Source organism: Alcaligenes sp. WGS1538 (assembly GCF_043187505.1).
Lineage (GTDB): Bacteria > Pseudomonadota > Gammaproteobacteria > Burkholderiales > Burkholderiaceae_B > Alcaligenes.
In genome coordinates this window covers 2196900-2253473 of record NZ_CP171109.1, presented here as the reverse complement: position 1 = coordinate 2253473, position 56574 = coordinate 2196900, and the positions used below count along the sequence as shown (strand labels likewise).

At 65.8% G+C, this 56574-nt stretch carries 49 protein-coding genes (2 of these 49 running past the window's edge); 27 read left to right on the top strand and 22 right to left on the bottom strand.

What is annotated here, in order from left to right; all coding sequences use genetic code 11:
• The 5 genes from ACF3ND_RS10470 to ACF3ND_RS10450 all read left to right on the top strand — a co-directional run.
• Window positions 1-492: the 3' portion of a MotA/TolQ/ExbB proton channel family protein gene (locus ACF3ND_RS10470; RefSeq protein ID WP_394060175.1), read on the top strand. Its footprint begins 369 nt before the window's first position; the window shows 492 of its 861 coding nt (coding positions 370-861); its start codon lies off the left edge, out of view; it ends in the stop codon at window positions 490-492.
• A 2-nt stretch (window positions 493-494) separates the two neighbouring features.
• Window positions 495-1007, top strand: a complete 513-nt coding sequence (locus ACF3ND_RS10465) for an ExbD/TolR family protein (protein ID WP_394060173.1) — start codon at window positions 495-497, stop codon at window positions 1005-1007.
• Between the two features lie 85 nt (window positions 1008-1092).
• Window positions 1093-1767, top strand: a complete 675-nt coding sequence (locus tag ACF3ND_RS10460) for a response regulator (protein ID WP_394060171.1) — start codon at window positions 1093-1095, stop codon at window positions 1765-1767.
• A 45-nt stretch (window positions 1768-1812) separates the two neighbouring features.
• The gene (locus ACF3ND_RS10455; protein ID WP_394060170.1) at window positions 1813-2952 is read left to right on the top strand and encodes a sensor histidine kinase; all 1140 of its coding nucleotides are present in this window, start codon (window positions 1813-1815) and stop codon (window positions 2950-2952) included.
• A gap of 2 nt (window positions 2953-2954) precedes the next feature.
• Window positions 2955-4841 (top strand): potassium transporter Kup, encoded by a 1887-nt coding sequence (locus ACF3ND_RS10450; RefSeq protein ID WP_394060168.1) that lies wholly within the window; start codon window positions 2955-2957, stop codon window positions 4839-4841.
• Between the two features lie 8 nt (window positions 4842-4849).
• Here ACF3ND_RS10450 and ACF3ND_RS10445 read toward each other — a convergent pair whose 3' ends face one another.
• The 4 genes from ACF3ND_RS10445 to ACF3ND_RS10430 all read right to left on the bottom strand — a co-directional run bounded on the left by ACF3ND_RS10445 (window position 4850) and on the right by ACF3ND_RS10430 (window position 7229).
• Window positions 4850-5539 carry a DJ-1/PfpI family protein gene (locus ACF3ND_RS10445; protein WP_394060166.1) on the bottom strand — a complete coding sequence of 230 codons (690 nt, stop codon included), beginning with the start codon at window positions 5537-5539 and terminating at the stop codon, window positions 4850-4852.
• 78 nt (window positions 5540-5617) lie between these two features.
• Entirely contained in the window at window positions 5618-6268 is a 651-nt protein-coding gene (locus ACF3ND_RS10440; protein WP_394060164.1) for a helix-turn-helix domain-containing protein, read from the bottom strand.
• Window positions 6269-6418: 150 nt separating this feature from the next.
• Window positions 6419-6742: a ferredoxin family protein gene (locus ACF3ND_RS10435; RefSeq protein WP_394060162.1), complete on the bottom strand. Its 324-nt coding sequence runs from the start codon at window positions 6740-6742 to the stop codon at window positions 6419-6421.
• A gap of 55 nt (window positions 6743-6797) precedes the next feature.
• Entirely contained in the window at window positions 6798-7229 is a 432-nt protein-coding gene (locus ACF3ND_RS10430) for a cupin domain-containing protein (RefSeq protein WP_394060160.1), read from the bottom strand.
• 212 nt (window positions 7230-7441) lie between these two features.
• Between ACF3ND_RS10430 and ACF3ND_RS10425 the strand changes: the two genes are divergently transcribed.
• The gene (locus tag ACF3ND_RS10425) at window positions 7442-8809 is read left to right on the top strand and encodes an MFS transporter (RefSeq protein ID WP_394060158.1); all 1368 of its coding nucleotides are present in this window, start codon (window positions 7442-7444) and stop codon (window positions 8807-8809) included.
• Window positions 8810-8935: 126 nt separating this feature from the next.
• On the opposite strand, the gene ACF3ND_RS10420 is transcribed toward ACF3ND_RS10425, so the two are convergent.
• The 7 genes from ACF3ND_RS10420 to ACF3ND_RS10390 all read right to left on the bottom strand — a co-directional run bounded on the left by ACF3ND_RS10420 (window position 8936) and on the right by ACF3ND_RS10390 (window position 15631).
• The gene (locus ACF3ND_RS10420) at window positions 8936-9322 is read right to left on the bottom strand and encodes a hypothetical protein (protein ID WP_394060156.1); all 387 of its coding nucleotides are present in this window, start codon (window positions 9320-9322) and stop codon (window positions 8936-8938) included.
• Window positions 9323-9555: 233 nt separating this feature from the next.
• Entirely contained in the window at window positions 9556-9972 is a 417-nt protein-coding gene (gene mnhG, locus ACF3ND_RS10415) for a monovalent cation/H(+) antiporter subunit G (RefSeq protein WP_394060154.1), read from the bottom strand.
• A complete protein-coding gene (locus ACF3ND_RS10410; RefSeq protein ID WP_394060152.1) occupies window positions 9969-10250 on the bottom strand; it encodes a K+/H+ antiporter subunit F in 282 nt (93 codons plus the stop codon). Before ACF3ND_RS10410 ends, mnhG begins: the two co-directional genes overlap by 4 nt.
• Window positions 10247-10732: a Na+/H+ antiporter subunit E gene (locus tag ACF3ND_RS10405; RefSeq protein WP_394060150.1), complete on the bottom strand. Its 486-nt coding sequence runs from the start codon at window positions 10730-10732 to the stop codon at window positions 10247-10249. Before ACF3ND_RS10405 ends, ACF3ND_RS10410 begins: the two co-directional genes overlap by 4 nt.
• A complete protein-coding gene (locus ACF3ND_RS10400; protein WP_394060148.1) occupies window positions 10732-12366 on the bottom strand; it encodes a monovalent cation/H+ antiporter subunit D in 1635 nt (544 codons plus the stop codon). The genes ACF3ND_RS10405 and ACF3ND_RS10400 overlap by 1 nt, the downstream gene beginning before the upstream one ends.
• Complete coding sequence (locus ACF3ND_RS10395) at window positions 12363-12704, bottom strand: Na+/H+ antiporter subunit C (protein ID WP_394060146.1); 342 nt, start codon at window positions 12702-12704, stop codon at window positions 12363-12365. Before ACF3ND_RS10395 ends, ACF3ND_RS10400 begins: the two co-directional genes overlap by 4 nt.
• Complete coding sequence (locus tag ACF3ND_RS10390) at window positions 12704-15631, bottom strand: monovalent cation/H+ antiporter subunit A (RefSeq protein WP_394060144.1); 2928 nt, start codon at window positions 15629-15631, stop codon at window positions 12704-12706. The genes ACF3ND_RS10395 and ACF3ND_RS10390 overlap by 1 nt, the downstream gene beginning before the upstream one ends.
• A 196-nt stretch (window positions 15632-15827) precedes the next feature.
• On the opposite strand from ACF3ND_RS10390, the gene hemN reads away from it, so the two are divergent.
• Both hemN and ACF3ND_RS10380 read left to right on the top strand, forming a co-directional pair.
• On the top strand, window positions 15828-17249 hold the full coding sequence (gene hemN, locus ACF3ND_RS10385; RefSeq protein ID WP_394060142.1) for an oxygen-independent coproporphyrinogen III oxidase: 1422 nt from the start codon (window positions 15828-15830) through the stop codon (window positions 17247-17249).
• 112 nt (window positions 17250-17361) lie between these two features.
• Window positions 17362-18510: an NAD(P)H-dependent flavin oxidoreductase gene (locus tag ACF3ND_RS10380; protein ID WP_394060140.1), complete on the top strand. Its 1149-nt coding sequence runs from the start codon at window positions 17362-17364 to the stop codon at window positions 18508-18510.
• Between the two features lie 19 nt (window positions 18511-18529).
• On the opposite strand, the gene ACF3ND_RS10375 is transcribed toward ACF3ND_RS10380, so the two are convergent.
• Window positions 18530-19078 (bottom strand): hypothetical protein, encoded by a 549-nt coding sequence (locus tag ACF3ND_RS10375; protein WP_394060138.1) that lies wholly within the window; start codon window positions 19076-19078, stop codon window positions 18530-18532.
• 359 nt (window positions 19079-19437) lie between these two features.
• Between ACF3ND_RS10375 and ACF3ND_RS10370 the strand changes: the two genes are divergently transcribed.
• The 5 genes from ACF3ND_RS10370 to ACF3ND_RS10350 all read left to right on the top strand — a co-directional run bounded on the left by ACF3ND_RS10370 (window position 19438) and on the right by ACF3ND_RS10350 (window position 30082).
• On the top strand, window positions 19438-25353 hold the full coding sequence (locus ACF3ND_RS10370; RefSeq protein ID WP_394060136.1) for an alpha-2-macroglobulin: 5916 nt from the start codon (window positions 19438-19440) through the stop codon (window positions 25351-25353).
• Complete coding sequence (pbpC, locus tag ACF3ND_RS10365; RefSeq protein WP_394060134.1) at window positions 25313-27505, top strand: penicillin-binding protein 1C; 2193 nt, start codon at window positions 25313-25315, stop codon at window positions 27503-27505. The genes ACF3ND_RS10370 and pbpC overlap by 41 nt, the downstream gene beginning before the upstream one ends.
• 72 nt (window positions 27506-27577) lie before the next feature.
• Window positions 27578-28174: a hypothetical protein gene (locus ACF3ND_RS10360; RefSeq protein WP_394060132.1), complete on the top strand. Its 597-nt coding sequence runs from the start codon at window positions 27578-27580 to the stop codon at window positions 28172-28174.
• A gap of 9 nt (window positions 28175-28183) precedes the next feature.
• Complete coding sequence (locus ACF3ND_RS10355) at window positions 28184-28636, top strand: hypothetical protein (RefSeq protein WP_394060130.1); 453 nt, start codon at window positions 28184-28186, stop codon at window positions 28634-28636.
• Between the two features lie 150 nt (window positions 28637-28786).
• The gene (locus ACF3ND_RS10350; RefSeq protein ID WP_394060129.1) at window positions 28787-30082 is read left to right on the top strand and encodes an aspartate carbamoyltransferase; all 1296 of its coding nucleotides are present in this window, start codon (window positions 28787-28789) and stop codon (window positions 30080-30082) included.
• Window positions 30083-30138: 56 nt separating this feature from the next.
• On the opposite strand, the gene ACF3ND_RS10345 is transcribed toward ACF3ND_RS10350, so the two are convergent.
• From ACF3ND_RS10345 to ACF3ND_RS10325, 5 genes are all read right to left on the bottom strand, one after another.
• Complete coding sequence (locus ACF3ND_RS10345; RefSeq protein WP_394060127.1) at window positions 30139-31659, bottom strand: CoA-acylating methylmalonate-semialdehyde dehydrogenase; 1521 nt, start codon at window positions 31657-31659, stop codon at window positions 30139-30141.
• 64 nt (window positions 31660-31723) lie between these two features.
• Entirely contained in the window at window positions 31724-33292 is a 1569-nt protein-coding gene (locus tag ACF3ND_RS10340; RefSeq protein WP_394060125.1) for a sodium/solute symporter, read from the bottom strand.
• Window positions 33289-33606, bottom strand: coding sequence for a DUF485 domain-containing protein (locus ACF3ND_RS10335; protein ID WP_394060123.1), 318 nt, complete (start codon window positions 33604-33606; stop codon window positions 33289-33291). The genes ACF3ND_RS10340 and ACF3ND_RS10335 overlap by 4 nt, the downstream gene beginning before the upstream one ends.
• Before the next feature lie 52 nt (window positions 33607-33658).
• Window positions 33659-34453 (bottom strand): crotonase/enoyl-CoA hydratase family protein, encoded by a 795-nt coding sequence (locus ACF3ND_RS10330; RefSeq protein ID WP_394060121.1) that lies wholly within the window; start codon window positions 34451-34453, stop codon window positions 33659-33661.
• Window positions 34454-34496: 43 nt separating this feature from the next.
• A complete protein-coding gene (locus tag ACF3ND_RS10325; RefSeq protein WP_394060119.1) occupies window positions 34497-36104 on the bottom strand; it encodes a long-chain-fatty-acid--CoA ligase in 1608 nt (535 codons plus the stop codon).
• 112 nt (window positions 36105-36216) lie between these two features.
• Here ACF3ND_RS10325 and ACF3ND_RS10320 point away from each other — a divergent pair, with 112 nt between their 5' ends.
• Complete coding sequence (locus ACF3ND_RS10320; RefSeq protein WP_394060118.1) at window positions 36217-37266, top strand: AraC family transcriptional regulator ligand-binding domain-containing protein; 1050 nt, start codon at window positions 36217-36219, stop codon at window positions 37264-37266.
• Between the two features lie 16 nt (window positions 37267-37282).
• Here the strand turns inward: ACF3ND_RS10320 and ACF3ND_RS10315 are convergent, their stop codons facing one another.
• The 4 genes from ACF3ND_RS10315 to ACF3ND_RS10300 form a co-directional block, all read right to left on the bottom strand.
• Window positions 37283-38182, bottom strand: a complete 900-nt coding sequence (locus tag ACF3ND_RS10315) for a recombination-associated protein RdgC (protein ID WP_394060116.1) — start codon at window positions 38180-38182, stop codon at window positions 37283-37285.
• 155 nt (window positions 38183-38337) lie between these two features.
• A complete protein-coding gene (locus ACF3ND_RS10310; RefSeq protein WP_394065820.1) occupies window positions 38338-39915 on the bottom strand; it encodes an MFS transporter in 1578 nt (525 codons plus the stop codon).
• A gap of 111 nt (window positions 39916-40026) precedes the next feature.
• The gene (locus tag ACF3ND_RS10305; protein WP_394060114.1) at window positions 40027-41502 is read right to left on the bottom strand and encodes a sensor histidine kinase N-terminal domain-containing protein; all 1476 of its coding nucleotides are present in this window, start codon (window positions 41500-41502) and stop codon (window positions 40027-40029) included.
• A 9-nt stretch (window positions 41503-41511) separates the two neighbouring features.
• Window positions 41512-42201 carry a response regulator gene (locus ACF3ND_RS10300; RefSeq protein ID WP_394060112.1) on the bottom strand — a complete coding sequence of 230 codons (690 nt, stop codon included), beginning with the start codon at window positions 42199-42201 and terminating at the stop codon, window positions 41512-41514.
• A 213-nt stretch (window positions 42202-42414) separates the two neighbouring features.
• Here ACF3ND_RS10300 and recA point away from each other — a divergent pair, with 213 nt between their 5' ends.
• Window positions 42415-43497, top strand: coding sequence for a recombinase RecA (recA, locus tag ACF3ND_RS10295; protein ID WP_394060110.1), 1083 nt, complete (start codon window positions 42415-42417; stop codon window positions 43495-43497).
• Window positions 43494-44129, top strand: coding sequence for a recombination regulator RecX (gene recX, locus ACF3ND_RS10290; protein WP_394060108.1), 636 nt, complete (start codon window positions 43494-43496; stop codon window positions 44127-44129). Before recA ends, recX begins: the two co-directional genes overlap by 4 nt.
• A gap of 35 nt (window positions 44130-44164) precedes the next feature.
• On the opposite strand, the gene ACF3ND_RS10285 is transcribed toward recX, so the two are convergent.
• The gene (locus tag ACF3ND_RS10285; RefSeq protein WP_394060106.1) at window positions 44165-45085 is read right to left on the bottom strand and encodes a LysR substrate-binding domain-containing protein; all 921 of its coding nucleotides are present in this window, start codon (window positions 45083-45085) and stop codon (window positions 44165-44167) included.
• A gap of 117 nt (window positions 45086-45202) precedes the next feature.
• On the opposite strand from ACF3ND_RS10285, the gene metE reads away from it, so the two are divergent.
• The 11 genes from metE to ppa all read left to right on the top strand — a co-directional run.
• Complete coding sequence (gene metE / locus ACF3ND_RS10280) at window positions 45203-47497, top strand: 5-methyltetrahydropteroyltriglutamate--homocysteine S-methyltransferase (protein WP_394060104.1); 2295 nt, start codon at window positions 45203-45205, stop codon at window positions 47495-47497.
• A 252-nt stretch (window positions 47498-47749) separates the two neighbouring features.
• A complete protein-coding gene (locus ACF3ND_RS10275; protein WP_394060102.1) occupies window positions 47750-48328 on the top strand; it encodes a DUF2889 domain-containing protein in 579 nt (192 codons plus the stop codon).
• An 80-nt stretch (window positions 48329-48408) separates the two neighbouring features.
• Window positions 48409-49569: an ADP-forming succinate--CoA ligase subunit beta gene (sucC, locus tag ACF3ND_RS10270; RefSeq protein ID WP_394060100.1), complete on the top strand. Its 1161-nt coding sequence runs from the start codon at window positions 48409-48411 to the stop codon at window positions 49567-49569.
• 21 nt (window positions 49570-49590) lie between these two features.
• Window positions 49591-50472 carry a succinate--CoA ligase subunit alpha gene (gene sucD, locus ACF3ND_RS10265; protein WP_394060098.1) on the top strand — a complete coding sequence of 294 codons (882 nt, stop codon included), beginning with the start codon at window positions 49591-49593 and terminating at the stop codon, window positions 50470-50472.
• A 365-nt stretch (window positions 50473-50837) separates the two neighbouring features.
• Complete coding sequence (locus ACF3ND_RS10260; protein WP_394060096.1) at window positions 50838-51542, top strand: TerC family protein; 705 nt, start codon at window positions 50838-50840, stop codon at window positions 51540-51542.
• 4 nt (window positions 51543-51546) lie between these two features.
• A complete protein-coding gene (locus ACF3ND_RS10255) occupies window positions 51547-51672 on the top strand; it encodes a hypothetical protein (RefSeq protein WP_394060094.1) in 126 nt (41 codons plus the stop codon).
• Window positions 51673-51677: 5 nt separating this feature from the next.
• On the top strand, window positions 51678-52625 hold the full coding sequence (gene hemC / locus ACF3ND_RS10250) for a hydroxymethylbilane synthase (protein WP_394065819.1): 948 nt from the start codon (window positions 51678-51680) through the stop codon (window positions 52623-52625).
• 12 nt (window positions 52626-52637) lie between these two features.
• Complete coding sequence (locus ACF3ND_RS10245) at window positions 52638-53432, top strand: uroporphyrinogen-III synthase (RefSeq protein ID WP_394060092.1); 795 nt, start codon at window positions 52638-52640, stop codon at window positions 53430-53432.
• 24 nt (window positions 53433-53456) lie between these two features.
• Window positions 53457-54809 (top strand): uroporphyrinogen-III C-methyltransferase, encoded by a 1353-nt coding sequence (locus ACF3ND_RS10240; protein ID WP_394060090.1) that lies wholly within the window; start codon window positions 53457-53459, stop codon window positions 54807-54809.
• A gap of 3 nt (window positions 54810-54812) precedes the next feature.
• Complete coding sequence (locus ACF3ND_RS10235) at window positions 54813-56309, top strand: heme biosynthesis HemY N-terminal domain-containing protein (protein WP_394060088.1); 1497 nt, start codon at window positions 54813-54815, stop codon at window positions 56307-56309.
• A gap of 30 nt (window positions 56310-56339) precedes the next feature.
• Window positions 56340-56574, top strand: the beginning of a protein-coding gene (gene ppa / locus ACF3ND_RS10230) for an inorganic diphosphatase (protein WP_394060086.1). The gene runs 302 nt beyond the window's last position; the window shows 235 of its 537 coding nt (coding positions 1-235); its start codon is at window positions 56340-56342; its stop codon lies off the right edge, out of view.

Genomic DNA, 56574 nt, shown 5'->3' with positions numbered 1-56574 from the left:
CACGCCAAGTACGGCGCCATGCGTCTGGAGGAAAAGGGCTCCACCGATGCCTTCGTGTCGCGCATCATGCGCAAGGTCATCGACGAGGAAACCGCGCGGCTGGAGAACGGCCTGACCCTGCTGGCCTCGGTGGGCTCCACCGCGCCTTTCGTGGGTCTGTTCGGCACGGTGTGGGGCGTCTATCATGCCCTGGTCAATATCGGCCTGTCCGACGGCGTCACGCTGAACAAGATCGCCGGCCCCGTGGGCGAGGCCCTGGTCATGACCGGGCTGGGCCTGGCCGTCGCCATTCCGGCCGTGCTGGCCTACAACGCCTTCGTGCGCACCAACCGGGTCTATCTGGCCCAGCTGGACGCCTTCGCCCATGACCTGTTCACCTTCCTGACCACCGGCCAGCAGGTGCAGGAGAGCCAGCCCGTGCTGCGTCGCGTGCCCACCTCGGGCGGCGGCGCGGCCTCGTCCTCGGCGGCCGCCGCCAAGCGGGAGCACTGATCATGGCTTTCGGCAGCTTCGACAATCGCAATTCGGGCTCCGCCCTGTCCGAAATCAATATGGTGCCGCTGATCGACGTGATGCTGGTGCTGCTGGTGATCTTCCTGATCACGGCGCCGCTGCTGTCGCACTCCATCAAGATCCAGCTGCCCCAGGCCAGCTCCGAGCCGGTGCAGCAGGATCCCAAATCGGTGGACTTGGCCATCGATGCCATGGGCCAGGTCTTCATCAACGAGCAGCCCGTGGCCCTGGAGGATCTGGCTTCGGCCCTGGCGCCCTTCGCCAAGGAACAGCCCCAGCCCGAGCTGCGCATCCGCGCCGACACCGACACGCGTTATGAAGTGCTGGCCCAGGTCATGAGCCGATCCAAGGCATCCGGCCTGACCCGCCTGGGCTTCGTCACCCGTCCGGCGCCGAGCCAGCCGGCTGCGGCCGCGCAGCAACAGAACGGCGCCGCCGGCCAGCCTTCGGCCGCCGCGACGCAGCAGGCGCAGCCGGCCCAGGCCCGTCCCTAGCCGCGGTATACGCCTGTACTTTTTTCTTGGCCCGTCGCGTTGTCGCTGCAGCGCGACGGGCCGATTTCGTAATAAAATCCCCCGCATGCGAGTACTAGTCATCGAAGACGACGCCACATTGGGCGCCGCATTGCAAGAGTTCCTCAGCGATCAGGGCTACGCCGTCGATTGGCTCCAGGAAGGGGAAAGCGCCCTCAAGGAGCTGAGCGCGCAGGTCTACGACCTGCTCCTGCTGGACCTCAATCTTCCGGGCATCAGCGGCCTGGACGTGCTGCGCCATCTGCGCCAGCAGGGCAATCCCATCCCGGTCCTCATCCTGACCGCGCGCGACGGCATCGAGGATCGCGTCTCCGGCCTGGACGCCGGCGCCGACGACTATCTGATCAAGCCCTTCGATCTGTCCGAACTGGCGGCGCGGGTGCGCGCCTTCGGCCGGCGCCGCAGCGGCCAGGCCCAGCCCGTCATCGAGGTCGGCCCTCTCAGCTTCGACACGGTGGGACGCGAACTGCGTTGCGCCGGTCAGCGCATCAGCCTGTCGGTGCGCGAGCTGTCCGTGCTGGAAATGCTCATGATGCGCGCCGGGCGCGTGGTCACCAAGCAGCAGATCGTCAATTCGCTGTCGGCCTGGGACGCCGATTTCAGCGATAATGCGGTCGAAGTCTACGTGTACCGGCTGCGCAAGCGGCTTGAGGGAACCGGCGCCGTCATCCAGACCGTGCGCGGCTTCGGCTATCTGCTGGACGTCGAGAGCGCGGCCTGATCGTGGCCGGGGCCGCTTCCCGTCGTCAGTCCCCATAGGTCATCCATGCCCGATCAATCCGCCACAGACACCGCGCGCCTGCCTTTCTGGCGACGCCTGCTCCTGCGTTTCCCGGCCCCCGGCTCGCTGGCCCGCAAGCTCATGGGGCGCCTCTTTCCCCCGATTTCCATCCTGGTCGTGCTGGACCTGAGCGTCACCTGGGTCCTGACCCGGCGCATGAGCCTGGAGGACTGGCTGCTGCGCGACATCTTCTGGACCATGGTGCTCAGCCAGCTGCTGCTGGTGGGGCTGATCGCATGGGTGCTGTTGTCGGGCATACGTTCGGGCCTGGCGTCCATCCACGATCTTTCGCGCCAGATCCGCCATCGTTCCGACGAGGACTTCGAGCGCCTGGATCCGCGCGGCTTGCCGGCCGAGGTCGTGCCCCTGGTCGAGCACTTCAATGAATTGCTCGAGCGCCTGGGCGACACCCTGCAGGCGCAGAAGCGCTTCATAGGCCATGCCGCCCACCAGTTGCGCACGCCCCTGAGCGGACTGCGCCTGGAGTCCGAGCTGATGCTGGCGCGGCCCCTGCCCGAAGACATACGCCAGCGCGCCGAGCGCATCAAGAGCGTGTCGGACCGCATGATACGCATGGGCCAGCAATTGATGGTGCTGGCGCGCGCCGATTCCACCGTCAACATCAAGGACAGCTTCGTGCGCCTGGACCTGTGCGAGTGGGCGCGGGAGGAGGGCGGCGACTGGTTCCTGCAGGCCCGCCAGCATGGCGTGGAAATCCACTTGACCGCGCCCGAGCTGCCGGTCTGGATCGATGCCGAGCCGGTGCTGTTGCGCGAGCTGCTGTCCAACCTGATGGACAATGCCCTGCGCTATGGACGCGGTACAGACGCCATCATGCTGCGCGTGGCCAGCAATCCGCCCTCGCTGTCGGTCGAGGACCACGGGCCGGGCATCGCGGGCGAGGACAGGCTGCGCGTCTTCGACGCATTCTATCGTTCGCCGGGCAGCCAGGCGGAGGGTTCCGGCCTGGGCCTGGCCATCGTGCAGGAGATCGCCCGCGCGCATGGCGCCTGGTGGAGCCTGCTCAGCCGGCCCGACTTTCCCGGCACACGCGTTACCATTGTATTTCCCGGTCCGCGCATCGGCGCCAGGCTGACGCGGACTGAAACTCTGAGCGGAAACTGAGCATGCCTCACCTTACGGCCAATCCCAAGAACGGGGCGCGCACGGCGCTGGTGATGGGCGCCCTGGGCGTCGTATACGGCGACATCGGCACCAGCCCCCTGTACACCATGAAAGTGGCCTTGGGGGCCTATGCCCATCCGGGGGCGGAGCAGGTCTATGGCGTCCTGTCCCTGCTGTTCTGGCTGCTGACGCTGGTGGTGACCGTCAAGTACGTCACGGTCGTGCTGCGGCTGGACAACAAGGGCGAAGGCGGCACCCTGGCCCTGATGGAGCTGGCTGCGCGCGGCCTGCAGGGGCGGCGCCGCTGGGTCATCATGGTGCTGGGACTGATCGGCGCATCGCTGTTCTATGGCGACAGCATTATCACCCCGGCCATCTCGGTGCTCTCGGCCATCGAGGGGATAGGCATGGTGTCTCACGTGCTTGATCCCTGGGTCGTGCCCCTGGCGGTCGCCGTGCTGGTGGCCCTGTTCCTGATCCAGTCCCACGGCACAGGCACCATGGGCAAGCTGTTCGGCCCCATCATGCTGGCCTGGTTTCTGGTGCTGGGCGGCTTGGGGCTGTGGCGCATCATCGAGCACCCCCAGGTGCTCGCGGCCCTGGACCCGCGCTGGGCCTGGGCTTTCATCGCCCAGGCGCCCTGGGAGACGTTCTTGCTGCTGGGCGCGCTGGTCCTGGCCCTGACCGGGGCCGAGGCCCTGTACGCCGATATGGGGCATTATGGAAGGTCGGCCATACGCCGGGCCTGGTTCGTGGTGGTCATGCCTTGCCTGGTGCTGTGCTATTTCGGCCAGGGCGCGCTGCTGATCTCCGACCCATCCGCGATACGCAATCCCTTCTTTCACCTGGCGCCGTCCTGGGCGCTGGTGCCGCTGGTGATCCTGGCCACGGTGGCCACCGTCATCGCCTCGCAATCCGTGATCTCGGGCGCCTTCTCCGTCACCCGGCAGGCTGTGCAGCTGGGTTTCTGGCCGCGCATGGTCATCCAGCACACTTCGGCCCGCGAAGAGGGTCAGATCTACTTGCCGCGCGTCAACCTGCTGCTGTTCCTGGCCGTGATGGTGCTGGTGGTGAGCTTCGGCTCGTCCGATCGCCTGGCGCACGCCTACGGCTTCGCGGTGACCGGCACCATGCTCATGACCAGCCTGCTGGCCGTGTCCATGCTGCCGCGCGGTTCCACCGGCCTGAAGCGCTGGGGTTGGTTCCTGCTGCTGGGCTTTTTCCTGCTGCTGGACACGCTGCTGTTCTCGGCCAATGCGCTCAAGCTGCTGGACGGCGGCTGGCTGCCTTTGCTGGTCGCCATCTGCCTGCTGACCTTGATGATGACCTGGAAACAGGGACGCCAGGCCATTCACGACACCCTGATCGAAAACCAGCAACCCTTGAAGGAATTCATGGCGGGACTGGAGCAATACCCGCCAACCCGCGTGCCGGGCACGGCCGTCTTCATGAGCATGCTGGTCAATACGGTGCCTCCGGCCCTGCTGCACAACCTGAAGCACAACAAGGTGCTGCACGAGCAGGTGCTGTTCCTGACGGTGGACAGCGCCGGCGTGCCCTATGTGCCCTTTGCCGAGCGCTACAAGCTGGAGCGCCTGAGCCGCGACAGCTGGCAGGCCGTGGCCACCTGGGGCTTCAAGCAGGAGCCCAATGTGCCGCAGTTGCTGCAGCAGATCGCCCAGGAGCATCCGGAGCTGAACCTGGAGCCGATGGCCACTTCTTTTTTCCTGTCGCGCCAGACTGTGATGATCCAGTCCCGCAAGCCCTGGTACATGGGCTGGCGCCGGCGGCTATTCGCCTTCATGGCGCGCAACGCCAGCCGCAGCACCCGCTTTTTCAAGATTCCGCCCAATCGCGTGGTGGAGATGGGCATGCAGATGGAACTTTGAGGCTTGGTCTAGGCCGGCCAGACCTTTCCGGCGGCGTCCTGCAAGGAGGGCGGTTCATCCGTGCCCGCTGCGATGCGGCGGATGATTTGCGGCAGGCGGGCCCGGTTGGCGGCGCGCGCCGCGTCGTACTCCATGATGTGCGCGGTGCGAGCGGCCAGTTCGGCGCCCACAAAGCGCTCCAGCAGATAAAGCGTCAGGTCCACGCACAGGCTGACGCCTCCGCCGGTGATGATGTCGCCCTCGTCCACCAGCAAGGCGTGCTGCACGGCGCAGCGGGGCTCCAGGTCCGCCAGCGTCGCCAGGGGAGGGGCCTCGGGGGCGGCGTGGACCGCCTTGGTGGTCGCCCGCCTGCCCTGCAGCAGGCCGGCGCGGGCCAGCAGCATCGCGCCGGTGCATACGCTGGCCAGCACTTCGCCTCGTTCGCGCCGGTTGCGCAGAAAGTCCAGCAGAGCCGTGTTGCGGGCCTGGGCCTGCCATCCGGGTCCGCCGGTGATCATCGTGACCTGCGCCGGCGGGGCCTGCTCGAAGCTGTACTCGGTCTCCAGGACCAGGCCATTGCGCAGGCGCACGAGGCCGCCAGACTGGGAAACGGTGTGATAGCTCAGTTCCGGAGCCAGACGCCGGGCCATGGACAAGGTGCCCATGATGCCGACCTCGATGGGTTCCACGTCGTCGTACAAGACAATGCCGATATGCATGAGGAAACTCCTGTGGGAATGTTTCCTCATGCTATTTCAATGTTTCCTGATTGGCAACATAAAAACGCCTGTGCCTGATCATGCGTCGGCAGGCGGTTCGATGATCACGACCAGCGCCTGGGCCTCGCCGTCCAGCGCCCGACCGCGGTGCGGCGTGTTGGATTCGAAGTACATGCTGTCCCCGGCTTCCAGCACCACTTTGGCCAGCTGGCCGCGTATCTTGAATTCGAACTCCACCTTGCCGGTCAGCAAATAGACGAATTCCTCTCCGGCATGTTCGAAGAAGACCTGGGGGTTGGTGTGCTGGGGAAACGTGAACATGAACGGGTCCATGTTCCGGTTGGCTTTCTTGTGGGCCAGGCTGACGTAGTCGTAGCCATAGTCGCTGCCTCCCCGGCTGACCGGCTTGCGCTCCCAGCTGTGCACCACGGATACGGGGGAGTCCGGCGTCAGGGCCAGCGCAAGGCTTTCCTGGCCGGGGTCCACGAAGAAGCTGCTCAGGTCCACGCCCATGGCCCGGGCAATGCGCGCCAAGGTGCCGATAGGCGGGGCCTTGTTGCCGTTTTCGATCTTGGACAGATAGCCCTTGGTAAAGCCCGAACGCTCGGCCAGCGCATCCAGGGTCAGGCGGTGTTCGCGCCGCAACTCGCGCAAACGCTGGCAGACGGCGGCTTCTTCTTCATCGGGGGCATCATTGGTAGGGATGGGGTTGCTAAGGTCCTCGGTCACGCCTGATTCCACGTCTGATCGGTAAGATGGGCAGGTCCGGCGCTGCAGCGCGCGGCGCCGGACCTGCAGGTAACGAAGGCGGCCCCGCGCCGTCCGGGCGACGGGGCCAGTCCAGATCATACCGTATGCGCCCGACGGCGCGCAGAGCTTTCAGCGCACCAGCAGCGCGTGCTTGTCGCGCCGTTGCGCCCAGTGATCCGCATCGGGCAGGGCGGGCGCACCGCTTGCCGCCACCGGCCATATTTGCGACAGCTCGTCGTTCAGCGCGATGTAGTGGCGACGGTCGGGGGACAGCTCATAGTCGCTGGCGATGGCCTGCACCGGGCAGGCCAGGACGCACAGGGTGCAGTTGATGCAGACGTGCGGATTGATGACCATGAAATTGGGTCCGCGATGGAAGGCATCGGCGGGGCAGACGTCCAGGCATTCTCCATACTGGCAGTTGATGCAGGGATCGGTGACGACGCAGGTCATGGCAGCTCCTGGCGGGGAGCAGGGCGCGCGGCGCCCTGCGGGAGGGCGCGCCGATTCAGGCGGCCCGGAATCCGGCTGTGCCGAAGAACACATTGGGCTTGCGGTAGACCGCCAGCAGGATGCAGCCTTCGTCGGAATGCGTCTCGTGCAGCGAGCCCGGTTTGCGCCAGACGTACTGGCCGGCCCGGCAGATGCCGTCGTGATCATAGAAAGAGCCTTGCAGCACGAAGCTCTGCTCGATTTCGGGATGGCGATGGAAGGGCAGCACGGCGCCGGGTTCCCATTTCAGCAGTACGGTCATTTCGCCTTCCTCGTCGTTGCGGTACAGCACTTTCATCGAGATCTTCTCGAACTGGGATGGCTGCCAGTCCATGGATTCGGGGTCGATGTAGATGGAACCGCCCTGGGTGGGTTCCAGCTTGCCTTTCAGACGCTGGGCGTAGTGCGTGTTCTCGTCGGCCTGTGCGGTTGCGGCTTGCGTGTTCATGATGTCTCCTAGGTTGGACCGCCCCCCTTGGGTCGGTTAGGGATAATCTAGCCTCGTGTTTTCTATTAGTCAACTTTTTCAGGGAAATTTATAAAAAGTTTACTTATAAACCCTAATTTAAGCCTAAATAGTTTCCTGTCAGTATTTGCTCACCGTATGTTTTTCCTGCGGTTACGCAAACAAGGGCCGGCCGGCCCGGCAACCAGGAGACAATGATGAGCATCACAGTCAAGGCGGATAAGCTGGATGAGTCCGCTGCACAGGAGCGGCTCGCGCAGGAGGACGAAAAATCCATGCGCCGGGTCGTGATGGCCAGCGTGATAGGCACGACGGTGGAGTGGTATGACTTCCTGCTGTATGGAACCGCGGCGGCGCTGGTGTTCAACAAGATATTCTTTCCCGGACTGGATCCCTTGATGGGCACGCTGGCGGCCCTGGGGTCTTTCGCGGTGGGTTTCATCGCGCGCCCGCTGGGCGGCATCGTGTTCGGACACTTCGGGGACCGCGTGGGCCGCAAGTCCATGCTGATGCTGACCATGTTCCTGATGGGCGGAGGAACCTTTGCCATCGGCCTGCTGCCCACCTATGAGCAAATCGGCGTCTGGGCGCCCGTCGCCCTGATCCTGCTGCGTGTCATCCAGGGCTTTGGCATAGGCGGGGAATGGGGCGGCGCCGCGCTGATGGTGATCGAGCATGCGCCGCGCCATCGGCGCGGTTTCTACGGCAGCCTGGTGCAGGTCGGCTTTCCGCTGGGCATGCTGGCCTCCACCGGCATCCTGGCCTGGCTGACCCGCCTGCCCGAGGACGAGTTCCTGAGCTGGGGGTGGCGCGTGCCTTTCCTGCTGAGCGTGGTCCTGGTGGCCCTGGGTTTCTACATACGCCTGCAGGTGGTGGAGTCGCCCGTCTTCCAGGCCAGCCAGGACGAAGGCCCGAACGAGGGCGCGCAGCCTGACTCCGACAAGGCGCCCTTGTGGCGGATTCTCTCCGAGCATCGGCTCAACCTGTTCCTGAGCATAGGGTTGAAAGTGTGCGAGGTGGCCTGGGTCTATATCCTGACCGTGTTCGTGATCGTCTATGGGACCAGCGCGCTGGACTTGCCCAAGGGGCTGATCCTGGATGGCGTGCTGCTGGGCGCCGCACTGGAGGTGGGCTTCATTCCCCTGTTCGGCTGGCTTTCCGACAAAGTAGGGCGCAGGGCCCTGTATTATTTTGGCGCGACCTTCGTGCTCCTGTCGGCCTATCCCCTGTTCCTGTGCCTGGAGACCCGAGATCCGCTGATCATCATGGGCGCGATCGCCGCCTGCATGACGCTGGGGCACGGCGCCATGTACGGACCGCAGGCCGCCTATCTGCCCGAACTGTTCGGCACGCGGGTGCGCTACAGCGGCGCGTCCCTGGGGTGCCAGGTGGCGGCGGGCGTGGGGGGCGGACTGGCGCCCATGCTGGCGACCTGGCTGCTGGCCCGCCAGGGGCATTACTGGGGCGTGGCGGTCATGGTCGTGCTGCTGGCCCTGGTCACCTTGTGGGCTACGCGCCGCAGCCCCGAGACCTATCGCGACGACCTGACCCAGACCCAGTAGGGCATGAGCAGGCTGGGCCGCCCGAAAGCGCGCCTTCAGGGACGGGCCAGGGGGGAGTCGAGCGCCTGAAGGCAAAAAAACAGCGCCTCGTGCAGAGGCGCTGTTTTTGTCGGACGCTGCGGCCGTTTATTGCGGCGCCGGCACCACGGTGGTGGTCTCGCGCAGGATGCCGCCGCCCTCCACGCTGCCGCGGATGGTGGTGTCCTGGCCGGACATGGTCTTGAGGCAGTCCTGCTGCTGGCTGGCCGGCAGGCGCTGGCAGCGGGCGTCGCGGTTGGCTTCCATGCTGGCGCCGGGATTGGTCAGTTTGTTCTGGCGCTCTGCCTGCAGGGCGGCTCCGGCCTCGCGGCGGCAGGTGGTGCGTTGCTCGCCGGTGAACTGTTCGCAGCGCTGGATGCTTTGCTTGTACTCGGCGGCGGCGCTTTGCGCCCAGGCGGCGGAAGACATCATGCCCAGGCCGAGCAGGCAGGCGCCGAGCAGTTTGGGTGCGGATGGCAGTTTTCGTGGATTCATCAATCTAACTCCTTTTCAAGGTTAGGGAATCACACGGCAAGGGTCTCTGGCGGCGGAACCGCCTTTGGCCGTGCGGGGCGTGGTGCGCCCCTGATCCGGAAGATTTCCGCCCGCGAGGGTTTGCGGGCAGGCTCACGACCTAGTATAAGCGCCCTTCCTGTAACAGGGTGCAAGGGAAGTTGTCCAATGCCTGAGGTCGGACGCGGGAACCGGTTCGAGGTTTTCGCGCAGTCCTAAGGCCGCGGCGCGGAGCCTGCATCGTCGACAGGCGGGGACGGCGCCTTGTTGGGCACGCTCATGTAGCCGGGCTCGTCGGGCGCATAATCGGCCAGGCGCTGGCGCAGCTCGCGCTTGATGGCCGCGCGCATCAACAGGATGGCCGTCACCGGCGAGGTGATGACCAGCAGCAAGGTGATGATGATGGGATGCAGGATGGGACGGCTCAGCAGGTAGCTGGAGCTGATGGCCACCGCCAGGATCATGAAGAACACGCCCAGTGTGTTGCCCAGGGTGGGCGCATGGATGCGTGAATAGAAATGTTTCAGGCGCAGCAGGCCCGCCGAGCCGATCAGGGAGACGAGGCCGCTGAGCACCAGCAGCAGGGCGACCGGGACGGCCAGCCACCAGGGCAGCAGAGCAGTGGTGTTCATGGTTCGATGACCTCCGCGCGCAGCAGGAACTTGGCCATGGCCGCCGAGCCCACGAAGCCGAACAGGGCGATCAGCAAGGCGATGTCGAAATACAGGTTCGAATCGAAGCGGATGCCCAAGGCCAGCAGAGCGAGCATGCCGTTGACGTACATGGTGTCCAGCGCCAGCACCCGGTCGGCGGCCGAAGGACCCTTGAGCAGGCGCACGACGGCGCAGCACATGCCCAGCACGAAACAGCCCAGGGCGAACTGGCAGGCCCAGTAGACGATATCGATCATTGGAAAATCTCCAGCAGCGGTGCTTCGTAGCGCTTCTGAATGGTGTCGAGCCAGACCTGCTCGTCCTGCAGGTCCAGGATGTGCAGGGTCAGGGTGTTGCTGTCCTCGTCAAAGCCCGACCATACCGTGCCGGGAGTGTAGGTGATGATGCAGGCCAGGGCGGCCAGGCCGTGCGGGTCGGTCATGCGCAGGGGGATGCGCAAGAAGCCCGGCCGGGACGCCTGGGGGCCCTTCACGACGATGCGGCCCACGGCGATATTGGACAGGACGATGTCCCAGGCGACCTGGCCGGTCAGCTTGAGCGCCACCAGGGGACGGCGCATGCTGGCCTTGACAGGGCGGAACGGAATGGCCGCCAGGCTCAGCCAGATGGCCAGAAGAATGCCCAGCACCACGTAGCCGGCGGACAGCGAGTCGTTCAGCAGCAGCCAGATGGCCAGCAGCAGCAGGGGCAGGAACAGGTGCTTGATGGAGCGCTTCATCACAGGCCTCCCGCTTCAACAGGACGCAAGGGGTTCTGGCGCAGCACCGAGCCGATGTAGGTGCGCGGCTCGTCCAGTTGACGGGCCGTCTGCTCCAGATAGGTGGTGATGGGGCCCGCGTGCCAGCTCAGCACGGCGCAGGCCAGGATGATGGCGCCGATGGGGGCGGCTTCGATCAGTTTCAGGCGCGGGATGGCCATGTCGCTGTTGCTCCAGAACAGGCGTATGCCGGTGCGCACCATGGCAATCAGGCCGGCCACGCCAGACAGCAGCACGGCGCCGGTCAGGATCCAGGCGTTGAGCGGTTCGGGCGACTGGCCCGAGGCCTTGAGGGCGGCCGTCAGCAGGGACAGCTTGGCCACGAAGCCCGAGAGCGGCGGCAGGCCCACGATGAGCAGGGCGCAGGCGATGAAGGACATGCCCAGAAAGACCATGACGCCGGGGATGGCCAGGCCCACCACGTCGTCGCTGTGGTCCTCGGATTCCGGATCGTCCACGTCGAACACCTCCTGGCTGACCGCCAGCAGGTCGGCCCCGAAGGGCTTGGTGCGGCTGACCAGTTCCAGCAGCAGGAAGAAGGCGCCCAGCGCCATCACGCTGCTGAGCATGTAGTACAGCGCCGGTCCGGTCAGGATGACACCGGGCATGCCCAGCGCCGCCAGCAGCGTCCCCGAGGACACGATGATGCTGTAGCTGGCCAGGCGTTCGGGCTGCCGGGCCGCCAGCAGGCCCACCGCGCCCACGGCCAGCGTGGCGATGCCGGCGGGGAACATCCAGGCGCCGCCGAAGGCGGCCGGCGCACCCGTGGGCAGCAGCAGCGAGCCGATGCGCAGCAAGGCGTAGATGCCGACCTTGGTCATGATGGCGAACATGGCGGCCACAGGCGCGCTGGCATTGCCGTATGCGCCGGGCAGCCAGAAGTTCAGGGGCCAGGCGGCGGCCTTGATCAGGAAGGCGATGCCCAGCACGGCGATGGCCGATTCGAACAGCAGGCGGTCCGAGTTGGGCAGCGAGCCGGCGCGCAGGGCCAGATCGGCCATGTTCAGCGTGCCCGTCACGCCGTAGATCATGGCGATGGCGATCAGCAGCAGGAAGGAGGACACCAGGTTGACGGCGATGTAATGCAGGCCGGCGCTGACGCGCGCGGGTCCCGAGCCGTGCAGCATCAGGCCGTAGGAGGCCGCCAGCAGCACTTCGAAGAAGACGAACAGGTTGAACAGGTCGCCGGTCAGGAAGGCGCCGTTCAGGCCCATGAGCAGGAGCTGGAACAGCGGGTGGAAGTGCACGCCGACGCGGTCCCAGCGCGCAAGGGAATAGAACCAGCAGCAGAAGGCCAGCACATTGGTCAGCACCAGCATCAGGGCCGAGAGCCGGTCCACCACCAGGACGATGCCGAAAGGCGCAGGCCAGTCGCCCAGCAGATAGACGCCCACGGCCTGCGGCCAGATGGGCGCCAGCGTGCCGTCGGCCAGCAGGAGCAGGTAGACGGCGCAGAACAACTGGGCCAGCAGGGAGGCGAAGGCGATCAGCAGCTTGTAGTGGCGGCGCTTGTCGCGCAGCATGATCATCAGCGCCGCCGCCATCATGGGGATGGCGACGGGCAGGATAGGCAGGTGTTGGTTCAGCAGGTTCACAGATCGTCTTCCTCGCGTCCGTCGACGTGGTCCGTGCCCGTCAGGCCGCGGCTGGCCAGCAGGACGACGAGAAACAGGGCCGTGGTGGCAAAGCCGATCACGATGGCGGTCAGCACCAGGGCCTGGGGAAGCGGGTCGGCATAGTCGGCGACGGCCTCGCCGGCGTCGATGACCGGGGCGGCGCTGATCTTGAGCCGGCCCATGCTGAAGATGAACAGGTTGACGGCATAGGACACCAGGGCCAGGCCCATGATGACCTGGAAGGTGCGCGGGCGCAGCAGCAGCCAGACGCCCGAGCCCGCGAGCACGCCGATGGCGATGGAGAGGACGATTTCCATTAGTTTTGCTCCGTCGCGGAAGAAGAGGCCGAGGCGGGGCGCGCCGCCGGCAGCTTGCGGTAGAAGCGCAGCGACTGGTGGGCCAGGGCGACCAGCATCAGGATGGTGGAGCCGATGACCAGCATGAAGACGCCGATGTCGAAGATCAGGGCGCTGGAGGTGTGGACCTCGCCGACCAGCGGCAGGTGCAGGTCCCAGCTCTGGGCGGACAGGAAGGGCTTGTTGAACCACCAGACCAGCATGGCGGCAAAGCCCGCCGTCAGCAGGCCGACGGCGATCCAGGTCTGGGGCTGGATGAGCGGACGCGACTCCATCCAGACCACGCCGCTGACCATGTACTGCAGGATGATGGCCGTGGCCATGATCAGGCCGGCCACGAAGCCGCCGCCCGGCAGGTTGTGGCCGCGCAGCAGGAAATACAGGGAGATCAGCGTGGCGACCGGCAGCAGCAGGCGCAGCAGCACGGCGGGGATGCGCATGATGCCGTCGGGCAGCAAGGCTTCCGGATCGGGTTCGACGAAGACCGCTTCGTGCGTGTCGCGCACGTTCTGGCGGCGCACCAGCGGCATGGCGATGGCTTCGACCGGCGGCCGGAAGCGGCGCAGCAGCGCGAACACGGTGATGGCCACGATGCCCAGCACGGTGATCTCGCCGAAGGTGTCGAAGCCGCGGAAGTCCACCAGGATGACGTTCACCACGTTGGCGCCGCCGCCCAGCGGCAGGGATTTTTCCACGAAGAAGGGCGAGATGCCGCTGGGGTGCGGGCGGGTCATGACGGCGAAGGCCAGCGCCGCGACGCCGCCGCCGGCCAGGACGGCGATGGTCAGGTCGCGGCCGCGGCGCAACAGCGCGCGGCCGCTGTGCCCGGCGCTGCCGGGCATGTCGCTGACGCGCTGCGGCAGCCAGCGCAGGCCCAACAGGATCAGCACCATGGTCACCACTTCCACGGCCAGCTGCGTCAGGGCCAGGTCGGGCGCCGACAGCCAGGCGTAGGTGAGACTGGTGACCAGGCCGGCGCCGCCGGCCAGCAGCAGCGAGGCGGGGCGGTGGAACTTGGCCTGGCGCGCCGCGCCGATCGCGCACAGAACGCCCACGGCCCACATCAGGGCGAAGAGGGGATCCAGGGGCGTGAAGCGCACGGTCTTGATCCAGTCGCCGCGGGTCAGCGGCAGCGCGGCCACGCACAGGGTCACGACCAGGATCAGCAGGATCTGGCGCTGCAGCCGCGGCGAATACAGCTTGCCCGCGGCCCAGTTGGCCGCGACTTCCAGGTATTCCATGGTCAGCTCGAACAGGCGGCGGCCGTCGGCGCGCGTGAGCAGGGGCGTGCGGCCCTGGCGGTTGCGGTAGAAGCGGTTGATGAGCAGAACCAGGATCACCCCGGCCAGGGTGGCGACCAGGCTCATGATCAGGGGCAGGTTGACGCCGTGCCACAGGGCCAGGTCGTATTCAGGGGTTTCCAGTCCCAGGATGGCGTTGGCCGCGGTATGCAGGAAGGGACCGAAGGTCAGGCCCGGAATCACGCCCACCAGCAGACAGGTCAGCACCAGGATGGCGCTGGGAATGAGCATCTGGCGCGGCGGTTCGTGGGGCTTGCGCGGCAGGTCGGTGGCGACCGGGCCGAAGAAGACCTGGGCGATGAAGCGCAGCGAATAGGCCACGCTGAAGGAGCCGGCCACCACGGCCACGCCCGGCAGCAGGTATTCCCAGGTGCTGCCGTTGCCGGCCAGGATGGTCTCGGCGAAGAACATCTCCTTGGAGATGAAGCCGTTGAGCAGCGGCACGCCCGCCATGGCGGCGGCCGCCACCGTGGCCAGCGTGGCCGTCAGGGGCATGGCGTGGCGCAGTCCGGACAGGCGGTTCAGGTTGCGCGTGCCCGTTTCATGGTCCACGATGCCGGCGGCCATGAAGAGCGAGGCCTTGAAGGTGGCGTGGTTCATCATGTGGAACAGCGCGGCCACCAGCGCCAGTGGGCTGTTCAGGCCCAGCAGCAGGGTGATCAGCCCCAGGTGGCTGATGGTGGAGTAGGCCAGCACGCCTTTCATGTCGCGCTGGAACATGGCCACGTAGGCTCCCAGGGTCAGCGAGCACAGGCCCGCCCCGCCGATGATGAAGGCCCATTCGGTGGTGCCCGACAGCACCGGCCACAGGCGCGCCAGCAGGAATACCCCGGCCTTGACCATGGTGGCCGAGTGCAGGTAGGCGGACACCGGCGTGGGCGCGGCCATGGCATGCGGCAGCCATATATGGAAGGGGAACTGGGCGCTCTTGCTGAGCGCGCCCAGGGCGATCAGCACCAGCATGACGGTGTACCAGGGGTGGTTGCGTATCTGCTCGCCCGATTCGAGCACCACGCCCAGGTCGTAGCTGCCGGCCGCCTGGCCGAGCATCAGCACGCCGGCCAGCAGGCAGAAGCCGCCCGTGCCGGTGATCACCAGCGACATGCGCGCGCCGCGCCGGGCGTCCATGCGGTGATACCAATAGGCGATCAGCATGAAGGAGGACAGGCTGGTCAGCTCCCAGAAGACCACCAGCTGGATCAGGTTGCCCGAAAGCACCACGCCCAGCATCGAGCCCATGAAGGCCTGCAGAAAGGCGAAGAAGCGCCGCACGGGGTCCTGGGCGGACAGGTAGTAGTGGGCATAGAGGGCGATGAGCGCGCCCATGGCCGTGATGATGAAGCTGAACAGCCAGGCGTAGCCGTCCATGCGCAGCTTGAAAGTCAGGCCGTGGGCGGGAATCCAGGCGCGCGAGGATTCGATGACCTCGCCGCGGGCGACGTCGGGATAGGCGTACAGGGTGAGGAGGGCACAGGAGACTGCGACGGCGCCGGCCAGGGAGGCCTGAAGTTTGCGCGCATGCGCGGGCAGCAGGGAAGATAGCAAGCTGCCGGCAAAGGGCAGCGCTAGGATCACGAGCAGATACATCAGGCTCCAACGGGCGGTAAATTAGGCGGTTAGCGCTTAATGATACGATATATGACGCTAATGTCAGCCTGTCGTCAGCTAAAAAAGTAAATTTTTTACTTGTCGCGGTCTTGATGCAGGTCAATTGGCTCGCCAGGGTTTTCTCTCACAATGAGTGCTTATCAAGAAGAAAAGGCCTCTTGCTGGAGAATCAGCCATGCCCAGTATCCTGGAAGAACCCGACGCACCGGCGCTCGGCAATCCCGACATCGAAATCTCCGAAGCCCTGATCCGGCGTTTCGACCGCACCGGCCCGCGCTACACATCCTACCCGACGGCCGATCGCTTCTTTCAGGATTTTCCTGCGCAGCCCTATATACATGAACTCTCGCGCCGCGCCCTGAGCAGCAGCAACCCGCCCTTGTCGGTGTACCTGCACATTCCGTTCTGCCAGTCCTTGTGCTACTTTTGCGCCTGCAACAAGGTCATCACCCAGGACCGCAGCAAGAGCGAACAGTATCTGCGCTACCTGCTGCGCGAGATCGACATGGTCACCCAGTATATGGGCGAGGACCGGCGCACCGAACAACTGCACCTGGGCGGGGGTTCGCCCACTTTCCTGGAACATGCGCAACTGGCGCGGCTGATGGAACGCCTGCAGGCGCGTTTCCAGTTTACGCCCGATGCCGAGCTGGGCATAGAGATCGATCCGCGCACCCTGGCCGACGGCACCTTGCAGGGCCTGGCGGAACTGGGCTTCAACCGCACCAGCTTCGGCGTGCAGGATTTCGATCCGCGCGTTCAGGAGGCCGTCAACCGCATCCAGCCCTTCGACATGGTGCGCCGCGCCGTGCAGGACGGCCGCGCCGCGGGCTTCCAGTCCATCAATACCGACCTCATCTACGGCCTGCCGCTGCAGAGCCTGGACAGTTTCGCGGCCACCATCGATTCACTGGTGGAACTGCGCCCCGACCGCATCGCCTTATACAACTATGCGCACCTGCCCAATCGTTTCAAGGCCCAGCGCCTGATACGCGAGGCCGACCTGCCCGACGCCGAGCAGCGCCTGCAGCTGTTCCTGATGTCCTCGCAGCGCCTGCTGGACGCCGGCTATGTCTATATCGGCCTGGATCATTTCGCGCTGCCCACGGATGAATTGAACCTGGCGCGCCTGGACGGCAGTCTGCACCGCAACTTTCAGGGCTACACCACGCGCGCTTCCTGCGACCTGGTGTCCTTCGGCGTGTCCTCCATCGGCCATGTGGGCCCCATGCATGTGCAGAACGTTCGCAGCCTGCGCAATTACTATGCAGACCTGGACCGCGGCCGCATTCCCGTGGAGCGGGGCATCGTCATGCAGCAGGACGACCGGCTGCGCGCTGAAATCATCATGAACCTGATGTGCAGCGTGCCGGTGCAAATCGCCCGCCTGGAGGCGCGCTACGGCATCGACTTCGCCAGCTATTTCGCCACGGAACTGCAGGAGCTGCACACCTACGAAGAAGCCGGCCTGGTGGCGGTGGACGGCGAGTCCATCCGCGTGCTGCCCAAGGGCCGCCTGTTCGTGCGCGCCTTGAGCATGGTGTTCGACAAATACCTGGCCCAGGCCACGACGGCCCGCTACTCCCGCCTGATCTGACGCACCGGCCGCCGGCCGACGTCCATTGCCCTGTTCCCGGTCCCGACGTGGCCGGGCAGCTTCTTGCATCAACTTAAGGTATAACATCGTGCTAAAGACGGATTTGCGTCTCATGTCCCTGAAAGGAAAACTGCTTCTGCCCATCGTCCAGGGAGGCATGGGCGTCGGCATCTCGGCGTCCCGGCTGGCCGGCGCGGTGGCGGCGCTGGGCGGGCTGGGAACGATTTCCAGCGTGGACCTGCGGCGCCACCATGAAGACCTCATGGACAATACCCAGGGCGACGTGCCCAAGGACGTGGTGGACGCCGCCAATCTGCAGGCCCTGGACCGCGAAATTCGCAGCGCGCGGGAGCGCTCGGGCGGGCGGGGCGCGGTGGCGGTCAATGTCATGAAGGCTGTTTCCCAGTATCCTGCCTATGTCCGCCAATCCTGCGAAAGCGGAGCGGACGCGGTGGTGGTGGGCGCCGGCTTGCCGCTGGATCTGCCTGAGCTGGTCCAGGACCATCCCAAGGTCGCTCTGATCCCCATCCTGTCCGATGTGCGCGGAGTCACGCTGCTGATCAAGAAGTGGCTGCGCCGCAAACGCCTGCCCGACGCCGTGGTCATCGAGAACCCGCGTTACGCCGCGGGACACCTGGGCGCGCCCGACGACCAGTCGCTCAGCAAGCCTGAATATGCGTTCCAGCGCGTGCTGGAGGGGTGCCGGGCCCTGTTCCGCGAGCTGGGCCTGGAAGCCGAACGCATCCCCCTGATCGCCGCCGGCGGGGTGCACCGCCCCGAGCAGGTGCGCGAACTGATGGGCTGGGGCGCAGACGGCGTCCAGCTGGGCACGGCTTTCGCGGTCACCTCCGAGGGCGACGCCCACGTCAATTTCAAGCGCGTCCTGCTCGATGCCGAGCCCAAAGACATCGTCACCTTCATGAGCGTGGCCGGCCTGCCGGCGCGAGCCGTGCGCACCCCCTGGCTGGACGCCTACCTGCACAAGGAAAGCAAGCTGCAGTCCGTCGCGCGCGAGCGGCCCTGCACGGAAGGTTTCGACTGCCTGGCGCATTGCGGCCTGCGCGACGGCGTGCAGCGCCATGGACAGTTCTGCATCGACCGCCAGCTGGCCTACGCCTTGCAGGGCGATGTGCAGCGCGGCCTGTTCTTCCGCAGCTCGGAAGTTCTGCCCTTCGGCAAGGCCATGAAGTCGGTGCGCGAATTGATGGATTACATGCTCAACGGGCGCAGCTCCGACGCCGTCCAGCCGGCGGCGGGCTGAGCCCTTCGGCGGCCCCGGCTCATCGTGCGCCGGAGTCGCCGACCTCGCGAATCAGCCCGTCGGCATGGCCATCCAGCGTATGGACGGCGTGCTGGCGTTGTTGCTCCAGCAGGAGCCGGCGGGCAGTCTCGTAGCATTCATCGATGTGCTGGTTGCCCACCTTGCGCAGCACCACGAAACTGATCGTGGATGAGATCGCGCTGCCGATCAGCGGCACATACTTGGCGCCGTATTTGCCGGCCAGTTTCTTGGCTCCCATGCGCACCAGCATATTGACGACCCGGTCGGTCGTCAGCACCCGGCCCACCAGGCCCACGCCCATGCTGGCGCCGCCCACGATCACCAGTTTCTTCAATTCCGGGCTCAGGCTTTCCACGTCCTCGGCCGACAGGCCGAAGCGGGCGTTGATCATGGGGATGATTTTCATCAGGATGGCGACGTCCGTGCCCACGTCCACGCCCGGAATGGGCACCACGGCCGCGGCAGCCGACAACAAGGCGCGCTGGCTGACCAGTTTGCGGCAGTCGTTGCGGATGTCGTCCAGTTTCTCCAGCGTCATTGGGCTCATGGGCATGTCCTGAAAACAGATTCTGGCAAAGGCCGCAAAACCGTGCGACCCGAGTAGTATATGAGGGCGCGGCGGCTGTTTTCCAGACCGGGGGGTTGGCTGGCAAAACCGATGCCCATGGTAGTGCCGGCCGGGCCCGCGGGCCTGAATCAGCACCTTTGGACGCATTTGAAATCTTTGCTTTCAAATGCGTCAGACTCGTCAAATGCACATCGAATCAGGACTCTACGCGGGCTCGGCCCGCAGTGGAACCGGGGATGGCGCGGCGGTGGCGGATACGGCCCAGGTTTGCCTGCCTCAGGCGGACCGATTTCCTCTACACTGTGCGCCGAAAACAGTTCGTCTACAGGGGAAGAACGATGAAGCGCCACGCTTTGCTTGGTTTGACGCTTTTGGCGGGCGCGACGTGCGCCCAGGCCGTGTCCATCAGCAGCTTTTCGCCCAAGGGAGCGACCAGCGAGCTGCGGGACGTCAAAGTCACTTTTGCCGCCCCGGTCGTGCGCTTCGGCGATTCGCAGCTGCCGCCGCCCGTGCTGGTGCAATGCGACGATCCCGAGGTCAGCGGCCAGGGACGCTGGCTGGACGCGCGCCGCTGGATCTACGAATTCACGGAGCGGCCAGGTCCGGGCCTCAGTTGCACGGCGACCGTCTCCACGACGTTCCGCAGCCTGTCGGGCGAGGCCATCAGCGGCCCGGCGCAGTACCGCTTCAACTCCGGCGGCCCCGTCCTGGACAGCAACCGCCCGTACTATTCGACCATCTCCGAAGACCAGGCCTTCCTCTTCAGCTTCACGGCCCCCGTGGACGCCGCCTCGCTGGTCAAGCACGGCTATTGCCGCGTGGAAGGCATAGGCGAACGGATTCCCCTGAAGACGCTGGATGCGGCCCAGCGCGATGCCTTGATCAAGTCCGAATACTACGTGGACGAGGTGGACGAGGTGGACGAGCGCTACCAGGCCGTGCAGTGCGCGCGCACCTTGCCGGCGGGCGCCGACGTGTCGGTGGTGCTGGATCCCGGCATCCTGACCCAGATAGCCAATCGCAAGGGCGTGCCCAGTTCGGATCGCTATGTCTTTGATTTCTCGGTGCGCCCGGCGTTCAGCGCGTCGCTGTCCTGCCTGCGCGAACGCGCGGACGCTCCCTGCACACCGGTAGGCAGCCTGAGCGTGCAGTTCTCCTCGGCCGTGGAGTATGAGCAACTGTCCCGGTTCCGCCTGAAGGCGGGCTCGCAGGAATGGAAGCCCGCATCCGACGAGGGCGAGGGCTGGCAGGATCGCGGCGCGAGCGAGACGGTGCGTTTCGAAGGGCCGTTCCCCGAGAACGCGCAGTTGCAGATCGTGGCTCCGTCCGGCCTGAAGGACGATGCCGGCCGCAGCCTGAGCAATCCGGAACTGCTGACGCAGGGCGTGCGCACCGGCACGTATCCGCCGCTGGTCAAGTTCGCCGTGGAGCCGTTCGGCATCGTGGAGCGTTTCGGCCATGCCTCGTACGACGGCTCGGACGATTCGGATCCGCCGGCCCTGGGCTTGAGCCTGCGCAATGTGGAGCCCAGCCTGGTCACGCAGGACATGGTGGTGTCCGCGGGCCAGGTGGGGGACATGGTGCTGCGCGACGACAAGCAGGTGCTGGAGTGGTATGCGCGCCTGCGCCAACTGGACTACGGCTGGAACATCCAGGCCGAACGCCTGAGGACCCTCATGGGGAACGGCTACAAGGTCAACGGGCCCGTTGACGAGAACGGCATGCTGGACCTGCGCGGCGAATCCTTGCTCAAGGGCCAGAAGGTCCAGCAATTGACCTTGCCCGGCATGGACCAGAAGGGCGAGCGTCCCTTCGAACTGGTCGGTGTGCCGCTGCGCGAGCCTGGCTTCCATGTGCTGGAAGTGGCCTCGCCGCGGCTGGGCGCATCCCTGCTGGAATCGGGCAAGACCATGTACGTGCGTACGTCGGCCCTGGTCACCAACCTGGGCGTGCACATCAAGAAAGGGGGCGATGACCTGATGGTCTGGGTCACGACCCTGGACGACGCCAAGGTCGTGCCCGGCGCGCTGGTGCGCGTCATGAACTGCCGCGGCGAAGAGCTGGTGGAGGGCCGGACGGACGAGAACGGGCTGTTTCACCATCCCCAGCCTGTGGCGGCCGTGGATTACTGTGATGACAGCCAGCTCTCCGGCCTGTATGTGACGGCCCGCGTCGACAAAGACAATCCCATGGCCCGCGGCAAGGACGATTTCAGTTTCGCATTCAGCGACTGGAATTCGGGCATCGAGCCTTGGCGTTTCAATGTGCCTTACGCCTGGGGCAGCCGCGACGGCATGGTGGCCCACACCGTGCTGGACCGCAACCTGTTTCGCGCCGGCGAAGTGGTGCACATGAAACACTATCTGACCGATCGCGTGCGCTCCGGTTTCGCCGCGCCCGACCGCTACCCCAGCACCATGGTCCTGGAGCACCAGGGCACGGGCAAGCGGATCGAGCTGCCCTTGAAGTGGCACACCACGGCCGCCGGCAGCACGTTCGCCCTGAATGACTGGAAGATTCCCAAGGACGCGGAGCTGGGCGTATACACCTTGTCCACGCAGGGCGACGACCAGTATTTCTCCTTCGGCGAGTTCCGCGTCGAAGAGTTCAAGCTGCCCGTGCTGGGCGGCTCGCTCAAATTGAGCGACGGGCAGGCGCATCCCTATCTGGTGCGGCCCGAATCCATGCAGGCGGACATGCAGTTGCAGTACCTGTCCGGAGGCCCGGCCGACTTCCTGCCCGTGCAGCTGTCCGGCGTGGTGCGCACCCGCGCGCCTTCGTTCAGCGCCTACGATGATTTCACCTTCGCCGCGCCGCAGGAGGGCGACAATGCGTCCTCCGAGCCGCGCGTATTCCTGAACAAGAAACGCTTCCAGCTGGATGCCCAGGGCGGCCTGCGGGCGGAACTCAAGGAACTGCCGGCGGTGACGCAGCCTTCCGAGTTCGTGGTGGAGGCGACCTTTGCCGATCCCAATGGCGAAATCCAGACACTGATGCAGACCGTGCCGGTATGGCCGGCCGACGTGGTGGCCGGGCTGCGTGCCGGCAGCTGGCTGAAGGCCGGCTCCAGCACGACGCTGACGGTGCTGGCGCTCAGTCCCGACGGCAAGCCCGTGAAGGATGCGGCGGTACGCGTGGATGCGGCCAATGTGGTGCGCTACTCCACCCGCAAGCGCATGGTGGGCGGTTTCTACAGCTATGACAATCAGGAGGAGCGCCAGGATCTGGGTACGCTGTGCAAGGGCCGCAGCGATGAGCGCGGCCTGCTGCAGTGCGAGGTCAAGCTGGAGAAGGGCGGCCAGGTCGAGCTGCGCGCTGTCGCCAGCGACGCCCAGGGCCGCGAGTCCGTGGCCGCCAGCAGCGTCTGGGTCAGCGGTTCGGGCGAATTGTGGTTCGGCGGCCAGAACGACGACCGCATCGATGTGATCCCGGCCCGCAAGAGCTGGGCGCCCGGCGAGCAGGCCCAGTTCCAGGTCCGCATGCCGTTCCGCGAGGCCACGGCCCTGGTTTCCGTGGAGCGTGAAGGCGTGCTGCAGGCCCGCGTGCTCCAGCTGGAGGGCGAGAATCCCACGGTCAGCGTGGACATCAAGCCTGAATGGGGGCCCAATGTCTATGTGTCGGTGCTGGTCCTGCGCGGCCGCCTGCGCGAAGTGCCCTGGTATTCCTTCTTCACCTGGGGCTGGAGCCAGCCTTTGAACTGGTACAAGGCCTATTCGGAAGGCGGGGGCGAGTTCGTGGCGCCGACCACCACGGTGGACCTGTCCAAGCCGGCCTATCGTTTCGGCCTGGCGGGCATCGAGGTCACCAGCCAGCAGGACGCCCTGGATGTGAAGGTGAGCACGGACCGCTCGCAGTACGCGATCCGCGAGCAGGCCAAGGTGGACATCCAGGTGCTGGGCAAGGATGGCGCTCCGGCTGCCGGCGCCTCCGTCGCGCTGGCTGCCGTGGATCAGGCACTGCTGGAACTGAGCCCCAACGGGTCGTGGGACCTGCTGGGCGCCATGCGCGCCTTGCGCAGCTATAACGTGTTGACTGCCACGGCGCAGTCCGAGATCGTGGGACGCCGGCACTATGGCCGCAAGGCGGTCCCGGCCGGCGGGGGCGGCGGCAAGAGCCCGACCCGCGAGCTGCTGGACACCTTGCTGCTCTGGAAAGGCAATGTGGAACTGGACGAGCAGGGCCGCGCCACCGTCACGGTGCCGCTGAAGGACGCCTTGACGCGGTACCGCATCGTGGCCGTGGCCGATCTGGGCGGCAAGCGTTTCGGCACCGGTTCGGCCGAGATGGTCACCACGCAGGATCTGCAGATCATTTCGGCCTTGCCGGCCATCGCCCGCGAGGGGGATCGCTACGAGGCGCAGGTCACGGTGCGCAACAGCAGCCCGCGCGCCATGAAGGTGGAACTGCAGGCGCAATATGACGGCGCCGGGCTGCCGGGCGCCAGCCTGCCGGCCAAGACCATCGAGCTGCCTTCCGGCTCGGCGGCCCTCGTTTCCTGGCCCATGACGGTGCCCGCCTCCAGCGGCACGGCGCCCTCGCACACCCTGGGCTGGACAGTCCAGGCGCGTGAACTGGGTCAGCCGGATGCAGCCCGGCCCGCCCAGGACCGCCTGGCCATCAAGCAGGAAATCTTCCCTGCCGTGCAGGTAACGGTCCAGCAGGCCACGCTGGCCGCCGTCTCGGCCGAACAGGCCCTGACCTTGCCGGTGCAGGCGCCGGCCGGCGCCTTGCGCGACGAGCAGGGACGCATCCAGGGCGGCCTGCAGATGCTGTTCCGCTCCTCGCTGGGCGGCGGGCTGGAAGGCGTGCGCGCCTGGTTCGAGCGCTACCCCTACACCTGCTTCGAGCAGCTGGCTTCGCGTTCGCTGGGCTTGCGCGCCGAGCAGGATTGGGCGGCCCTGATGCAGCGTATCCCGTCCTACATCACCCAGGACGGTCTGCTGCGCTATTTCCCCAGTCCTTACGCTTCCGGCAGCCGCGTCCTGACGGCCTACATCCTGGAGATCAGCGACATGGCGCAGGCCCTGGGCCTGAACTTCGCCATTCCCGAGATGTACCGGCACGAGATGCTGCAAGGCCTGCAGAATGCGGTCAACGGCCGCCTGCGGGAGTCGCGCAACGCTTCCCGGCAGGACCGGGACATCGAACTGGTCCGCCTGACGTCCATCCTGGCCCGCTATGGCATGGCGCGTGTCAACATGGTGGATTCGGTCGAGCCCAATCTGCAGAGCTGGCCGACGGAAACCCTGCTTGCCTGGGTGGACCTGACGCAGCGCCTGCCCGGCATCAAGCAGGCCGAGCAGACCCGCCAGCAGGCTCTGGACCTGATCCAGGCGCGCCTGGTCAGCCGCGGCACGCGTCTGGTCTTCGGCGAAGACCGTCTCAACGGCGACCCCTGGACGATGAGCAGCCGCGTCACCAACCAGGCTCGCCTGATGATGCAGATGAGCGGCCAGCCGGGCTGGGCGGAGGACATGCCGCGCCTGGCGCAGGGCCTGTTGCTGGAGCAGCGGCGCGGCGCCTGGGGCATGACCACGGAGAACCTGTTGGCCGGGCTGGCGATCGAGCAGTTCAGCCGCCATTACGAACAACCCGTCCACGGCCAGTCCATGGTGATTCTGGGTTCGGAAAGCGCGCAGGTCGTGGATTGGGACGCCTTGACGCCCAATCGCCAGGGCGTGCGCTCGACCCGGATCGATGTGCCCTGGCGCGGCCCCGAAGCCGATGACCTGAGCGTCGAGCTGATGGGCGAGGGCAAGGCCTGGGTGGATGTGCGCTCGCTGGCCGCCGTGCCGGTGGACAAGCCCATTGCGGCCGGGCTGAGCGTGGAGCGCAGCATGAAGGCGGTCGAGCAGGCCAAGCCCGGCGTCTGGAGCCGCGGCGACATTGCCCGCATCACCCTGACGGTCAAGGCCCAGGGGCCGGCAAGCTGGGTGGTGGTGTCCGATCCCATTCCCGCCGGCGCCACCATCCTGGGCAGCGGCCTGGGGCGCGATTCGGCTCTGGCGACCGAAGGCGAGCGCAACGAAGGTGTGGCCTGGCCCGCCTTCGTGGAGCGCCGTTTCGATGGCTATCGCGCCTACTACGAGCGCTTCCCGGAAGGCACCACCACGGTGGAATACACGGTGCGCCTGAACACGGTCGGCCAGTTCGTGCTGCCGGCCACGCGGGTGGAGGCGCTGTACGAGCCTGACGTCTTTGCCGTCTGGCCCAATGACGGCACGCTGGATGTGGTGGATGCGCCTGCGCCGTGAACACAGCGCCCTGCTGCTGGGCCTGGCCTTGCTGGCCGGCCCGGCGGCGGCGCTGCCCTCCTATGAGCAGGTGCGCCAGGCGCACCGCTCTTCCGACATCCAGGTCCTGGACCGCCACGGCGTGCTGCTGCAGAGCGTGCGGCGGGATTTCAGGCAGCGGCGCGGGCAATGGGTGGATCTGGAACATATATCCCCGGCCTTGCAGCGCGCCGTTCTGGTGTCCGAAGACCGTCGCTTCGAGTCGCATGGCGGAGTGGACTGGTGGTCTGTCGGGTCGGCTGCCTGGGAGGGACTGGTATCGGGCCGGGCCCGCGGCGCCTCAACCATCACGATGCAGCTGGCCGGCCTGCTGGACCAGGACCTGGCGGCCGGCCGCGGCGGCCGTTCCCTGTGGCAGAAGCTGGACCAGGTGGTGGCGGCGCAGTCCCTGGAAGACAGCTGGAGCAAGCCGCAGATCCTCGAAGCCTATTTGAACCGCGTGGCGTTTCGCGGCGAGCTGGTCGGCGTGGACGCCTTGTCGCGCACCTTGTTCCAGAAACAGCCGGCGGCGCTGGATGTGCGCGAATCGGCCATCGCCGCCGTGCTGCTGCGTGGTCCCAATGCCTCGGCGCTCACCGTGGAGCGGCGCGCCTGCCTGACCTTGCAGGACATGGGGCGCGGCCAGGAATGCCGCGGCCTGGGCAATCTGGTGACGGTGGCGCTGCGGCGGGCCGCCCAGCCTCCTTTCGGACAGGCGGACCAGGCGCCTCACTTCGCCCGCTGGGTCATCGAGCAGGGCAAGGACCTGCAGGCGGGCGACAGCTTGCGCACCACGCTGGATGCGCGCCTGCAGGCCCTGGTGACGGCCAGCGTGCGGCGTCATCTGCTTGACCTGCGCACGGCGCGCGTGCGCGACGCCGCCGTGGTCGTGCTGGACAATCGCAGCGGGCAGGTGTTGGCGTATCTGGGCTCCAGCGGCGATCTGTCGCAGGCCGACCAGGTGGACCACGCCCGCTCGCTGCGCCAGGCGGGCTCCACCCTCAAGCCGTTTCTGTACGAACTGGCCATCGAAAGGCGCATGCTGACGGCCGCCTCGCTGCTGCAGGACTCGGCCTTGAATCTGCCTACCGGCAACGGACTCTACATACCGCAGAATTACGACAAGCAATTCGTCGGCTGGACCAGCGCGCGCACCGCGCTCGGGTCCTCGTTGAACATCCCCGCGGTCCGCGTGCTGACCTTGCTGGGGCCGCAAGCGCTGGTGCAGCGCCTGCGGGACCTGGGGGTGGACCTGCGCCAGGAAGGCGATTACTACGGCTACAGCCTGGCGCTGGGCAGCGCAGATGTCACTTTGTTGCAATTGACCAATGCATATCGCGTCCTGGCCAACCAGGGGCTGGCCCAGGAGGTTCGTACACGGCTGGATGCGCCGCCGGCCCAGCTCAGGCCCGTGATGGATCCCGCTGCCGCCTGGATCGTGGGCGACATGCTGTCCGACCGGCAGGCCCGAGTGACGACTTTTGGACTGGACAGCGCCTTGAGCACCCCTTTCTGGTCGGCGGCCAAGACCGGCACCAGCAAGGACATGCGCGACAACTGGGCCATGGGGTGGTCGCAGGACCACACGGTGGGCGTGTGGGTGGGCAACAGCGCGGGCGAAAGCATGCAGGACGTGTCCGGAGTCAGCGGCGCGGCGCCCATCTGGCATGAGGTCATGGCGGCCTTGAACCGCGGCCGGCCCAGCCGTCCGCCGGTCATGCCCGAAGGCGTGGCGGTCCGTGACATCCGTTACGAGCCGGCGGTGGAGGCGCAGCGGCGCGAATACTTCGTTGAAGGGACGCAGTCCGACGTGATAGAGCTGGCCGATGCGGGTCAGGCCTACGCCGGGCCGCTGCGTATTGCCGAGCCGGTCGACGGCACCATCCTGGCCCTGGATCCGGATATTCCGCCGCAGAACCAGCAGATGCGCCTGTTGGCGCAGGGGCAGGGCAGCGACGCCCTGCCGCTGGTCTGGTGGGTGGACGGCCGCGAGGTCGCGCGAGGGAGCCAGGCGCGCCTGCCGCTGAGACCGGGCAATGTCCGCATCGAGCTCAAGGACGGACAGGGCAAGCTGCGGGACCAGGTGCGCGTACAGGTGCGCGGCGCCCTGCCGGGCAGGCTTAACAAAGATTAACCGCTTTCACTGTTACATGACTGCTACACTGCAAGTCATGTTGAATTTTTGCAAAGAGGGGGGACCTTCAGAATGATGACTTTACGCACGCTTGCCCGATTCCTGGCGCCTATCGGCCTGGTGGCGCTGGCCGCTTGCCAGACTGTCCAGCAAAAACCCGCTGACCAAGCCGGCTCGTCCAGCACCACGGCGGCGCAGACCCCCTCCACGGCCGCCCAGGCCGGCCAGACCGGCGGCGCCCAGCCTTCCGGCGCGCAGCAGCAGGTCGCTCCCGTCCAGGTCTTCCTGGCGGACACGCAGCCCCAGAGCGGCTGGGCCCGCGTGGACGTACAGCCCAATGGCGCCCTTTATGTGAATCCGCGCGCCATCATCGTGCGCGACGACCTGACCGGCGTGCAGGCGGGCACCAACGACAGCAAGGAAGGCCTGCTGGCTCTGAACCTGACTCCCGAGGCGGCCCAGCGCCTGCTGCAGGTCACCACCCAGAACCCCAGGAAGCGCCTGGCGCTGGTGGTAGGCGACACCATGCTGGCCGCTCCCAGCTACAGCTCGCCCGTCAAGGACGGCCGCCTGATCTTCATGGTGGGCACGGAAGCCAACGCCATGGCCGCTGCGCGCGCCATCGCCGGGCCTCAGGCCACGCCGACCACCAATCAGAAAAGCAATTAAACCGTCGTCATGAAGCCAGCCATCCCCAGCAACGTGGCCTTTTATGTGCTTTCGTTCCGGGTGCTGGCGACCATGCATGGCGTCGCGCTGCTGACCATCATGCTGATGGCCAGCGGCGTGCTCAATTCCGTCTTCATGCCCGAGTGGCTGCGCATTCCGCTGGCGGTATTCATGCTGGGCCTGGTCTCCGCCTTCCTGGCCTTGTGCTGGAGCCACTGGACGGCCGCCTGGCAGATGTCCTCGACCGGACGGCGCTGGGCCTGGATTCCCGCATTCTGTTCCGCCTTCTTCCTGGCGCTGAGCCTGGCGGTGTTCCTGCTGGGGCTGTGGGGCACGCTGGGGGTGGCCAGTTTCGCGTACCAGCATAGCGATTGGGTCAATTCAGCTCCTCAGGACGAGGATAGCGCCGCGATTCCCGATTTCGGCATGCCCCAGATTTTCCCGCAGGAACTGCGTCTCTGAGCCTTGCCGCCGGCTCCACGATTCCTTGGCCGGCCCGCTTGTCGGGCTTGCGTTGTATTTTTTCTAATTGCCTGTTTTCCTGCTCGCTATTTTGCTGTGCCCGGTTTTAAAATATACGCATTGCGTATATTTATATAGCGAGCACTCCACATGGCCGTTTCCCAACAAGTATTTTTGCGCGATGCGATGCGTCGCCTGAACCTGACCCGCGACGTATTCGCCGCTCGCATCGGCGTCAAGCGCCGCGCCCTGGATACATGGCTGTTGCCGGAAGGCTCGCTGGAGTCGCGGGCCATGCCGGAAGTGGTCCAGCGCTTCGTGACGGAAATCGTGGAAAACGAGGCCCTGCTCAATAAATATGCGCAGAGCGCACAGTCCGGTCCGCTGCGCGACCGTATCGCCGTCGGCGGTAAGCACCAGTTGCTGTCGGTGGACCAGTTCACGCGCGAAACCGTGGAAGAGCTGTGCAGCCTGGCCGACATCATGCAGCCCATCGCACGCCGCCAGAAAGTGTCGCGCGTGCTGGAAGGCGCCGTTCTGGGCAATCTGTTCTTCGAAGCCTCGACCCGCACCCGCGTCAGCTTCGGCGCCGCTTTCTGCCGTCTTGGCGGCTCGGTCTGCGACACCACCGGCTTCACGTTTTCGTCCATGGCCAAGGGCGAATCCATCTATGACACCAGCCGCGTGATGAGCGGCTATGTGGACGCCATGGTGATCCGCCACCCTGAACAAGGCTCGGTGGCCGAATTCGCCCGCGCCACCAACATCCCCGTGGTCAACGGCGGCGACGGCGCCGGAGAGCACCCCAGCCAGGCCCTGCTGGACCTCTACACCATCAGCACCGAGTTTTCCCGCCTGGGCAAACTGCTGGACGGCGCGCACATCGCCATGGTGGGCGACCTGAAATACGGCCGCACGGTGCATTCCCTGATCAAGCTGCTGGGCATGTACCGCGGCTTGAAGTTCACCCTGATCTCGCCCCCCGGCCTGGAAATGCCCGAGGACATCGTGCAGCAGGTGGCCAAGCAGGGCAAGCACGTGATCGAACAGACGCATTCCCTGGAAAAAGGCCTGCCCGGCGTGGACGTGATCTATGCCACCCGCGTGCAGAAGGAACGTTTCGCGGAAGGCCAGGGCGACAGCTACACCGCGGATTTCCAGGTCAACAAGGCCATCATCGATCAGTGCTGCGGGCCCGACGTGATCGTCATGCACCCGCTGCCGCGCGACAGCCGTGAAGGCGCGCACGACCTGAGCGTGGACCTGAACCATGATCCGCGCCTGGCCATTTTCCGCCAGGCCGACAACGGCATCCCGGTGCGCATGGCCATCTTCGCCGTGCTGCTGGGCGTGGAGACCCTGGTGCAGCATTCCATGCGCGACGTCACCTGGAGCCCGCCTTCGCACGTCGGCCCCGACGACGCGGTCTTCCACGGCATGTACTGACGCGCCGCCGCGGCTGCGGCCCCCCGCGCCCGCCATGGCGCGGGGGGCCGTTTTGCTTACTTGGCCGTAGGCATGACGAATTCCGCTCCTTTGGCCATGCTTTCGGGCCAACGCTGCATGATGGACTTCTGCCGCGTATAGAAGCGCACGCCTTCCTCGCCATAGGCGTGCATGTCGCCGAACAGGCTTTTCTTCCAGCCGCCGAAGCCGTGCCAGGCCATGGGCACGGGGATGGGCACATTGATGCCTACCATGCCCACCTGGATGCGCCGGCCGAACTCGCGCGCCACATTGCCGTCACTTGTGAAGCAGGCCACGCCGTTGCCGAACTCATGCCGGTTGATCAACTGTATGGCGGCGGCCAGATCGGGCACGCGCACGCAGCACAGGACCGGCCCGAAGATCTCTTCCTTGTAGATGCTCATGTCGGGCGTGACATGATCGAAGAGGGTGCCGCCCAGCCAGAAGCCGTCCCGGCAGCCCTCGCCGGCCAGGGCGCCCTCGAAAGTCCTGCCGTCGACCCGCAGCAGCGCGCCTTCGCGCAAGCCCTGGGCGATGTGCTCGGTGATGCGCGCATGCGCCTGCGGGCTGACGATGGGGCCCATCTCGGCCTGCGGATCCATGCCGTTGCGGATTTTCAAGGCGCGGGTGCGTGATTCCAGGGCCGGGAGAATGCGATCGGCGGCCTCGCCCACCAGCACGGCGACGGACACCGCCATGCAGCGTTCGCCGGCCGAGCCGTAGGCCGCGCCGACCAAGGCGTCGACCGCCAGATCCAGGTCGGCGTCGGGCATCACGACCAGGTGGTTCTTGGCGCCTCCCAGGGCCTGGATGCGCTTGCCGCGGGCGGCGCCCTTCTCGTACAGGCGCTGGGCGATCGGCGTGGAGCCGACGAAGGACACGGCCTGCACGTCCGGATGCTCGACCAGGGCGTCCACCGCTTCCTTGTCTCCTTGCACGACGTTGAACACGCCGTCGGGCAGGCCGGCCTGCTTGAGCAGCTCGGCGATGAACAGGCTGGGGCTGGGGTCTATGGGACTGGGCTTGAGCACGAAGCAGTTGCCGGCCGCGATGGCCACAGGGAACATCCACATGGGCACCATGACCGGAAAGTTGAAAGGCGTGATGCCGGCGACCACGCCCAGCGGCTGGCGCAGGGTCCAGTTGTCGATGCCCGTGCTGACCTGATCGGTGTAGTCGCCTTTCAGGAGTTGCGGAATGCCGCAGGCGAACTCGACGATCTCTATGCCGCGGGTCACTTCGCCCTGCGCGTCGGAGAAAACCTTGCCGTGCTCGGCCGTGATCAGCGCCGCCAGCGCGTCCCTGTGCTCGTTCAGCAGGGCAAGGAATCTGAACAGCACGCGGGCGCGACGCACGGGCGGGGTGTCAGACCAGGCGGGGAAGGCCGCCCTGGCGCAGGCGACGGCATCGTCGACATCCTGCGCGTCGGCCAGTCTCACGTGGCCGGCGACCCGTCCGCTCGCGGGATTGTAGATGGGCTGCGTCCGGGCGCCGGCGCCCGCCTGGAGGCTGCCTCCGATGTAGTGGGCGATCTCCTGGACCTTGGGGTCTGTCATGGTGAAGCTCCTGCTCAGGTGGGTTGCAACAAAAAGGGCGGCGGCCCGCAGCGGGCCGCCCGGTTCAGTGGGAAGCGGCCGCGATGCCGACCGCCGTCTCGGCCCGGGCTTCCTGCGCCGGGAAGCCGGCGCGGTCCTGCGCGGCGCGGCGGCTGCGATCCGCGGCGGATACCGCCACAATGGTCAGGAAGGCCAGGGGCATGGAGATCAGCGTCGGATAGTCGTAAGGGAACACGGCGGCGGGAAAACCGAAGATGCGCACCCAGACGGCGGGCGACAGGATCACCAGCGCCAGGGCCATGCTCAGCCCCGCTAGGCCCCCGGCCAGGGCGCCGCGCGTGGTCAGCCCGCGCCAGTACATGGACATGAGCAACACGGGGAAATTGGCGGAGGCCGCGATGCTGAATGCCAGGGCCACCAGAAAAGCCACATTCTGGTCGCGGAACAGCAAGCCAAGGACGATGGCGACCAGTCCTATGCCGATCGAAGCCAGGCGGTTCACGCGCATGGCCTGCGCGGCGGACACATTGCCACGCCGCAGCACCTTGGCGTACAGGTCGTGCGCCGCGGCCGAAGCCCCCGCCAGCGTCAGGCCGCTGACTACGGCGAGAATGGTGGCGAAGGATACCGCGGCCAGCAGGCCGAACAGCAGATTGCCGCCCAGCGCCGTGGCCAGGTGCATGATGGGCATGTTCGAGCCGCCCAGCACGGGGCCGCCCACCTTGCCGTCGACGTAGAATGCGGGATAGTCCGGCAGGATCGCCATGGCGCTCAGGCCCAGGAAACAGATGAGCACGAAAAACACGCCCATCAGTCCCGTCGCCACGAATACCGATTTGCGGGCTGCGCGCGCGTCGGGCACGGTGAAGAAGCGCATCATGATGTGGGGCAGGCCGGCGATGCCGAAAACCAGCGATAGCGCCAGCGAGAAGCCCGAGAACGGGTCCGCCATCAGTTTCCAGGGGCCCTTCATGGCTTCGCCCGCCGGGTGCCGCTCCGAGGCGGCCGCCACCAGGGCGGAAAAGTCGAAGTCGAAATAGCCCAGCGCCAGCACGGCCATCAGTACGCCATTGCCCAGCATCAGCACGGCCTTGATGATCTGCACCCAGGTCGTGGCGACCATGCCGCCGAGCACGACGTAGACCATCATCAGCAGGCCCACCGCGATCACGGCGTAAGCGTAGTCGATCCCGAACAGCAACTGCACCAGCTGGCCCGCGCCCACCATCTGGACGATCAGATAGAACAAGACCACCGTCAGCGAACTGATCGCGGTGAATATCCGGGTGCTGCGTTCGTCGAGCCGGTAGGAGACGATGTCGCTGAGCGTGTAGCGGCCCAGGTTGCGCAGCCGTTCGGCGATCAGGAACATGACGATGGGCCAGCCCATGAAGGCGCACACGGCATAGATCAGGGAGTCGAACCCATTGGAAAACGCCAGGGAGGAGATGCCCAGCAGCGTGGCGGCGGACATGTAGTCGCCCACGATGGCCAGCCCGTTCTGGGTGCCCGTGATGCCGCCGCCCGCGGTGTAGAAGTCGGCGCTGGAGCGGGTCCTGAGCGAGGCCCAGTAGGTGATCCCCAGTGTGACCAGCACGAAGCCGGCGAAGATCAGGATGGCTTGCGTGTTCATGGCCGCACCTGTGCCAGCAGGCGATCGCGCATGGGGTCGAAGCGCGAATTGGCCACGTGGATGTAGGCGCCCGTCAGCAGCCAGGACAGCAGGATCAGCCCAACGGCGTACAGCAGCCCGCTGGTGACGGTCCCCTGGTCGTTGAGCGGGTGCGCCAGCGCGGCGGGCCAGAGCACGGCGGCCAGGATGAAGCCGGCGCACAGGCCCAGGCACAGGCCGGCGCAGGCAAAGGCCAGGCGCCGGCGCTGCGACTTGAGCCGTTCGTACTCGGGCAGTCCGGACAGGCGCCGGCAGATTTCTTCGTTCGACAGCATGGTTTGTCTCCGTCCTTGTTCTGTTGGTCGCCCACGTCCGCCCGGCCGGTGGTCAGGAGGTCGGCCTCACTTTATGGGCTTTCTTGTTCACGAACTCGCCCAGGCGCTCCTGCACGTCCCGCCCGGTCTGTACAACGGCCGCCATCAGGCCCTCGGTGAAGAGCCCTTCGGTGGCGGCCATGTCGCCAATGCGGCTGATCGAACTGACGATGGCGTAGTTCGACAGGACCGCATTGCCGGCAATGCGCTGCGCGAGCTCCAGGCCGAGCTCGTACGCGGATTTGGGGTTTGCGTCGGTGTTGCAGACGTAGTGGGCCAGGCCCAGGCGCTCGCCTTCGTGCGCGTCCAGCACCCGGCCGGTCAGCATCAGCTCCACCATGCGGTTGGCCGAGATGATCTTGGCGGTGCGCACCGTGGCGCCTCCGCCGGTGAAGATGCCGCGCGTGCCTTCAGGCAAGGCGAAGAAGGTGCTCTTGTCGGCGACCCGCACGTGCGCGGCGCTGGCCAGCTCCAGGCCGCCGCCCACGACGGCGCCCTGCAGGCAGGCGATCACGGGAATCCCGCCGTGCTGGATCTTGTCGAAGGCGCGATGCCAGCCCTGGCAGACGCGCAGGAAATCGACGGCGCTGCGCGCCTTGTCGTGGTGTTCCTTCAGGTCCAGGCCGGCGCAGAAATGATCGCCCTGCGCCTTCATCAGAATGACCCGTATGTGCTCGGGGACGTTGGAGAAATACGCGTCGATCTCGGCGATGGCTTCTTCGTCCAGCGCGTTGCGCTTGTGCGCCTTGTTCAGCGTGACGATACCGATGTCGTCCAGCTCGGTCGTGAGCAGGAAGGGTGCTGCCATAATCAAACTCCTAGAATGGGGAAGGGGTGTGCGCCGGCAGGCGCTAGCGCGGCGCGGCTTTGTCCGCCAGCCATTGGCGCAGCGCGGATTTCTGGATTTTTCCCGTGGCGGTCATGGGCATCTCGTCGATGAACACGACCCGATCCGGGCAGGACCACCTGGCGACCCGCCCTTCGTAGCGTGCGAGCACGTGGGCTTCGCTCAGATCGGCGCTCGGTTTCGGAACCACGAACAGGACAGGGCGTTCGCCCCATTTGTCATCCGCGTCCGCGACGCAGGCCGCCAGCTCGATCCGCGGTTCTTCCATCGCGATGTTCTCGATCTCGATGGACGAGATCCATTCGCCGCCCGATTTGATGACATCCTTGCTCCTGTCCGTAATGCGCAGGTAACCGTCCGCATCGATGGAACCCACGTCGCCGGTGCGGAACCAGCCGTCCTCGGTCGCGTCCTGCGCCTTTCCGTAGTAGCGCGCGATCACCCAGTTGCCCTGAACCATCAGGTGTCCGGTGCTGAGGCCGTCGTGCGGCAGGTCGCGCCCCTGGTCGTCGACGATCTTGAAGCGCACGCCAAAGAGCGCCCGCCCCTGGGAGGTCAGCATGTGCTGTTTTTCCTCGTCGGGCAGCGCTTCGTGCCGGGGCAGCAGCTGGCAGACCGTCCCCAGGGGAGAGGTCTCGGTCATGCCCCATGCGTGGCGCACCGTCACCTTGCGTTGCGCAAAGGAAGCGATCATGTGGGGCGGGCAGGCGGCGCCGCCGATCACGATGCGCCGCAGCGTGCTGAATGCCAGATCCTTCTCCTGGACGTGGTCGAGCACGTTCTTCCATACCGTGGGCACGCCCGCCGACAGGGTGACGCCGGTGCGCTCGCACAGTTCGTACAGGCGATTTCCTTGCATGCCGGCGCCGGGCAGCACGATCCGGGCGCCGGACAGCAGGGCGGAATAGGGCAGGCCCCAGGCATTGACGTGAAACATCGGCACCAGCGGCATGACGGTATCGTTCCCGGAGATGGACAGCGCGTTGGGATGGCATGATGCATAGGCATGCAGCACGGTGGAGCGGTGCGAGTACAGCGCGCCTTTGGGCTCCCCGGTGGTGCCGGAGGTGTAGCACAGGCCGCAGGCGGTGTTCTCGTCGAAGTCGGGCCACTGGAACCCGGCGGCGTCCTGGGCCAGCCAGGTTTCGTAGTCCTCGTCCGGCGCGCCCTGGCGGGCGGCGCCCATGCGCACCCAGTGCCGGACGCTGGGGCAGCGTTCCTGCAGGTAGGCCGCCAGTTCGCTGAAATGATCGTCGTAGAACAGCGCCGCATCCTGGGCGTCGTTGATGATGAAGGCGATCTGCTCGCGCGTCAGGCGGGGATTGACGGTGTGGCAGATGGCGCCCATGCCGGCCGTAACGTAATAGATTTCCAGATGGCGGTAGGTGTTCCATGCCAATGTCGCCACGCGGTCGCCTGGTTCCAGGCCCCGCTGCGCCATGCCCCGCGCCAGCGCCTGGACCCGTTGCGCGAATTCCCGATATGTGCAGACATGCAGTTCGCCCTGGTCCAGGGCCGTGATGATTTGCTGGGCGGGGTTGTTTTCTGCGGCATGCGTGAGAATGGAGCTGATGAGCAAGGGCATGCGCATCATGTTTGCGGCTGGCGCCATGGCAAGGTCTCCTTGTTGTATGGTTGGAGCATAGGCTGCTTCGTTAACGAGCCCAATTGCCAATTGCGACGCTGCATATGCAAAAACTGACAATATTCTGTTTGGGGGAGACATGGACCTGATGGCCGTCGACAGCGCCGATGCCGCGGACGTGAGCGCCGCGACGGTGTCGCTGGATCTGGTGCAGGATTGGCTGTCCAGTTTGCGGGCCGTGTGCGCCGAGTCTGTCCTGGATCATTGCCTGAGACAGGCCGGCATCGTCAAGGACTTCCTGGACCGGCCTGTCTCCCGGCTGACCCGCGACCAGCTGGTGCGTCTTTATCAGGAGGGCGCGCGGGCCACGGGCGATGAGATGATGGGCTTGTGGAGCCGGCCCATCCGTTCGGGTTCCTTGAAGTACATCGTGCGGGCTGTCCGGGATGCGCCGGCCATCGACGTGGCGCTATATCGCTTCACGCAGTTCTGGAATCTGCTGCTGGACGACTACAGCCTGAGCCTGGTCCAATCGGGCCAGACGCTGGGCGTCATGCTGGTGCCGCGCCGCGAACGGGCCGCGGTCAACCGTTTCGGGCACGCCCTGATGCTGAAGCTGACACACGGCATCGTCTCCTGGCTGGTCGGCCGCGAGGCTCCGGTGCAGGAGGTGGCGCTTGCCTTCGGGCGGCCGCCGTTCGCGGCCGATTACTCGATCCTGTTCCCCGCGCCTATGCAGTTCGACGCAAGGCGCTCGCAGATTCTGTTTCGCGCCGAGCTGGGCGCCATCCGCCCCGAACGCAGCCAGGCCGATGCGCGCCTGTTCCTTGAGCGGGCGCCGCGCGACTGGATCTTCACCTCGTATCGCGAGCATGCCTTGCGCCTGAAAGTGCGCGAGCTCTTGCACGCCGATCTGGGGCGTACGCTGGAAGAAGTATCCGGGAAGCTGCATATGTCGCCGCGTACGCTGATACGCAGGCTGGGCGGGGAGGGGCTGTCGTTCCAGGGCATCAAGGACGAGTTGCGCCGGGACCTGGCCATTTTCTATCTGGCGCGCCGGGAAGTGTCGCTGGCCGAGATCGCCTATGCGCTGAAGTTCAGTTCGCCGGCGACCTTTCATCGCGCATTCCGGCATTGGACGGGGATGACGCCGGGCGTGTACCGGGCAGCCCAGCGGGAACTGGGCTGACCTGACGCCGCAGCGGTCAGGATTTACGCTCGCCGCCCAGCACGCCGACCAGGTCGGCGATCAGGTTGGCCAGCTCGGCCGTCATCAGCGTCATGTCGGCATCGAAGATCTCGTCGTCGTTGACGGCGGTGACGTCCTGTTTTTCAGTCAGGATGTCCAGCGGGCTGACGCGCTTGATGTCCAGGGCGTCGGTCAGCACGAAGCTGATGCGCTCGGCCCAGGTCAGGGCCAGGCGCGTGCACTGCTTGCCGGCCTGCACGTGCTTGCGCACTTCCTCGATGTCCACGCTCTGCTTGACATAGCGCACGGCCGCGCCGCTGTCGCCGGTCGAGCGCAGCTCGGTGTCCTGGTCTATGGTGAAGTTGGCCGGCGGGTCATTGTCGATCAGCCAGGAAGTCATGACCGAGCCGGGCGACAGCTCCGTGTACAGGGGCAGGGCGGGGAAGGGCTCCACGCTCTTGGCAAGCAGCCCCAGCACTTCGTCGCTCTTGGCGGTGGCCGCCGCGTCGATGGCCAGCCAGTGGTTGCGGGTATCCAGCCACACGCGGGTGTCGCGGGACACGGCAAAGGCGCGCGGCATCAGCTCGGTGATGACCTGCTCCTTGATTTCCTTCATCTGCTTGCGGCCGGGCTTGTAGCCTTGCTGCTCTTCGATGTCGCGCGCCTTCTCGCGGGCGACCTGGTTGATGACGGTGGTGGGCAGCAGCTTCTTTTCGGCGCGCAGGGCGATCAGGTACTGGCCCTCGACCGCATGCACCAGGGCGTCGTTGTCACGCGGGCTGACCCAGCCCAGGCTCAGCGGCTCCTGGCTGGAGCCGGGCGTGAAGCGATGCTTGGCTAGTGCGTTTTCCAATTCCTGGGCGGAACATTTCCAATCGGGGGAGAGGCGATAGATGCGTAGATTCTTGAACCACATGGACACTAGGATAGGTAGACAGGAAAGAGAAGGCCGGGGTTTGCCCGCTGGAAGCGGACCCCGCCGCAAGGCAAAGCGTTGATTGTACGCGCAGAAGCCCGGACGCGTCCCCGTCCGTTTACCCGTGTTTGCATTTGGGCGGCTCGCGGAGCGCGTCAGGCATTGATGTCGTTGTGGCGCGTTTCGCGTACGAAGGGCAGGCCTATGGCCACGGTGAGCAGGCAGATGATGATGGGATACCACAGGCCGTCGTAGATATTGCCCGAGGCGGCGATCATGGCGAAGGACAATGGCGGCAGGAACCCTCCGAACCAGCCGTTGCCGATGTGGTAGGGCAGGCTCATGGAGGTGTAGCGGATGCGGATGGGAAACATCTCCACCAGCATGGCGGCAATGGGGCCGTAGACGGCCGTCACCAGGCCGACCAGATAGGTCAGCAGCAGGATCAGCATGACGGTGTCGACGTGTTCCGGGTCGGCTCGCTCCGGGTAGCCGTGCTGGCGGATGGCGCTGGTCAGCTGCGCCTTCAGTTCCCTGGACTGGCGCGCGAATTCCGCGCGCGCAAGGCCCGCGCCTTCGAAGCTGTCTATGGTCTGCGCACCGATGCGCACCTGCGCCACCTGGCCGGGGGCACCCGCCTGGTTGCTGTAGCTGACGGCATGGCTGGCCATGAAGGACTTGACGATGTCGCAGGAGCTGGTGAAGGAGTGCGTCCCCACGGGGTTGAACTGGAAGGAACAGGCGGCCGGGTCGGCGATGACGGTCACCGGCGCCTGCCGCTGCGCCTGCACCAGGGCCGGATTGGCGTAGTGCGCCAGGCCCTTGAAGGCGGGATAGTAGGTCAGCGCCGCCAGCAGGCAGCCGGCCAGGATGATGGGCTTGCGGCCGATGTGGTCCGACAGCCAGCCGAACAGCACGAACAGGGGCGTGGCCAGCAGCAGGGCGATGGCCATCATGGTCTGCGCGTGGTTGGCTTCCACGCCCAGGGTCTGGGTGATGAAGAACAGGGCGTAGAACTGACCCGTATACCAGACCACGCCCTGGCCGGCGGCCAGGCCGAAGAGCGCCAGCAAGGCGATGCGCAGGTTCTTCCAGCGCCCGAATGATTCCCTGATGGGCGCACTGGACAGCGCGCCTTGTTCCTTGATGTGCTGGAAGGCGGGCGACTCTTCCAGGTTCATGCGTATCCAGACCGAGATGCCCAGCAGCAGTACCGAGATCAGGAAGGGGATGCGCCAGCCCCAGGCCACGAAGGCCTCCTCGCCCAGGGCGCTGCGTATGCTCATGATGACCACCAGCGACAGCAGCAGGCCGACCGAGGCCGTGGTCTGGATCCAGCTGGTGTAGAAGCCGCGCCGGTGCTGGGGCGCGTGCTCGGCCACGTAGGTGGCGGCGCCGCCGTATTCGCCGCCCAGGGCCAGTCCCTGCAACAGGCGCAGCACGATCAGAATGATGGGGGCCGCGATGCCGATGGCTTCGTAGTTGGGCAGCACGCCGACCAGGAAGGTGGACAGCCCCATCAGCAGGATGGTGACAAGGAATGTGTACTTGCGGCCCACGCGGTCGCCGATGCGGCCGAACAGCAGGGCGCCGAAGGGACGCACGGCAAAGCCGGCGGCAAAGGCGAGCAGGGCGAAGATGAAGCCCGCGGTCGGATTGACCGCCGAAAAGAAATGCTGCGCCAGGATGGCGGCCATGGAGCCGTACAGGTAGAAGTCGTACCACTCGAACATGGTGCCCAGCGAGGAGGCGAATATGACTTTGCGTCCCTGGGCGTCGAGTTTGCCGCGGGCGGCGCGGGGCGCGGCGTCCAGGGCGTGGCTGGCGATCGTCTGCGGCATGCGTCAGGCTCTCCGTGGCGGGTTCAGCGGGAAGCTGACCCGCAGGCGTGTGCCGCTGGCCTGGCCGGCGCTCAGCGGCAGAAACTCGATGGTTGCGTCATGGATGTCCGCGATCTCGCGCACGATGGCCAGTCCCAGCCCGCTGCCGTCGGCCTGGTTGCCCATGATGCGGTAGAAGCGGTCGAAGACGCGCGACTGATGTTCGGGCGCGATGCCCGGACCGTTGTCCTCGATCTCCAGCCAGCCATGCTCCTGGTCTCGGCCCGTGCGCACGGTCACCCAGCCGCCGGCGGGCGTGTAGATCAGGGCGTTGTCCAGCAGGTTGTTCAGCAGCTCGCCCGCCATCACGCCGTCGGCCGGCAGCACCACGGGCTGCCCGGCGCTTTCCAGGCCCAGGTCCAGGCCCAGCTGCAGGGCGCGCGGCACCCATTGGGCGATGTGCTGTTCGGCCAGGGTGTTCAGCTCGATGGCCTGCGAGAGAGGCGCGCGCAGCGCATCGCCGCTTTCGGCGCGCGCCAGGGCCAGCATCTGGGTGACCAGTCGCGTGGCGCGCTCGGTGCCGCGCACCAGTTGGCGCAGGCTGGCTTCGGTCTGGACGGGGTCGTGTTCGCGCAGCGCCACTTCCGCCTGGGTCCGGATGCCGGCCAGCGGCGTTTTCAACTGATGCGCCGCATTGGCCACGAAGCGCCGCTGCGCGGCGGAATACTGCGCCTGGCGCTCCAGCAGCCCGTTCATGGCGTCGATCAGGGGCACGATCTCCGCCGGCGCCTGGTCGCGGTCCACGGGCGAGAGATCCCCGGGCGCGCGGGCCCGCAGCCGGGCCTGCAGCAGGTTCAGCGGCTCCAGGCCGTGCGTGAGCCCCAGGCCGGCCAGCATGGCGGCCAGGGGCACCAGGATGAACTGGGGCGTCAGCATGCCGATCAGGATCTCCCGGTGCAGCACCGAACGATGCTGGTTGGTCTCGGCCACAATGGCCAGAAAAGGCGTGTTCAGCCTGTCCCGCCCGCCCCATACATAGGCCAGGCGCAGGCTCTGGCCGTCCATCTCGACGTCCCGGTAGCGCAGGACATTGTTTTCATAGTCCCAGCTGTCGGGCAGGGGCAGGGCGGCGTTGCCGGCCAGGGGATCGCCGTTGGCGTCCCGGATCTGCCAGAGCGTGGGCGTGTCGCTGCCCAGGCGCAGGATGGTGTTGGCCGAGGCGGACAGTTCGACCCGTCCGTGCGCGTCCTGCTGGCTGATCTCGTGGCGCAGCAGGTCCAGGTGATCGCGCAGCGTGCGGTCGTAGGGCGAATTGGCGATATGCTGGGCGATGAAATAGGTGATGACGATGCCTATGGTCCACAGCAGGAACAGCGGGCCGAATATCCACAGCATGATCTTGTGGATCAGGGTGCGTTGCGCCGGCTTGGCCGGCGCCTTGCGCGAGCGGGCGGCCCGGTCGGGGGCGTCCTGGCGGGCGGACTGGGGCTGGGAATGCATGGACGGCCTTCAGGCGGGCGCGTCTTCCCGCAGCTTCTCGGGCTCCAGGCAATAGCCCAGGCCGCGTACGGTCATGATGCGCACTCCGCTGGGCTCCAGCTTCTTGCGCAGGCGGTGGATATAGACTTCGATGGCATTGGGAGTGACTTCCTCGCCCCATTCGCACAACAGGTCCACGAACTGGTTCTTGCTGATCATGCGGCCGCTGCGCGACAGGAAGATCTCCAGCAGGCTGGTTTCGCGCGCCGACAGCTCCAGGGGCTGGCTGTCTATGTAGGCCACCCGGCCCTTCAGGTCGAAGCTCAGGCGCTTGTGGTGCAGCATGGCGCTGCTGGTGCCGGTGCTGCGCCGCGTCAGGGCGCGCACGCGAGCCTCCAGTTCGGTCAGGGCGAAGGGCTTGGACATGTAGTCGTCCGCGCCCAGGTCCAGGCCGCGCACCCGCTGCTCCACCGTGTCGCTGGCGGTCAGGATGAGCACGGGCAGGCTGTCCTGGCGCTGGCGTATGGACTGCAGCACGGCCAGGCCATGCTTCTTGGGCAGGTCCAGGTCCAGGATCAGCAGGTCGAAACTTTGCAGCTGCAGAGCGGAGTCGGCGCTCTCGCCATCGTGCACCACATCCACGGCATAGCCCTCGTAGCGCAGGGAGCGGGAAAGTCCATCGGCGAGAATACTGTCGTCTTCGGCTATGAGTATGCGCATGTCCCTGGTTAAATCCGTGTTTTAAAAGCTGTTTTATATTGTTGCACAGGGCTTGCGCGAAGGTCATTAGGGGATAACGATGGACGTTGTGCGACTTTTGTGGATATCTGGTTATATATACAGTATAATTTGATGCAATAATTAAGTTTGGCTTTAAGTTTTACATTGCCGTGCCTGCCCATCGTGGCGCAATTCCATAGTCAAGGATTCTTCATGGACGACAAAAACAGCAAAGCAGTGGCCTCGGAACGTTCAAAAGCGCTGGCGGCCGCCCTTTCGCAGATCGAAAAGCAGTTTGGCAAGGGCTCCATCATGCGTTATGGCGACGACAGCGTCGAGCACGACATCCAGGTCGTCTCCACGGGGTCGCTGGGCCTGGATATCGCCCTGGGGGTCGGTGGTCTGCCGCGCGGTCGCGTCATCGAGATCTACGGTCCGGAATCGTCCGGCAAGACCACGCTCACCTTGCAGGTCATCGCTGAAATGCAGAAGCTCAAGGGCACCTGCGCCTTCATCGACGCCGAACACGCCCTGGACGTGCAGTACGCCCAGAAGCTGGGCGTGAACCTGGGCGACCTGCTCATCTCCCAGCCCGATACCGGCGAACAGGCCCTGGAAATCACCGAAGCCCTGGTGCGCTCCGGTTCGGTCGACCTCATCGTCATCGACTCGGTGGCGGCCCTCACGCCCAAGGCCGAAATCGAAGGCGACATGGGCGACGCCTTGCCCGGCCTGCAGGCCCGCCTGATGAGCCAGGCCCTGCGCAAGCTCACCGCCACCATCAAGCGCGCCAACTGCATGGTCATCTTCATCAACCAGATCCGCATGAAGATCGGCGTCATGTTCGGCAACCCCGAGACCACCACCGGCGGCAACGCGCTCAAGTTCTATTCCTCCGTGCGCCTGGACATCCGCCGCATCGGCTCCATCAAGCGCGGCGAGGAAATGATCGGCAACGAAACCCGCGTCAAGGTCGTCAAGAACAAGGTGGCCCCTCCCTTCAAGCAGACCGAATTCGACATCATGTACGGCAGCGGCATTTCCCGCGAAGGCGAGATCATCGACCTGGGCGTGCAGACCGGCGTGGTGGACAAGGCCGGCGCCTGGTACAGCTATGACGGCAACCGCATCGGCCAGGGCAAGGACAATGTGCGCGAATTCCTGAAAGAGCGCCCCGAGCTTGCCCGCGAGATCGAAAACAAGGTGCGCGAAAAACTGGGCGTGGCTCCCATGGCGGCGGCTGCACCCCGCTCAGCCAGCGCGGAAGCCTCCGTCACGCCTGAAGACGAAGCTTGATCTACCCGGGCGGGTTCGACGACGAACCCTTCGAAACCGACCCCGAGGAAGTCCAGGAGCGCCGGCAGCGCCAGCGCTCCAATTCGGCTTCGCTTTTTGCGGGTACACGAGTTCGCACCAATCCTGCGAAGGCGCCGGGCGACTCCCCTCAGGATTTCGAATCCCTTTCGGCAGCACCCAAGCGGGCAGGGCCGTCGCTCAAGGCACGCGCCTTGAATTACCTGTCGCGGCGCGAATACTCACGCCTGGAGCTGGGACGCAAGCTCTCAGCGCATGCCGACAGTCCGGAACAGCTGGAAGCGTTGCTGGACGAGCTCACGACGCAGAAATGGCTGTCCGACGAGCGTTTCGCCCAAAGCCTGGTCAATCGCCGTGCTTCCCGCGTGGGTACGCGCGTCATTCTGCAGGAATTGCGCCAGCACGGCCTGGATGCCGCGCAGACTGAAACCATCAAGGAAGAGCTGGCGGCCACGGAACTGGAGCGCGCCCGGCAGGTGTGGGCCAAGAAGTTCAGCACGCCGCCTGAAGACGCTCGCGCCTATGCCAAGCAATATCGCTTCATGGCCAGCCGCGGCTTTTCGGGGCGCATCCTGCAGCAGATCCTGGGCGACTGGGAAGACGAACCCGCCTAGCGCATTCTGCTGCCGGGCCCATTGCCTGCCGGCTTTCAGGCCTGGGCGGCCACGATCCCCTGCAAGGTCTTGAAGCACGTTTCGCGCGCCTGCTTCAGGAAGGCCTGTACATAATCCGCTTGAAGATCTTCGCTGCGCACCGCGGCATACAAGGTGCGCCATACGCCTTGCTCGCCCAGGCGGCAGGTGCGCAGCCATCCCTGGTTCAGGAATTCCGTCAGCGCCCAGTTGGGCAGGGCGGTCACGCCGCGCTGGCTGGCCACCAGCTGCACGATCATGGGCGTGAGTTCCGCCTGGCGCACGGCGGCCGGTTCTACGTCCGCAGGCTCCAGAAACTGTGTGAAGACGTCCAGCCGGCTGCGCTCGACGGGGTAGGTGATCAGCACCTGGTCGGCCAGCTGTACCGGTTCCACATAGCGGTACTGGGCGAGCGGATGCTGGCTGGCCACGGCCAGGATCAGCTCGTAGCGGAACAGCGGCGCATAGTGCACGTCGGCATCGTCCTGCGGGTCGGAGGTGATCACCACGTCCAGGTCGCCGCGCAGCAGGGCGGGCAGGGGGGCGAAAGAAAAGGCGGCGGACAGGTCCAGCGTGACGTCCGGCCATTGCTGGCGGAACGCATCCAGCGCCGGCATCAGCCATTGGAAACAGGAATGGCAGTCTATGGCCACGTGCAGCCTTCCCGTGCGGCCGGCAGCCAGGCGCTGAAGGTCTCGTTCAGCAGCGCGGACGCGCGGCAGGATGTCGTCGGCCAGGGCCAGGATGCGCAGCGCGGCGGTTGTCAGGCGCGCCGGGCGGGTGCGTCGGTTCAGCAACTGCACCTGCAGCCTGACTTCCAGGTCGCGCAACTGATGGGAGAGCGCCGATTGCGTGACGTGCAGCCGTTCGGCGGCCTCCTGCAGGCTGCCGCTGTCGCGGATGGCGCTCAAGGTTTCCAGATGTCGAATTTCAAGCATGTTGAATAAAACTCATGTTTAACATGGTGCATTTGATTTTTTTTCAATCAATTGTACAGGCACAATACCCTCCAGACGCCGTAACTGGGCTCTCCGATTATTATTTTTGGGTATATCATGACAATTATTCATAATTTGGGTTTTCCGCGCATGGGCAAGCAGCGCGAACTCAAACGCGCTCTGGAATCGTATTGGGCTGGCAAGGCGAGCCAGGAAGAATTGCTGGAGACCGGCAAGCAGTTGCGCGCCCGTCATTGGGACATCCAGGCCCGGGCCGGACTGGACCTGATCCCCGTGGGCGACTTCGCCTGGTATGACCAGATTCTGGAATGGAGCACTTTGCTGGGCGTGGTGCCGGCCCGCTTCGGCCAGGCCGACGATGCCCCCGTTTCCCTGGATACGCTGTTCCGCATGGCCCGCGGCCGCGCGCCCAGCGGCACGCCCGCCGCCGCCTGCGAAATGACCAAGTGGTTCGACACCAATTACCACTACATCGTGCCCGAGCTGGCGCCCGGCCAGACCTTTCGCATCGCCCGCGATTTCCTGTTCGAGCAGGTCGAAGAGGCCCAGGCCCTGGGCCATGCCGTCAAGCCGGTGATCCCCGGGCCGCTGACCTGGCTGTGGCTGGGCAAGGGCGACGCCTACGAAGGCCTGTCGGACGAGCGCAAGCTGGAATTGCTGCAGGCCTTGCTGCCGGTCTACGAACAGGTGCTGGCGCGCTTCCAGGCGCAAGGCGTGCAATGGGTGCAGATCGATGAGCCCATCCTGGTGCTGGACCTGCCGCAAGCCTGGCAGGACGCCTTCCGCCGCGTCTACCAGAACTTGAACCAGTCCGGGCTGCGCGTGCTGCTGGCCACGTATTTCGATGATCTGCGCGAGAATGTCGCCTTGCTCAAGGACCTGCCCGTGGCCGGCGTCCATGTGGACGGCGTGCGTGCGCCCGCGGCCCTGCAGGCTGTCCAGGCCGTGCTCGGCGCCGACCAGGTGCTGTCGGCCGGCGTCATTTCCGGCCGCAATATCTGGCGCACCGACCTGGACAAGGCGGTCGAGCTGCTCAAGCCCTTGCAGGCCGTCCTGGGCGAGCGCCTGTGGATCGCGCCATCCTGCTCGCTGCTGCATGTCCCCGTGGACCTGGACGGGGAGACCGGCCTGGATGCGGAGCTCAAGAGCTGGCTGTCCTTCGCCGTGCAGAAGCTCGATGAGCTCAAGTTGCTCGAAGGCTTGTTGAACGGTTCGCTGGATGCGCAAGGCGAACAGGACGTGCGGGCCCAGCGCGCCGCGTTGCAAAGCCGCCGCAGCTCCAGCCGTACCCGCAACCCCGCCGTTCAGGCCCGCATGGAAAAGATCGCCCAGGTGCAGCGCGAGCGTGCTCCTTTTGCTCAGCGCATCCAGGCCCAGCGTGAAAAACTGAATCTGCCTGCCTACCCCACGACCACCATCGGCTCCTTTCCGCAGACCACGGAAATCCGCACGGCCCGCCGCGACTGGCGCAACGGCTCCCTGAGCGATGCCGCCTACGAGAAGGCCATGCAGGCCGAGATCGAGCAGGTGATCCGTTTCCAGGAGCGTATTGGCCTGGACGTGCTGGTGCACGGCGAAGCCGAGCGCAACGACATGGTGGAGTATTTCGGCGAACTGCTGGGCGGCTTTGCCTTCACGCAGAACGGCTGGGTGCAGAGCTATGGTTCGCGCTGCGTGAAGCCGCCCATCATCTTTGGCGACGTGGTGCGTCCAGCCCCCATGAGCGTGGCCTGGTCCGCCTACGCCCAGTCCCTGACCGAGCTGCCCGTCAAGGGCATGCTGACCGGCCCGGTCACCATGCTGCAATGGTCCTTCGTGCGCGACGACCAGCCGCGCGCCGACACCTGCCGCCAGCTCGCCCTGGCCTTGCGTGACGAGGTCTCGGACCTTGAGAAAGCCGGCATCCACGTCATCCAGATCGACGAACCCGCCTTCCGCGAAGGCTTGCCGCTGCGCAAGGGCGACTGGCAGCAGTATCTGGATTGGGCCGTGGATTGCTTCCGCCTGTCCACCAGCGCCGTGGCGGATGACACGCAGATCCACACCCATATGTGCTATTCGGAGTTCAACGACATCATGGAATCCATCGCGGCCATGGACGCGGACGTGATCACGATCGAGACCTCGCGCTCCAACATGCTGTTGCTGGAGGCCTTCGAGAATTTCGAGTACCCCAACGACATAGGCCCCGGCGTGTACGACATTCACTCGCCCAATGTGCCCGAGACGGGCTGGATGGTGCGCCTGATGGGCGAGGCCGCCAAGCGCCTGCCCGCCGAGCGTCTCTGGGTGAATCCGGATTGCGGCCTGAAGACCCGCGGCTGGCCCGAGACCGAGGCTTCCTTGCTGGCGATGGTGCAGGCCGCCAGGACCTTGCGCGCCAGCGCCTGAAGCCAGTGTCCGTCTGGCGGTCGGACCTCGCATTGCGCGAGTGTCGTCCGCCGCCTGGCCGCACGCCTGGACGACCGCCTTGACGGCGGTCGTTTTTTTAGGCTCGAAATTTCATATATAAAGGGAAAAGCTCATAAAAAAACGGGTATGAACGGTCTGGAGTGTGCGTTCCTATTATGTAAGAGGCTGATACGGACAATACGAGGTGCGTTATACTTAGCCCGTTTCAACCCTGTGCCCTTGAACGTATAAATGCCTTTGCCCAAGCCGTCCGTCGCCCGTGAACCGCTGCATACTCGCACCATCAAGGTGGAGTCATTCATCCGGGAAGATGGCCTGTGGGATCTGGAAGCCGAGCTGATCGATGTGAAGTCCTATGATTTCCCCATTCGCGACGGCCAGATCCACAAGGCGGGCGATCCCGTTCATCACATGCACTTGCGCATCACCATCGATAGCGACTTCACCATCACCGACGCCCTGGCGGTGTATGACGCGGCGCCCTACGGGCAGAACTGCTCGTCCATCGCCGGCGCCTATGCCCAGTTGGTCGGCCTGAACCTGCTCAAGCAGTTCCGTCAACGGGTCAAGGAGCGCCTGGCGCGCTCGGCCGGCTGTACGCACTTGAGCGAACTGGCCCAGGTGCTGCCCACCGCCGCCGTGCAGACCATGGCGGGGCGGCGGCGCAGCAGCGGCGAATCGGAAATCCACCGAACCGACAGGCAGCCCTTCCATCTGGACGGCTGCCACGCCTTGCGCCTGAACGGCCCGGTGGTCAAGGAGTTCTATCCCGTTTGGTACAGGCCGGATGCGCCGGCCCGGGATTCATAGTTTCTGGTTTGTTCAGGTCCCGGGCTCCGGTCCAGGGTTCCTGCCTTTTTTTATTGTGTTTTTAGACTGACAGGTATCACATGAAAATTCACGAATATCAGGGCAAGTCGCTGCTTAAGCAGTTTGGCGTTGCCGTGCCGCGCGGAATTCCTGCCTTCTCCGTCGACGAGGCTGTGGCGGCCGCACAGGAGCTGGGTGGCTCCGTGTGGGTCGTCAAGGCCCAGATCCACGCCGGCGGCCGTGGCAAGGGCGGCGGCGTCAAGCTGGCCCGCTCCATCGACGAAGTGCGTCAACTGGCCTCGGAAATCCTGGGCATGCAGCTGATCACGCACCAGACCGGTCCTGAAGGCCAGAAGGTGGGCCGCCTGCTGATCGAAGAAGGCGCGGACATCAAGAAAGAATACTACGTGGGCATCGTGACCGACCGCGCCTCGCAGCGCGTGGCCGTCATGGCCTCCAGCGAAGGCGGCATGGAGATCGAAGAGGTCGCCGCCCACTCGCCCGAAAAGATCCTGAAGGAATTCGTGGATCCCGCCCTGGGCCTGACGGTCGAGCAGGCCACCAAGCTGGCCCGCGGCATCGGCGTGCCCGACGCTTCCGTGGAGAAGGCCGCCGCCGAGTTCCAGAAGCTGTACAAGGCCTACACCGAGACCGACGCCGAACTGGCCGAGATCAACCCCCTGATCCTGACCGGCTCGGGCGACATCATCGCCCTGGATGCCAAGTTCAACTTCGACGGCAACGCGCTGTTCCGCCATCCCGACATCGTCGCCTTCCGCGACCTGGCCGAAGAAGACCCTGCCGAGGTCGAAGCCAGCAAGTACGACCTGGCCTACATCCAGCTGGACGGCAACATCGGCTGCCTGGTGAACGGCGCCGGTCTGGCCATGGCCACCATGGACACCATCAAGCTGTTCGGCGGCGAGCCCGCCAACTTCCTGGACGTGGGCGGCGGCGCAACCGCCGAGAAAGTCACCGAAGCCTTCAAGATCATGCTGGCCAACAAGGGCGTCAAGGCCATCCTGGTCAACATCTTCGGCGGCATCATGCGCTGCGACGTCATCGCCGAAGGCGTGATCGCCGCGTGCAAGGCCGTCAACCTGAACGTGCCTCTGGTCGTGCGCATGAAGGGCACCAATGAAGAGCTGGGCAAGAAGATGCTGGCCGAATCCGGCCTGCCCATCATCAGCGCGGACACCATGGCTGAAGCCGCGACCGCCGTCGTCGCCGCCGCCAAGTAAGAAAAGGTTGAGGATTAGCAAATGTCGATTCTGATCAATAAAGACACCAAAGTCATCACGCAAGGGATCACCGGCAAGACCGGCCAGTTCCACACCCGCATGTGCCGCGAGTACGGCAACGGCATGGAAGCCTTCGTGGCCGGCGTGAACCCCAAGCGCGCCGGCGAAGATTTCGAAGGCATCCCGATCTACGCCTCCGTCTCCGACGCCAAGGCCGAGACCGGCGCCACTGTTTCGGTCATCTACGTGCCGCCGGCAGGCGCGGCCGCCGCCATCTGGGAAGCCGTTGAGGCCGATCTGGACCTGGTGATCTGCATCACCGAAGGCATCCCCGTGCGCGACATGCTGGAAGTGCGCAACCGCATGCGCGCCGAAAACCGCAAGACCCTGCTGCTGGGCCCGAACTGCCCCGGCCTGATCACCCCCGATGAAATCAAGATCGGCATCATGCCCGGTCACATCCATCGCAAAGGCCGCATCGGCGTGGTCAGCCGTTCCGGCACGCTGACTTACGAAGCCGTGGCGCAAGTCACCGAGCTGGGCCTGGGCCAGTCCTCGGCCGTGGGCATCGGCGGCGACCCGATCAACGGCCTGAAGCACATCGACGTGCTGAAGATGTTCAACGACGATCCTGACACCGACGCCGTCATCATGATCGGCGAGATCGGCGGTCCGGACGAAGTGAACGCCGCCCTGTGGGCCAAGGACAACATGACCAAGCCCGTGGTCGGCTTCATCGCCGGCGTGACCGCGCCTCCCGGAAAACGCATGGGCCACGCCGGTGCGCTGATCTCCGGCGGCGCCGACACGGCCGACGCCAAGCTGGAAGTGATGGAAGCCTGCGGCATCCGCACGACCCGCAATCCTTCCGAAATGGGCAAGCTGCTCAAGTCGGTGCTGTAAGAAGTCCAGGCCCGCCTCGGCGGGCCTTTTGTCCGGCCGCTTCGCGGCCGGGCGCCAGCGGCCAGCCGGTTTCGCCAAGAAGAACACCATTCCGGCGCATTCCTTCCCGAATCTGGCCAGCCTGCACGCACGCTGAATTACGTAACAAAAGAAAACAGCCCATGCCGCGTTTTCGGCTTGCCGTCCATTTCGTGGCCTGCATGCCATTCGGATTTGCCAGGCATGGAACAGTCCGCGGGGACTGTCCCATGTTCGTGCTCATCCCCCAAGGGGAGCTTTTCCCCTGGAGCGGTCCGGCGTAAAAATACGGCGCCTGCCCATGAACATGGAGCGGCGGATAATTTATAGCTGTAACGGGAACTACTATGATTGAATTTCTGCAATCGCTCCATTGGGGGTCATTGTTCCAGATTGTCCTGATCGACATTCTGCTGGGGGGAGACAACGCGGTCGTGATCGCCCTTGCATGCCGCAACCTGCCCAAGCAGCAGCGCATGCAAGGCATTCTGTGGGGGACCGCGGGCGCCATCATCCTGCGCGTGGTCCTGATCTTCTTCGCCCTGACGCTGCTGGGCATTCCTTTCCTGAAGGTCGTCGGCGCCTTGCTGCTGCTGTGGATCGGCATCAAGCTGCTGATGCCCGACGATGACGAGCATGGCAACATCCAGGGCGCGAGCTCCATCTGGGCGGCCGTCAAGACCATCATCGTGGCCGACTTCGTCATGAGTCTGGACAACGTCATCGCGATCGCCGGCGCGGCCCAGAACGCCCATCTGGACCATCAGCTGGGCTATGTGATCTTCGGCCTGCTGCTGAGCGTGCCCATCATCATCTGGGGCAGCACCCTGGTGCTCAAGCTCATCGACCGCTTCCCCGTCGTGGTCACCTTCGGTGGCGCCTTGCTGGGCTGGATCGCCGGCGGCATGCTGGTGACCGACGCCTTTGTGGAAAATCAATTCGGCGTGGTCGCGCAGCCTGTTAAACTGGGGGTTGAGATCGTCTGCGCCCTGCTCGTGGTGGCTGTCGGCAAATGGCTGGCCAGCCGCAAGGGCTCCACCAAGGAAAGTTAAGTCAATGGCAATTTTCAAATCTTCCGACGCCAAGTCCCAGGAAAGCGGCCTGTCGCTGCTGCAAGGGCTGGGCATCCTGGCCGTCATCGGCATCGTCGCCGCCGCTGTTCTGCGCTACTTCGCCGCATGATGGCAGTGGCTGCACCCCAGGAACTGGTCATCGCCACCCGCGCCAGTCAACTGGCGCTGTGGCAGGCCGAGCACGTCCGCGGCCTCCTGCAGCAGTTGTACCCGCAATGCCGCGTCAGCCTGCTGGAGATGACCACCCGCGGCGACACCATTCTGGATCGCACGCTGTCCAAGGTCGGCGGCAAGGGCCTGTTCGTCAAGGAGCTTGAAACCGCCTTGCTGGACGGCCGCGCCCATCTGGCCGTCCACTCCCTGAAAGACGTGCCGGTGGACCTGCAGTCCCCGTTCGCCTTGCCCGTCATCATGGAGCGCGAGGATCCGCGCGACGCCTTCGTCTCCAACGACTACGACAACCTGGCCGCGCTGCCGGCCGGCGCCGTGGTCGGCACCTCCAGCCTGCGCCGCGAATCCCAGATCCGCGAGCGTTACCCCCATCTGGAAGTGCGGCCCCTGCGCGGCAATGTCCAGACCCGCCTGGCCAAGCTGGACCGTGGCGAGTACGCCGCCATCATCCTGGCCTCCGCGGGGCTGCGACGCCTGGGCCTGGCCGAGCGCATCCGCGACTACATATCCGTGGAAGACAGCCTGCCCGCGGCCGGCCAGGGCGCCCTGGGCATCGAGATCCTCGAAACACGCCAGGACGTGGCCCAGTGGCTCGCGCCCCTGGCCGACGCTTCGAGCACCGCCTGTGCGCTGGCCGAGCGCGCCGTCTCGCGCGCATTGGGCGGCTCCTGCCAGGTCCCCCTGGCGGCCTACGCCATCTTGCAGGGGGACAATCTGGAATTGCGGGGCCTGGTGGCCGAGCCCGACGGTTCCGTGGTCTATCGGGCACAGGCCCATGGTCCGGCGCGAGACGCCGAAGCCCTGGGTCAGGCCTTGGCGCAGGATCTGAAAGAGCAGGGCGCCCAGGCCATCCTGGACCGCCTGCTATCCGAATCGCCCCAAGGGCGCTGATACGGAATGGGCATGCCCAAGGCTGTGTTGACGCGGCCGGCAGGCCGAAATGAAACCCTGGCGGCCGCCCTGGCCGCACAGGGTTTTTCTTCTCTGGTGCTGCCTGCCCTGGAACTGCTGCCGCTGGATCTGTCCGGCGAGCGCTGGCAGGACCCGGCGGATTACGACCTGCTCATGTTCGTCAGCGGCAATGCCGCCGCTTTCTACTTCTCCGCCCTGGGCGAACGTGGCCGGCGCTGGCCCGAAGGCGTGCGGCTGGCTGCCGTCGGCGCGGCCACGGCGCGGGCGCTGCTGGCTCAGCCTGGCGTGCCTCCATCGGCCGTCATCCAGCCTCGCGATCCCGCCTCGCTGCAGGACTCCGAGGCCCTCTGGCCGGAGATCGAGCCTTTACTGGGGCAGTTGCGCCGCGTTCTGATCGTGCGCGGGCAGACCGGGCGCGAATGGCTGGGCGAGCGCCTGGAGCAGGCAGGCGTGCAGGTGCAGCGGCTGGCCGTCTACCGACGCTGTCCGACGGTCTGGAACGAGGACCAGGCGCGCCTGGTCCGACAGGCCCTGGATGAACCCATGGCAGTCCTGCTGAGCAGTTCCGAAAGCGTGGATGCGGTGCTGGCCAATGTGCAGCGCCTGGACATGATCGAGCGCTGGGCGGCCGCCTGCCGCTACGTGGTCATCCATCCGCGCATTCAGGAACGTTTACAATCCCGCTTGGATCAGGCTGGAATCGCCGGGCGTCCGGTGGTACAAAGATGTACGCCGGACGACGGCGCCATTGTCGCAGCCATGACGGCGGCGCTCTCGCGCGACTAGCCTCACACGGATTACAATCTTGCCATGAACGCTAAAACAGATAACGCATCCGCAAGCGAACCGGGGCCAAGCGTGCCCGGCCCGGAAGCCGCCAAGGCGTCCGCTTCCTATCCGGGCGCCGCTGCGCCGCGCGCGCCCGAACGCCGCCGCAAGAGCGGCGCCGGCCCGGCCTATGCCCTCACGGCCGTCGTGGTCGCGCTGGCGGCCGCGGCCCTGTGGTATCAGAACAGCAGCATCCAGCAGTACAAGGACGAGCTTCAGGGCCAGTTGGCCGCCAACATCAGCGCCACGCAGCAGGCCAATCAGCGCGCCGAGCAGGCGCTTGCGCAGTTGCAGCGCCAGTCCGACAAACTGAACGCCCTCGAACAGTCCTACCGGGATTCCACCGAACAGTTCCAGGACCTGAGCCAGGCTTTCCAGACCATGACGGACAGCGGCTCGGACCTGATTCTTTTGAACGATATCGATCACCTGGCCACCATCGCTCAACAGCAGCTGCTGCTGGGCGGCAACGTGGCCAACGCCATCGTCTCCCTGGAAGCCGCGCAGGCCCAGTTGGCGCGGGCCAACCGCGTGCGCCTGGCGCCGCTGCAACAGACCCTGAACGGGGACCTGGACCGCCTGCGCGCCGCTGCCACCGTGGACGTGGCCTCTTTGTCGCGCCAGCTGGACACCTTGTCGCGCTATGTCTCCGAAGCGCCATTGCTCGTGCCCGACGATGTCGCCGGCGGCGCCAGCACCCAGGCGCTGGACCTGCAGCCCGAGCAACAGGCGAGCGCCGAGCTGCCCGCCGACGCATCCTGGTGGGCGCGCAGCTGGAACGCCGTGGAGCAGTGGAGCGCGGAAGCGTGGCGGTCCGTGACGCATGATCTGGGGCAGTTCGTGTCGGTGCGGCGTGTGGACGATGCGGCCGCGCTGCTGATGTCGCCCGACCAGGCGGCCCGCCTGCGCGAAAACCTGCGCCTGCGCATCATGACCGCCCAGCTGGCCATGATGATGAACCAGTCTTCGGTCTGGCAGACCGAGCTGGATGCCGTGATCACCGCGCTGGAGAAACGGTTCGACTTGCAGTCCAATGAGGTGCAGCAGGCCTTGCGGCTGACCCGTCAACTGCAGGACGCCCAGATCGGCGCCCGTCTGCCCACGGTCAACAATACCTTGGCCGCCATCGAAAGCCTGCGCCAGGCCGAGGCGGGCCGCGCCCAGGACAGGCAGCCGGCGGCTCCGTCCACGGAAGCTCCTGCCCAGGAGCCCGAATCCGAATCCTCCCCCGGCGAACAGCCGGCCCAGGAGCCGCCTGCTCCCGCTGCGAGCCAATCCGAAGCCGGCGATGCCGCGCAGGCGACCAATGCCGTGGTCGGGCAGGCGCAGGGGTAAGCGATGCGTACTTGGTTCTGGACTCTCATTCTGTTCATTGCCGCCGTGGCGCTTGCCTTGGTGCTGCGTGAACACGCCGGCAATGTCTATCTGGCCACGCCGCATCATCTGGTGCGCTCCTCCCTGACTTTCGTCGTCTTGTCCCTGCTGGCCCTGTTCGTGGCCCTGTACATTTTGCTGCGGTTGCTGGCCTGGGTCAGCGGCGGTCCGGAGCGATTCCGGCTGTGGCGCGGCCGGCGCGCCCAGAAGCGCGACCAGACCTTGCTGGAAGCGGGCTGGATCAGCATCCTGGAAGGGCGCTACGACCAGGCCGAGAAAGACATGATGAAGCTCATGAGCAAGACCCGCTCGCAGAGCAGCAAGGTCGTCGCCGGCCTGGCCGCGGCCCGCGCCGCGCATTACCAGGGCGACATGACCCAGCGTGATGAAGCCCTGGCGGCGGCTCGCGCCGCCGCCGGCGAAGACACGCGCCTGAAGGAGGCCAGCGCCGTCGCCTCCGCCGAAATGTATCTGGACCAGAATCGCGCCCAGCAGGCCATAGCCCTGCTGCAGCCCCTGCAGGACGCCAGTTCGCGTCACCTGCACGCCACCCGGCTGCTGCTGCGCGCCTACAGGCAGCAAGGCGACGCCGAACGTGTCTACGAGCTGACCCGCCTGCTCATGCGCCGCAGCGGCATCGAACGCCAGGAAGCATTGGGACATATCGAGTTCGCGGCGGCAGCCCGGCTGCGTGCCGGCGGCAGCGAGCAGTTCAAGACACTGTGGTCGGACCTGAAAGCCGACGAAAAGCTGCTGCCGGGCGTGGCCCTGGAAGCCGCCCTGATCCAGGAGCGCGAAGGCAACTACGAAGACGCGGGCCGCATCCTGGAGCCGGCCATTGCCGCCAGTTTCGACGCTCGCCTGCTGGAAGCCTACGCGCGATGCCCCGCCGAGCAGGTCGGCCGCCGCCTGGCCAAGGCGGAGGAATGGCTGCGCAGCCAGCCCAACAATCCCGTCCTGCTGTCCACGCTGGGCCATCTGTGCCTGACCAGCCAGCTCTGGGGGCAGGGGGAGCATTACCTGCTGCGCAGCCTGAAGATCCAGGGCGACCTGCGCAACCACGCGCTGCTGGGCAATCTGTACGACAGCCTGGGACGCCGGGACGAAGCGGTGGCTTATTGGCGCAAGGCCGCCTCCATGGCCGGCACGCTGCCGGTGCTGACGGTGGCCGGCGCCTTGCCGGCGGCCGACACCCGCATGGATCCCGCGCACATCGACGGCGACAGCCTGCCCTCGGACCAGCAAGCCCAGGACCCGCCCTACGGCGCCAGCGCCGTGGCGGTCGACCTGCCCGACAGCGGTCGTCCTCTGCCCGTGGTGGAGCCCATCAAACCGGCCCCCACGCCCAGCCAGGACGCGCTCACATCCTCGTCGGACCTGGATGATTATTTCGATACGGCGCCCATCCCCGGCGTCGATCTTTCCCAGACTTCGGACCGTCCCCGACGCTCCAACGATTAACCCTCACCATCTTTTTTAAGGTTTGCAAGAATGAGCCTAGACCGCGTGCCAGCCGGCAAGAAACTGCCCGACGAGTTCAATGTCATCGTTGAAATTCCCATGAACTCCGACCCCGTGAAGTACGAAGTCGACGAGACTGGCGCTATTTTCGTGGACCGCTTCATGCTGACCGCGATGCACTATCCCTGCAACTACGGTTACATCCCCCAGACCATCTCCGAAGACGGCGATCCAGTGGACGTGCTGGTCATCGCGCCGTTTCCCA

Excerpts from the sequence above, each read along its gene's own strand:
- ACF3ND_RS10455 (WP_394060170.1), top strand. The coding sequence starts at position 1,813 with ATGCCCGATCAATCCGCCACAGACACCGCGCGCCTGCCTTTCTGGCGA.
- ACF3ND_RS10350 (WP_394060129.1), top strand. The coding sequence starts at position 28,787 with ATGGCCGTTTCCCAACAAGTATTTTTGCGCGATGCGATGCGTCGCCTG.
- hemN (WP_394060142.1), top strand. The coding sequence starts at position 15,828 with ATGCCCAGTATCCTGGAAGAACCCGACGCACCGGCGCTCGGCAATCCC.
- ACF3ND_RS10245 (WP_394060092.1), top strand. The coding sequence starts at position 52,638 with ATGCCCAAGGCTGTGTTGACGCGGCCGGCAGGCCGAAATGAAACCCTG.
- sucC (WP_394060100.1), top strand. The coding sequence starts at position 48,409 with ATGAAAATTCACGAATATCAGGGCAAGTCGCTGCTTAAGCAGTTTGGC.
- recA (WP_394060110.1), top strand. The coding sequence starts at position 42,415 with ATGGACGACAAAAACAGCAAAGCAGTGGCCTCGGAACGTTCAAAAGCG.
- ACF3ND_RS10255 (WP_394060094.1), top strand. The coding sequence starts at position 51,547 with ATGGCAATTTTCAAATCTTCCGACGCCAAGTCCCAGGAAAGCGGCCTG.
- ACF3ND_RS10310 (WP_394065820.1), bottom strand. The coding sequence starts at position 39,915 with ATGTTCGAGTGGTACGACTTCTACCTGTACGGCTCCATGGCCGCCATC.
- ACF3ND_RS10465 (WP_394060173.1), top strand. The coding sequence starts at position 495 with ATGGCTTTCGGCAGCTTCGACAATCGCAATTCGGGCTCCGCCCTGTCC.
- ACF3ND_RS10445 (WP_394060166.1), bottom strand. The coding sequence starts at position 5,539 with ATGCATATCGGCATTGTCTTGTACGACGACGTGGAACCCATCGAGGTC.
- ACF3ND_RS10430 (WP_394060160.1), bottom strand. The coding sequence starts at position 7,229 with ATGAACACGCAAGCCGCAACCGCACAGGCCGACGAGAACACGCACTAC.
- ACF3ND_RS10375 (WP_394060138.1), bottom strand. The coding sequence starts at position 19,078 with ATGAGCCCAATGACGCTGGAGAAACTGGACGACATCCGCAACGACTGC.
- ACF3ND_RS10330 (WP_394060121.1), bottom strand. The coding sequence starts at position 34,453 with ATGGCAGCACCCTTCCTGCTCACGACCGAGCTGGACGACATCGGTATC.
- ACF3ND_RS10275 (WP_394060102.1), top strand. The coding sequence starts at position 47,750 with ATGCCTTTGCCCAAGCCGTCCGTCGCCCGTGAACCGCTGCATACTCGC.
- ACF3ND_RS10425 (WP_394060158.1), top strand. The coding sequence starts at position 7,442 with ATGATGAGCATCACAGTCAAGGCGGATAAGCTGGATGAGTCCGCTGCA.
- ACF3ND_RS10315 (WP_394060116.1), bottom strand. The coding sequence starts at position 38,182 with ATGTGGTTCAAGAATCTACGCATCTATCGCCTCTCCCCCGATTGGAAA.
- ACF3ND_RS10340 (WP_394060125.1), bottom strand. The coding sequence starts at position 33,292 with ATGAACACGCAAGCCATCCTGATCTTCGCCGGCTTCGTGCTGGTCACA.
- ACF3ND_RS10300 (WP_394060112.1), bottom strand. The coding sequence starts at position 42,201 with ATGCGCATACTCATAGCCGAAGACGACAGTATTCTCGCCGATGGACTT.
- ACF3ND_RS10355 (WP_394060130.1), top strand. The coding sequence starts at position 28,184 with ATGAAGCCAGCCATCCCCAGCAACGTGGCCTTTTATGTGCTTTCGTTC.
- ACF3ND_RS10345 (WP_394060127.1), bottom strand. The coding sequence starts at position 31,659 with ATGACAGACCCCAAGGTCCAGGAGATCGCCCACTACATCGGAGGCAGC.
- ACF3ND_RS10320 (WP_394060118.1), top strand. The coding sequence starts at position 36,217 with ATGGACCTGATGGCCGTCGACAGCGCCGATGCCGCGGACGTGAGCGCC.
- ACF3ND_RS10335 (WP_394060123.1), bottom strand. The coding sequence starts at position 33,606 with ATGCTGTCGAACGAAGAAATCTGCCGGCGCCTGTCCGGACTGCCCGAG.
- ACF3ND_RS10380 (WP_394060140.1), top strand. The coding sequence starts at position 17,362 with ATGTCCCTGAAAGGAAAACTGCTTCTGCCCATCGTCCAGGGAGGCATG.
- mnhG (WP_394060154.1), bottom strand. The coding sequence starts at position 9,972 with ATGAACACCACTGCTCTGCTGCCCTGGTGGCTGGCCGTCCCGGTCGCC.
- ACF3ND_RS10285 (WP_394060106.1), bottom strand. The coding sequence starts at position 45,085 with ATGCTTGAAATTCGACATCTGGAAACCTTGAGCGCCATCCGCGACAGC.
- ACF3ND_RS10325 (WP_394060119.1), bottom strand. The coding sequence starts at position 36,104 with ATGGCGCCAGCCGCAAACATGATGCGCATGCCCTTGCTCATCAGCTCC.
- ACF3ND_RS10235 (WP_394060088.1), top strand. The coding sequence starts at position 54,813 with ATGCGTACTTGGTTCTGGACTCTCATTCTGTTCATTGCCGCCGTGGCG.
- ACF3ND_RS10420 (WP_394060156.1), bottom strand. The coding sequence starts at position 9,322 with ATGAATCCACGAAAACTGCCATCCGCACCCAAACTGCTCGGCGCCTGC.
- ACF3ND_RS10240 (WP_394060090.1), top strand. The coding sequence starts at position 53,457 with ATGAACGCTAAAACAGATAACGCATCCGCAAGCGAACCGGGGCCAAGC.
- pbpC (WP_394060134.1), top strand. The coding sequence starts at position 25,313 with ATGACGGCACGCTGGATGTGGTGGATGCGCCTGCGCCGTGAACACAGC.
- ACF3ND_RS10305 (WP_394060114.1), bottom strand. The coding sequence starts at position 41,502 with ATGCATTCCCAGCCCCAGTCCGCCCGCCAGGACGCCCCCGACCGGGCC.
- ACF3ND_RS10450 (WP_394060168.1), top strand. The coding sequence starts at position 2,955 with ATGCCTCACCTTACGGCCAATCCCAAGAACGGGGCGCGCACGGCGCTG.
- ACF3ND_RS10390 (WP_394060144.1), bottom strand. The coding sequence starts at position 15,631 with ATGTATCTGCTCGTGATCCTAGCGCTGCCCTTTGCCGGCAGCTTGCTA.
- sucD (WP_394060098.1), top strand. The coding sequence starts at position 49,591 with ATGTCGATTCTGATCAATAAAGACACCAAAGTCATCACGCAAGGGATC.
- ACF3ND_RS10460 (WP_394060171.1), top strand. The coding sequence starts at position 1,093 with ATGCGAGTACTAGTCATCGAAGACGACGCCACATTGGGCGCCGCATTG.
- ACF3ND_RS10395 (WP_394060146.1), bottom strand. The coding sequence starts at position 12,704 with ATGGAAATCGTCCTCTCCATCGCCATCGGCGTGCTCGCGGGCTCGGGC.
- ACF3ND_RS10360 (WP_394060132.1), top strand. The coding sequence starts at position 27,578 with ATGATGACTTTACGCACGCTTGCCCGATTCCTGGCGCCTATCGGCCTG.
- ACF3ND_RS10260 (WP_394060096.1), top strand. The coding sequence starts at position 50,838 with ATGATTGAATTTCTGCAATCGCTCCATTGGGGGTCATTGTTCCAGATT.
- ACF3ND_RS10370 (WP_394060136.1), top strand. The coding sequence starts at position 19,438 with ATGAAGCGCCACGCTTTGCTTGGTTTGACGCTTTTGGCGGGCGCGACG.
- metE (WP_394060104.1), top strand. The coding sequence starts at position 45,203 with ATGACAATTATTCATAATTTGGGTTTTCCGCGCATGGGCAAGCAGCGC.
- ACF3ND_RS10435 (WP_394060162.1), bottom strand. The coding sequence starts at position 6,742 with ATGACCTGCGTCGTCACCGATCCCTGCATCAACTGCCAGTATGGAGAA.
- ACF3ND_RS10405 (WP_394060150.1), bottom strand. The coding sequence starts at position 10,732 with ATGAAGCGCTCCATCAAGCACCTGTTCCTGCCCCTGCTGCTGCTGGCC.
- ACF3ND_RS10410 (WP_394060152.1), bottom strand. The coding sequence starts at position 10,250 with ATGATCGATATCGTCTACTGGGCCTGCCAGTTCGCCCTGGGCTGTTTC.